A 54,383-nucleotide genomic window follows, 5' to 3' on the forward strand; every position below is an offset into this window, starting at 1 on the left:
CGCTGAACCCAACCCAGACTGGTGAGCGAACCGCTGAACCCAACCCAGACTGGTGAGCGAACCGCTGAACCCAACCCAGACTGGTGAGCGAACCGCTGAACCCAACCCAGACTGGTGAGCGAACCGCCCAGCCCAGCCCAAGCCGCCGAGCGAAGCGAAGGCGCAAGGGGGTGCGGGTGGCGGAGCCCCCGCTCGCGGCAAGCGAAGCGCAGCCGCACAAATGACGAAGGCGAGGCGGTCAGCGCAGGAACTGCGCGACACACCTCGCCCATCGCCTTCGTGGACGATACTGGGATCGAACCAGTGACCTCTTCCGTGTCAGGGAAGCGCGCTACCGCTGCGCCAATCGTCCGGGAAACTCAAGACTACTGAGGTTTCGAGGTGGAGACGGGATTCGAACCCGTGTACACGGCTTTGCAGGCCGTTGCCTCGCCTCTCGGCCACTCCACCACTGAGTAAGCTGGCTTTGAGAAAGCTGGCACTGAGAAGTAGGCCCGCCGAACCCTCTCCGAGCGGACGACCGGGTTCGAACCGGCGACCTCAACCTTGGCAAGGTTGCGCTCTACCAACTGAGCTACGTCCGCATTGCGACCGGGTTCCAGTGTCCCCCGGCGCGAAAAGAACATTAGCCCATCCCGGGCCGACATCAAAAATCGGGGTCCGCCGGCAGGTCGACGTACCGTCATCAGCTGGTCACCTCGCAGTACCGGATCCCCTGCGCACTAAGGTGTTGCGCGGAAGGAGCACCACATGCGTATCTGGCTCAACGGCGCCTTGCTGGACGACGAGGCGACGGTCTCGCCGCTCGACCACGGGCTGACCACCGGCGACGGCGTCTTCGAGACGATCAAGGTCGAGAACGGCCGCCCGTTCGCAGTACGCCGGCATCTCGACCGGCTCGTCCGCTCCGCGGTCGGACTCGGCCTGCCGACACCCGATGTCGCGGCGATCGAGACCGGCATCGAGGCCGTGATCGAGCCCGGGATGCAATTCGCGCGGCTGCGGATCACGTACACGGGCGGTGTCTCACCGTTGTCGTCCGATCGCGGTACGTCGGCGCCGACGATTCTGATCGCGACGCAGGAGATCAAGCGGCCGTCCGCGACCTCCGCCATCGTCACGGTCCCGTGGGTCCGCAACGAACGCAGCGCGGTCGCCGGCCTGAAGACCACGTCGTACGCCGAGAACGTCCTCGCGCTCGCCTACGCCAAGGAGCGCGGCGCCAGCGAGGCGATCTTCGCCAACACGATCGGCAACCTTGCCGAGGGCACCGGCTCGAACATCTTCTGCGTGTACGACGGTGAGCTGGTCACGCCGACGCTGGATTCAGGCGCGCTGGCGGGCGTGACGCGCGGCCTGATCCTCGAGTGGTTCGGCGGGGTCGAGCGCGACGTACCGCTGGAACAGCTGTTCCAGGCTGAGGAGATCTTCCTCACGTCGACGACACGCGACGTACAAGGCATTCACCGGGTCGATGGCCGGGACCTCGCGGCGCCCGGCACCATCACGGCCCAGGTCGCGAAGATCTTCGCCGAACGCTCCGCCGAGAACCCCAACCCCTGACCAGTTTGGGGAGGATCCTCGACCCGTACGGGCCTAAGATCCTCCCCAAACTGCGTGTGGCCGGGTTACTCGCCGGAGGCTTTGCGGCGTTCGCGGTACGCCGCCACGTGCAAGCGGTTGCCGCAGGTGCGGGCATCGCAGTACCGCTTGGAGCGGTTCCGTGACAGGTCGATGAGGGCGTCGTCGCAGTCCGGCGCCTCGCAGCGGCGGAGGCGTTCGCGCTCGCCGGCGGAGATCACCTGGGCAAGCGCGATCCCGCACTCCACCGTGATCCGGCACGCCAGCGACGCGCCGGCGCGGGAGTAGTGGATGTGCCACGGATGCCCGTCGTGGTTGGTCAGCCGCGGAGTCGACGTACCGCGCGCGATGATCGCGTTGATCATCGTCGCCGCGGACGCGTCGGAATCCGTGGTGAAGACCGGCGCGAACAGCGGCCGCAGATCGCGGACCTCGGCCAGGTCCTTGTCCGTCAACGTGTCGACCGCGCTGAACTCCCGCTCCTGGACGAACTTCTCCAGTTCCTCGAGGGTCTCCAGCGAGTCGACCTGGCTGTTCGGTCCGGGCATGGTGTTGACGAGCCGGACCAGCGTCCCGAGCGCCTGCTCGGTGTCGTGCGAGAAAGTCACAATCACGTCTCCAACGCGACGGGATCTCCGTCCTGCAGCAAGAGTAGCCCGGCCCGATTAGATCGTCGCTGCAATGATGCGCTAAGGTTTCACCGGCACCACCCGATACGAAACACCAGCACCACCATCCGGGCGATTGGCGCAGTGGTAGCGCGCTTCGTTCACACCGAAGAGGTCACTGGTTCGAACCCAGTATCGCCCACCCGAAGAACACGCAGGTCAGAGCGGGAACCCAGAGTCATCCGGGTCCCCGCTCTACTCGTTTCAGCCCTCGGCAGGCAGCGAAAAGGCAGCAAGAGCCCCTAGGACCCGCTCTTGGGAGCCTCCCTGGACGTGCGTGTAGATCATCAGCGTCGTCGTCGGCCGCTCGTGCCCCATCACCCGCTGTACGTCGGGAACCGGCACACCCGAGGTGATCAACCACGACGCGTACGAGTGCCGGAGATCGTGGAACCGCAGGCCGCCCTCAGCGTGGCGTGACACCGCCTTGACTGCCTGCGCCTTCGTCTTGAACAACTCGGTCTCGTCTCCGGCCGGGGTCGGCCAGCTCCCCCGGAACTTGTCGCCTTCCCTGGCCTACCCACCCGAGCAGTCCGGCCCGGACGAGCGAGGGTCGCCAGATCCGTGCCCGGAACAGGGTCCGTCGCAGCGGCGTGCCTGCCTCCTTGATGAACACCTCTCCCGCCTGGCCGGTCCCGTACAGCTCGCGGTACTCCTCCAGGAGATGCCCCACCATCGACGGGAGGGGCACCACTCGTCGATGCAGCCCTCGACTTGGGGTAAGGCTTCGGGCTGACGTGGCCGTTCACCTCGACGGCAACTCGCTCAACCCGGATCGTCCCGGCCGCAACGTCGACGGATTCCCAGCGGAGCCCCACGCATTCGCCCCACCGCAGGCCCGTGCCGCCAGCGAGCGCGACGATCGAACGGTGACGTTCCGGAACGGCAGGGAGGAGCCGCTCGGTGAACTCCTCCCGGCTGATCGTCTGCCGGTCGCCCGCCGTCTGGCGCTTCTTTGGCAGGCGGACATCCTTCGCCGGATTCACGGCGATCAGCCGGTCTCGACTGGCCGCTTTGAGGACGGCACTGAATAGGCGGTGGCATTCGCCCACCGTCGACGGCGATAGCTGACGGGAAAGGCTGGTGACCCACTTCTGTGCCGATGAATGGTCGATTGCCGACAGCGGTGCATTTGCCCAGTGGGCGACCACATGGTTCTTCAGGAGCGATCGGTCACGTGCTCGCGTCGTCAGCTCGACGTTGTGCGATTCCAGCCATTGGGCGGCGTACGTGCCGAACTTGATGCGCCTGGCGGCGTGCGGGTCGACGTACGTCCCGGTGTTCTTCGCAGCCTCGATTGTTGCCAGGAAGGCGGCAGCTGCGGTGCGCCCCTCGCCTCCCGCACCGCAGACGGCGTCAAGGCCGCCCGCGCCAACGGCTGGGACCCCTACGTCATCCCCACCGAAGCAGCCCTCCCCTGGCTCACAGACCAGGACCTAGAAGACACCCCCGTCATCACCTGCAACCGCACCCCAGACAAGCCGAAGCGCACTCCACCCGCCGATGCTGTCGCTGTAGTCACGTATCCGCTCACGACCCTCTGCGCAGCCCTCGGCTCGCGGACACCAACAGTCGCGGTGCCGTTTGCAAAGCACGACCTGGCGGGACACCCTGCCTGGCTCGCTTCGCTGGCAGTGCTCCGCTACGCCGGGGTGATCCTTATTGATCCTCACGACGGAGCGGAGAACACGGTCACGCCGCTAACCTCCGGCACGGGCGAGACAATAGCCAACAGGTTTCGCTGGGAATGGCTCTTCCATCGGCTGGGACAGACGAGAATCGACATCGGCGAGGCTTAACAGGCCCCCAAGTGGAGAGCAGCGTCGATTTCGGCACGCGCGACCACTTTATGACCACTGACTGAGAGCGGTGCGAAGGAAAGCGTCGCGCCTTTCGGTGACGGCAGCGGCGCCCAGGAGGCTACCGTCGTCGGCGAATCCCGCCCAACCGTCCATCACTGTCGGCGTGTTCAGCGCGGCCACGGCATCCCAGTAGGGCACGCCGACTGCCTCCCGGTCCGCCTGCCGCTCCCAGCCCTCCAACACATGGGACGGCGCGTCCTGGCCGTACTGAAGGGTCATCTGCATCCGCAGGCTGCCGAGATCGACGCCCGGATTACCAGCCCCGGCTGTATTCCAGTCGATCAGCGCAACGCAACGGTCACCCTCCCACAGCATGTTGCCGCCCCAGGCGTCACCATGCACGAACACCGACGCGACTGCCGGCATCCCGTGCGACCTGACCCGCTCGTCGGCCTGCTGCAGCAAAGGTGTGGTCGGCATCAGGCCCCGCCAGCGTTCATCGGCGCGGTCGTCGACGGCGCACGGCCGGGGCCGGTATGGCAGGTGGGCCTGCGGAACCAGCCTGAAGGCGTGGACCCTGGCAAGGGCCGCTCCCGCTTCGCGGAGCCGGGCGACCGAAACCGTCGGCGAGAGACCGGCGCTGCCGGGCAGGAAGGTCTCCAGGGTGGCGACGGTTCCGCTCGCCTTCCCGTCGAGATCCGCAGCGATCAGCCGCGGCGCGGCCAGGCCATGAGTCTCGGCCAGCTGAAGCGCGCGTGCGTTCGTGATCACCCACGCGGCGGCGATCCATCCCCGGACAGGGACCTTCAAGATCACGTCCCTGGTCCGGGCCGCCGGTCCTTCGATTCCCAGGCGGAACGTGCCCGAAGGGCGGTGCTCGCCGCGGGTCAGGCCCTCGGACGAAACGACGCTCGTCCCGCCAACCGCCTCGGCCGCCCAGCGCAGAACCTGGTCATTCGGCATCTTGCCTGTGTGTGCTCTTGCCATTTCATTACTTTATGACGCAGCAGTGGCTTTCCAACACACAGTTAGACGTTACCTGCCGTGGAGACTCATAACGCCGCTCAATTTTGTGACCAGTCGCCGTACCTCCAGGACCAAATCCAGGACTGGCGTTTCACTAGTGCCGTTAGCAAGTTCCAGCTCGCACTTGGCCCGCAGGGTCGGCCACAGCAGTCTGGCCAATTCAGGCTTCGCCTCGCGAACGCCACTCCGTCCCATAGCTACCTTTATGTCCTGGTGAGCAACGCGAGCGGCTCGCAACTCGTCCTTCAACTTGTCTTGCCAGTCGTGTGAATCGACGGCCGGACGCCCCTGCCTCCGTGCGAGTTCCGTCAGGGCTGGGACGAGTTCGTCATCGGTGAAGTTTGCCAGTTCGTAGCGATCCTCGCCCCATACCCGCACGTGTACCAGCCAATCAAGTTCTTCCTGGCTAATTGTGGCGTCCTGGTAGTGCACTTCCTCCTCTATGGCGTCCTGCAGGTTACGGCGGATCTTGTCTCGATGGTTGGTTCGGCAGGTGGCTTGGCGCTGCGAGTCAGGGTGGTCGCATCAGCTCACCAACTGCGAGCACGAAACGCGAGGGAAAACCTGTTTGGTGAGCCGCTGACGGGGTGCGTGGGGGGTGCCAGAGTGAGGCGAGGCGTATTTGACCGCTCACTCTGGAGGCGCCATGTCTGGCTCTCGTTCGTCTCGATCTTCGGCTTCAGCTTCTTCGTCGCCCTCGGCTTCCGCGCAGGGGTCTAGCCGGCGGGTGTTCCTGGCTGGTTCTGGTGCTGTGGCGGCTGGGGCCGTCGGTGCGGTGCTGGTCGGGGCCGCGGGCGAAGCGCAGGCTGCGCCCGCTGTGGCGTCGAGTGGGCTTGGGCCGACCAAGTTTGATGCGGAGTTGCGGAAGTTGTTGCGGGATGTGGATCCCAAGCGGATCGGGGCGACTATTGAGCGGCTGACGGAGTTCGGGACTCGGCATACTTTGTCTACGCAGACGGATCCGGTGCGTGGGATTGGGGCGGCGACGAACTGGGTGGCGGAGCAGATGGGGGCTATTGCTGCGACGTCGGGCGGCAGGATGACGGTGCAGCGGCAGTCGTTCATTCAGCCGGTTTCCAGCCGGATCCCTGTGCCGACCCAGATCACGAACGTCATCGCCACGCTGAAGGGGACGGCGTCGCCCGAGCGGTTCTATGTCGTTACCGGCCACCTCGACTCGCGGGTGACCGACGTCATGGACTTCACCAGCGATGCGCCGGGTGCCGACGATGACGGGTCCGGTGTTGCCTGCGTGCTCGAGCTCGCTCGGGTCTTCGCGGCGCATCAGTTCCCCGGCACAATCGTGTTCGCGACCGTCACCGGCGAGGAACAAGGGCTGTACGGCTCCTCCTTCATGGCGCAGCAGATGGCTGCCGCCGGCAACGACGTACAGGGGATGTTCAGCAACGACATCATCGGGGCCAGCCGGTCGTTCGACGGTCACAAACCTGATCCGTTCACCGTGCGGATGTTCCTCGAGGGGATCCCGACCAACGTGACGGCTGCGCAGATCTCGTTGCTGCAGTCGGCCGGCGGTGAGAACGACGGGAAGGCGCGCCAGCTTGGCCGCTTCGTGCACTCGGTCGCGCCGAAGAGCCTGACCGGCATGAACATCCGGCTGGTCTGGCGGCGCGACCGGTTCCTCCGCGCCAGCGACCACGTCTCGTTCCAGACCCTTGGCTTCCCGGCCGCCAGGTTCACCGAGCCTCGGGAGAACTTCAATCACGAGCACCAGAACGTCCAGGTGGTCGACGGCGTGCAGTTCGGCGACCTGATCGACTTCGTGGACTTCGACTACATCGCTCGGGTGACGAGGGTGAACGCCGCGGCGCTGTGGGGGCTAGCGACGTCGCCCGGTACGCCGAAGAACGCGCAGATCCACACGACGCCACCCGGCACACTCTCCGGCACGAACCTCACCACACTGTCCTGGGATCCCAACCCCGAAACGAACCTGACCGGGTACGAGGTGGTGCTGCGCGAGACCACGGAGTCCGACTGGAGCAGCGCGATTCCCGTCGGAAAGGTCACCACGGTGACGCTCGACATCTCCAAGGACAACGTGCAGATGGCCATCCGTGCCGTGGACCGCAACGGGAACCGCAGCCCAGCCGCAGCCCCACAGCCCGCGGCCTAGCGCTTGATCAGCCGGTCGAGCAGGGAGATCTCGTTGACCTTCAGGAAGGTACCGCCGTGTGTCCGGGATCAGGCGTTGTCCAGCTGATCCACCAGGTCCGCGTCGAGCTGGAGCTCGACTGCTGCCAGTGCCTCCTCCAGCTGCTCGAGCGAGGAGGCACCGAAGAGCGGGATGACGTTGTGGTGCAGGAGCCAGGCCAGTACTACCTGGTTCGGCGTCGCCCCTAGGTCGCGCGCAGCTTGGCGGAGCGCCTCATAGCGCACGTACGCCGTCGGGTGGGCGTAGCGGGGCTCGAACGGTCGGTCCGGGCGCGTGTACGAACCAGCGAGGAGAGGCTGGTACGCCACCAGCGTCATGTCCGGGTGCTCCGACAGGTAGTCGAAGTGCTCGACACCTGCGTGCTGGTAGTGCGGAGTGCCGTGACGACGTTGGCCTTGGAGTGCAGGAGGATTCGGCCAGAGGTAGCTGGAGTGCTGCTGGATAACGGAGTACTGCGCAACGCCCTGGGCAGCTGCGGTCTGCCGAGCCCGGTCCAGACGCCACGTAGCCGTGTTGCTGCAGCCGATCAGGTCAACGACCCCATCTGCGGCCAGCCGCCCGAATGCGCCAACAGTCTCGTCCAGTGGCGTACTGCGGTCGTCGATGTGCGCGTAGTACAAGTCGATCTGCTCAACACCTAGTCTGGCGAGACTGCCCTTGACGGCGTCGTCGATCGCGGACGAGCTGAGCCCTTCCCAGTGCGCATCACCGGGATCGCCTGGCACCGTGGTCCGCGCACCGCACTTCGTCGCGATGAACAACTCGTCCCGATTGCCGCGCTCCCTCATCCAGCTCCCCAACAGCTCCTCGCTGTCCCCACCGTGCCCGTGCCACTGGTTGTAGTTGTTCGACGTGTCGATGAACGTCCCACCCGCCTCCACAAACCGATCCAGAATCGCGATCGCGGTGTCGGCCGGCGTCGACGTACCGAAGTTCATCGCGCCCAGGCAGAGCGCACTGACATTCCGCCCGTTTCCAAGAGTCCGAGACACCATGCCCTCCACCCTCCCTCCTGGAGCGCACTCGAGGTCAAGTCAGACCAGCCAGACGCCCTTGTCCATCAGGATGCGGTCCTTCAGTTCGTTGAGTTCGCGCCAGGTTTGGATCTTGGTGGGGATGACACGGAAGAAGGGATAGTTGGAGAGGGGGCGGGGGTCGAAGCCGGCCTTCGCGGCGAACGAGTCGCCTTCGGTGTCAGTGATGTCGGTGACGGCGGCGGTGCCGGCGATGTGGATGACGTCGCGGACCTGGCCGATCGTCAGCTGCACCTTCGGGTTGGCCTGGAGGTTGCGGGCGGTGGGGTTGGTGACGCTTGTCGAGAGCAGCAGGGTGTCGTCGGACCACAGGAACGACAGCGGCATCAGGTACGGCGTACCGTCGAGCGACGCAGTGGATACCCACGCGTCGACGTCGTGTTCGAAGCGGTGCAGCATGTCCTGCTTGCGTACGGGCAACGGGCGGGGTGGTTCCGACATGGCGCGCTCCTCATCGTTGCGATGTCACATGTTGTCCCAGTGGTACGTCATCGGGATGACGGCGCTGGGCCGGTTGGTGTGACAGGTGGAATGGTGATGGACATGGACGGGGACGACTGGCTCGCGACGCGGTTCGAGCAGAACCGGGACCGCCTGCGGGCTGTCGCGTACCGGATCCTAGGCTCTGAGCCGGAGGCCGAGGACGCGGTCCAGGAGACCTGGATCCGGCTCAGCCGCAGTGACACCGACACGATCGACAACCTCGGCGGCTGGTTGACCACGGTCGTCGGTCGGATCTGCCTCGACATGCTGCGCACCCGCCGCGGCCGGCCCGAGCTGCCGGTCAGCGATCACTCCCCCGTGCTCGCGGACGACGTTGTACCCGATCCCGAGCTCGAAGCGGTCCAGGCGGACTCGGTCGGGCTCGCGCTGCTCGTCGTACTCGAGACACTGTCGCCTGCCGAGCGGCTGGCGTTCGTACTGCACGACATGTTCGCCGTACCGTTCGAAGACATCGCGCCGATCATCGGCAAGTCGCCGGCGGCCGCGCGGCAGATCGCGAGCCGCGCCCGGCGCAGAGTCCGCGGTACGCCGGAACCGTCCAGCGTGGATGTGATCCGCCAGCAGGAAGTCGTCAGCGCGTTCCTGGCCGCCGCACGCAACGCGGACTTCTCGGCGTTGCTCGAGGTACTCGATCCAGAGGTCGTACTGCGGGCAGACGCCACCGCCTCGGAACGCGGGATCGCCGCGAGCATCACCGGGCACGACCGGGTCGCGGCCGCGTTCTCCGGACGGGCGCAGGCGGCGAAACTCGTGCTGGTCGACGGGATGCCCGGGCTGGTGTGGATGCAGCGCGGCGAACCGGTCGTTGTGTTCTCTTTCACGGTCGTCGACGGGCGTGTCGCGGCGATCCATCTCCGGGGCGATGCCGACTACCTGGAAACGGTCGATCTCGCGTCGTTGAAGGGGTGACCGGACGGCGTGGCGAGTGGACAGGTTCGGTGTGACTCGGGTGACGGATGGGGTGTGATTCACGCTCGTCGTACCCGGATGACAACAGCCTGGAACACGGGGTGGAATCCGGTTTTTGTCAGGGCGGAAAGTGCGCTACTGTTCTGCTCTCGCACCGAGGGAAACTGCTCGGGGTGATGCGGACGTAGCTCAGTTGGTAGAGCGCAACCTTGCCAAGGTTGAGGTCGCCGGTTCGAACCCGGTCGTCCGCTCGGAGAGGGTTCGGCCCAGCTTTCTCACCTGGTGGAGTGGCCGAGAGGCGAGGCAACGGCCTGCAAAGCCGTGTACACGGGTTCGAATCCCGTCTCCACCTCGAAACCTCAGTAGTCTTGAGTTTCCCGGACGATTGGCGCAGCGGTAGCGCGCTTCCCTGACACGGAAGAGGTCACTGGTTCGATCCCAGTATCGTCCACGAAGGCGATGGGCGGCGTGTGTCTGCGGAGAGCGCAGACCACGTCGCCTTCGTCATTTGTGCGGCTGCGCTTCGCTTGCCGCGAGCGGGGGCTCCGCCACCCGCACCCCCTTGCGCCTTCGCTTCGCTCGGCTCCGTGGCTGGGCTGGGCAGTTCGCTCACCAGCCTGGGTTGGGTTCAGCGGTTCGCTCGGCGGCTTGGGCTGGGCTGGGCTGGGCGATTGGCTCACCAGCTGGGCTGGGTTGGGTGATTCGCTCACCAGCTTGGGTTGGGTTTGCGGCTCGGCTTCCTGGCTGGGGTGGTTATTCGTGGGAGGCACGGGTTGCTATTGCGGCTAGTAGTACTGCTGCGCCTATGAGGCTGGTGGTTGTTAGGTGTTCTTGGAAGAGGAGTAGGCCTAGGGCTGTGGCTACTACTGGCTCTATCAGGGCTATGAGGGCTGTTGTTGAGGCTTTCAGGGTTGTTAGGGCCTTATAGAACAGGGTGTAGGCGAGGGCTGTGGGGATCAGGCCGAAGTAGGCGATCAGGAGCCAGGCGCTGAGGGTTGTTGGTAGGGCGGCGAACGGGAGTAGGAATGCTGCTCCTGTGGCGAAGCCCAGGTAGGCCGTGGTTAGCGGGTCTGGGGTGTTGCGGTTGAGGATTGTTGTGGCTGTGTAGCCGACCGCGGATGCGAGGGCGGCGGCTATGCCTGTGAGGTTTGTGGTGCCGGTGGTGGCGGTCAGGAGGGTCAGGCCGGTGATTGCGGCGAGGACTGCGGGGGTCAGGCGTTCTCGGGCTGCGAAGGTGATGAGGATGGGGGCGGCGCCCAGGGCTATGACTGTGGCTATGCCTACGCCTACTCGGGGGATGGCGGCGAAGTAGCCGAGTTGGCACAGGGCCAGGCCCGCGCCGCTTGCCAGGTGGCGGAGTGGGGTTGCGGTGAAGACGGGGCGGGCTGGGCCTCTGCCTGTGATGCGGCGGGCTATTGCTAGCCAGAGAGCTGCCGTGGCTAGGCGCCAGAACGACGTGGCTGTGGGGGTCAGGCCGGTGTGCCCGAGGAGGGCGCCGGTTGGGCCGCCAGTCCCCCAGGCGAGGGCGGCTGCGGACATCAGGATCAGGGCGCGTCTGGTCGAGAGACGGGAGTGCATCGGGTGCTCCGGAGGTGTTCGCAATGAATGGTGGGGCGTCTGCGAACAGGCCGAAGGAGCTCAGGCCGGACTGACCTGAGCGCGAGGACGCCGTCCGCTAAGCGGCGGCGGTCGGCGGAGTGATGATGTGATGCACGAGGTGGACCCTAGTCAGCCGCAGGCCCTCGGGCGACTGGTTTACATGCGGAGGTAGGAGCCGCCGTTGAAGTCCAGGACGGTGCCGGTGGCGAACTCGGCTTCTGGCGAGGCTAGGTAGAGGATCGCGGCGGCCACTTCGGATGGGTCGGCGACCCGCTCTAGCGGGCTTTCCAGGCTGCGGCGGTTGTAGCCGTCGCCGGCCAGGTTCACGGCGGCCATGTCTGTGACGGTCCAGCCTGGGGCTATCGCAGTTACGGCGATGCCTTCTGGGCCGAGGGCTCGGGCGAGCGACTGGGTAAAGGAAACGATGGCGGCTTTTGAGGCGCCGTAGGCGGGTTGGTTGGGTTCGCCGCGGAAGGCGCCTCGGGAGGAGACGTTGATGATGCGGCCGCCGCGGGACATGTGCCGGACCGCGCACCAGGTGACGTTGGACGGGCCGACGAGGTTGACCGCGAGGGTGTCGGTCCACGCCTGCTGCCACTCGGCGTACGTCGTCTCGCGGATCCGGTGCGGGACGTAGAGGCCGGCGTTGTTCACCAGTACGTCGATGCTGCCCAGCGCTCGCGCAGCGTCCTCGACCATCGACGCGATCGCCGCCGGATCAGCCAGGTCGGCCTGCACCATCACATGCCCCGTACCAGGCAACTCCTTCAGGATCTGGGCAGCCGCATCTGCCGAGGCGCTGTAATGCACCGCCACCCGGTCCCCCGCCGCGGCGAACGCACGCGCCGTCGCCGCTCCGATCCCCCGCGATGCCCCAGTCACCAGCACTGATCGGTTCATGCAGGCGATCTTTTCATCAGGGCCGGGGCTTGTGGTCGCGCCGGTACGACTTGCTGGCGCGGACCCACTCCTTCTTCGCCTCGTTGCGGAGCCGGATGTCCGCGCGACGTGCCATGTACGCCGCCTCGCGCTGCAGCTTCACCCAGCTGTCATAGCGGCGGTACGGCAGGGTCCCGTCGTCCAGAGCAGCCCGCACGGCGCAGTCGGGCTCCATCACATGCGAGCAGTCCTTGAACTTGCACTGCTCGGCCAGCGCCGTGATGTCGGGGAACGCCGCAGCCAGCCCCTCCCCCAACTCCTGCAGACCGATCCCCCGCAGCCCAGGCGTGTCGATGACGACCCCACCGGTCGGCAGCACTATCAGCTCACGCCGCACCGACGTGTGACGCCCCTTGCCGTCCTCGCGGATGTCCTGCACGTCCAGCAGCTCCACACCGGCCAGGGTGTTCACCAGAGACGACTTGCCCGCTCCACTGGACCCCAGCAACGCCAGGGTGGCGTCTCCGTCCAGCAGTGCGCGTACGCCGTCCATCCCCGCGCCGGTGGTCGCGCTGCACACCAGTACGTCGGCACCCGGCGCAGCCAGCGCCACGTCCTCGGCTACCGAGTCGGCGTCACCGACCAGGTCGGACTTGGTGAGTACGACGACCGGCCGCGCGCCGCTCTCCCACGCCAGCGCCATGAAGCGCTCGATGCGGACGATGTTCGGCTCCGGGACCAGACCGACGACGATGGCGATCACGTCGACGTTCGACGCGAGCACCTGCCCGCGCGACGACCCGCCGACCTCCGCTCGGACGATCGCAGTACGGCGTGGCAGCACCGACTCGACGGTGATGCGGTCGTCCGGCCAGAAGCGCAGTACGACCCAATCCCCCGTACACGGGCCGGCCTGTGGGTCGGAGGCGATCGCGGTGAGCAGTGCGCCGGACCAGCTCGCGCGGACCGGACCGTCCGCGGTGAAGACCGTCGCCAGGCCCTTGTCGACCCGGGCGACGCGTCCCGGGACCAGCTCTTCCGGGACGGATTGCAGGAATTCGGCCGTGGAGCTGTCGAGTCCCAGGGCCTGGAGTGTGGCTGACATGCGGCGAACCTTTCAGAGGGCCCGGCCGCGAGCTCAGCTCAGCGGACGGACAGTGTCGGAGACAGCAGGCCGTTGGGCCTGGTAGTAGCTCATGGCAGCTGCCTCCCTCCTGTCCGGTCGGTCCCGAGCCGGGGACCGTCTGATGTGGTCAGACTAGGTCGTCGGTGTCACCTTGCGCACCGGATTTTCCGACCGACGCGGGCCTCCGCACCGGCTCGGCGGCAGGCTCCTCAGCGGGCTTCGCAGGGGCCGGCTTCTCAGCCGCAAGCTTCCCGGGCTTCTCGGGCTTCTCGGGCTTCTCGGGCTTCTCGGGCTTCTCGGCCGCAGGCGCAGACTTCAGCGACCGCTCGCCCAACTCCTCCACCTTGCGCGCCACCTCGGCCTCCGGGCGCTCATCGGACTCCACCGGCGTCAGCGTGTGGTCGTGGTGCCGCTCAGGCTCCGCCTTCATCACCGGCTCGACCTCGTCCACTTCGGCGACCTGAGACTTCACCTCAACGACATGCTGCTTGTGCGGCCACAGCCGGTCCACCACAGCGTTCAACGCCGCACCTATCAGTACTGCGATGGCAGTCATATACAGCCACATCAGTACGGCGATCGGCGCGGCCAACGGACCATAGATCGACGTACCGCCGACGGTGCTCTGCAGGACCCAGCGCAGTACGAAGCTGCCCAGGATCCAGATCGACAGCGCCAGGAACGAGCCCGGCAGGTCGGAGACCCACGGCGTCCGGATCGGCACGGACAGGTGGTACAGCGTGTTCAAGAAGCCCGCGGACAGGATGGTGACGACCGGCCAGTACAGCTGGTTCAGGAAGTCGAGCCGATGCGGCAGGAGCGCCTGCACCGCGTCCGGACCGGCCAGCACCAGCGGCAGGACGATCACGCCGATGATCAGCGCCGCGCAGTACAGGCTGAAGGACAGTGCGCGGGTCCGGACGATGCCGCGCTTGCCGCCCATCCCGTACATGATCGTGATCGTGTCGACGAAGACGTTCAGCGCGCGGCTGCCGGACCACAGCGACAGCACGAAACCGATCGAGATGACGTCCGGCCGGCCGCCGTTCAGCACTTGGTCGAGGGTCGGCGAGATGACGCTCTTGATCGAGTCGTCGGTCAGCGCCCGGGCGGCCAGGTCGACGATCTGCTGCTTGATGTCGTTGATCGTCTCGACCTCGAACCATTTGCTCGCGATGTAACCGAGCGATCCGGCGAGTCCGAAGATCAGCGGCGGCAGCGAGAGGATCGCGAAGAACGCTCCCTCCGCGGCGAGGCCGGTGACGCGGTACCGCAAGCACACCCCGACGGTCTGCGTCAGCAGACTCCAGGTCGTCGCGGGGATCCGGCGAACCCATGCCAATGAGAGGGAGCTCCCACCAGTGGGTCCTGCCCCAGAACGTGCCATACCGCTTACCGTACTGACATGGCGGACCCATTCGCGGTAACGAATCAGGCTCCCCCACTGCGGGGCGTGAACTTCTTCACCCAGGATGCGGCTCTCGGTGACGCTCTGCGTCCGTACGCCGACCTGGCCGACGACCCCGGCCTACACCGGATCGGCGAGCTGGCGGGGTCGGAGGAGGCCCGCGCGCACGCGCTCCCGGCGAACCAGAACCCGCCGGTACTGCGCACGCACGACCGCTACGGGAACCGCATCGACGAAGTCGAGTTCCACCCGTCGTGGCACTGGCTGATGGAGCAGGCTGTCGGGTTCGGGCTGCAGGCCGCGCCCTGGACCAGCGATCAGCCGTCGCCGCATTTGAGGAGAGCGGCGGGGTTCTACCTCTGGTCCCAGGTCGAGCCGGGGCACGGGTGCCCGATCTCGATGACGTACGCCGCGGTGCCGGCGCTGCGCGCGGACGAGCGCCTCGCGAAGGAGTGGGTTCCGCAGCTGGCGTCGACGGAGTACGACGTACGGCGGTTGCCGGTCGCCGCGAAGAGCGGCGTGCTCGCCGGGATGGGGATGACCGAGAAGCAGGGCGGGTCCGACGTACGGGCGAACCTCACCACCGCGACGGCTGTGGGCGACGGTGAATATCAGCTGAATGGGCACAAGTGGTTCTGCTCGGCGCCGCAGGTCGATGTGTTCCTGGTGCTGGCGCAGGCACCGGACGGGCTGAGCTGCTTCGTCGTACCGCGGGTGCTTGCCGACGGCAACCGGAACCCGTTCGCGCTGCAGCGCCTGAAGGACAAGCTCGGCAACCGGTCGAACGCGTCGTCCGAGGTCGAGTTCCACGGGACGATCGGCTATCGCCTGGGTGACGAGGGCGCCGGTGTCCGCACGATCATCGAGATGGTCGCCGCGACCCGGCTGGACTGCGTGCTCGGCTCGGCGGCACTCCAACGGCGCGCACTGGTCGAGGCGATCTGGCACACACAGCACCGCTCAGCCTTCGGGGGCCTGCTGGCGGACAAGCCGGCGATGCAGAACGTACTGGCGGACCTCGCGATCGAGAGCGAGGCCGCCACAGCTCTGGCAATGCGCCTGGCCGCAGCCGTGGATTCCGCGGACCCGAAGGAAGCGGCCTTCCGGCGGATCGCGCTTCCGTTGGCGAAGTTCTGGGTGTGCAAGCGGACTCCGTTCATGGTCGCGGAGGCGTTGGAGTGTCTCGGCGGCAACGGGTACGTCGAGGAGTCCGGGCTGCCGCTGTTGTACCGGGAGTCGCCGTTGAACTCGATCTGGGAAGGGTCGGGGAACGTCAACGCGCTCGACGTACTGCGAGCGTTGAGGAGGCCGGAGTCGCTCGACGCGTGGCTGACCGAGATGGCCGCCGTACAAGGTGCGGACGGACGGCTCGATGCGGCAGTGAACGACGTGCTGCAAGCGCTTGCTGACGTCGAGAATGCCGAGGCAGGCGCCCGGAGGCTGGCTGCGCAGATGGCCCTGTGCCTGCAGGCGTCCTTGTTGATCCGGCAGTCGACGCCCGAGGTGGCCGACGCATTCGTGGCGTCGCGATTGGCGAACGACTGGGGCGGGGTGTTCGGGACGCTACCCCGGACGACACCGTTCGATCGCATCGTCGAACGCACGATAGGCTGACGCCGTCGCGACTGGCGCGCTGAAGGTGGAGAACCACCGGGGAGCGAAACCCGTCGGCACCGTGCGCCTGGGTGCCTTCGACCCACTGCAACCGCAGGAGAGACAACGATGACTCAATCCTTCGATGCCGCCGCCGCGTCGGCCGCGTACAACAACGCGCTGCAGGTGATCGCCGCGGTCGAACCGACGATCGCCGGCGCGATCAAGGCCGAGCTGGCCGACCAGCGGTCCTCGCTCAAGCTGATCGCGAGCGAGAACTACGCCTCCCCCGCCACCTTGCTGACGATGGGCAACTGGCTGTCGGACAAGTACGCCGAGGGCACGATCGGCCACCGCTTCTACGCCGGCTGCCAGAACGTCGACACCGTCGAGCAGACCGCAGCCGACCACGCCCAGGCGCTGTTCGACGCCCCGCACGCCTACGTCCAGCCGCACTCCGGCATCGACGCGAACCTGGTCGCCTTCTGGGCGATCCTGGCCCAGCGGATCGAGTCCCCCGCGCTGGCCGAGGCCGGCGCCAAGCACGTCAACGACCTGTCCGACGAGGACTGGACCAAGCTCCGCAAGGCGCTCGGCGACCAGAAGATGCTCGGTATGTCGCTCGACGCCGGCGGTCACCTGACGCACGGCTTCCGGCCGAACATCTCCGGCAAGATGTTCAACCAGCACTCCTACGGCACCGACCCCGAGACGGGCCTGCTCGACTACGACGAGGTCGCCCGCAAGGCCCGCGAGTTCAAGCCGCTGATCCTGATCGCCGGCTACTCGGCGTACCCGCGCAAGGTGAACTTCGCCAAGATGCGCGAGATCGCCGACGAGGTCGGCGCGACGTTGATGGTCGACATGGCGCACTTCGCCGGCCTGGTCGCGGGCAAGGTCTTCACCGGCGACTTCGACCCGGTCCCGCACGCGCATGTCACGACCACCACCACGCACAAGTCGCTGCGTGGTCCGCGCGGCGGCATGGTGCTGTGCCAGCCGGAGTACGCCGAGTCCGTCGACCGCGGCTGCCCGATGGTGCTGGGCGGGCCGCTGAGCCAGACGATGGCCGCGAAGGCGGTCGCGCTGGCCGAGGCGCGTCAGCCGTCGTTCCGTGACTACGCGCAGGCCGTCGCGGACAACGCCGTCGTACTGGCCGAGGGCCTGATGAAGCGCGGCGTGAAGCTCGTGACGGACGGCACCGAGAACCACCTCGTCCTGCTCGACGTCTCGTCGTACGGCATCACCGGCCGCCAGGCCGAATCCGCACTGCTCGACGCGGGCATCGTCACCAACCGGAACGCCGTACCGCGCGACCCGAACGGCGCCTGGTACACCTCGGGCGTCCGGATCGGTACGCCGGCACTGACCACGCGCGGGTTCGGCGCCGACGAGTTCGACCGGGTCGCCGAGCTGATCGTCGACGTGCTGTCCTCGACCACCCCGACAACCACGTCCGCGGGCGCCCCGTCCAAGGCGAAGTACGTCCTCGCCGACGGCGTCGCCGACAAGACCCGCGCCGCCTCCGCCGAGATCCTCGACAAGCACCCGCTCTACCCGGGCCTCGAGCTCAACTGATCGCGGGCTGCCCGCCCTCCTGAGGGCGGGCAGCAGCTGGAAGTACTGCGGCATCTTGACGTCCTCCCCAGCCTCGAGGATCGGGATTCCAACCACTACGCGGACGTAGCAGGTTGAGGTTCACGTTTCGGCGAGGCCCGTAGGGGCGTCTCTCGGCGTGCGCTGACGGCCCATCCGGCCGCGATATTGACTGCCGCGTTCACGTCCGCGTTGGCCTCGTGCCCGCAGGCGAGGCACCGGAACACCGCTTGATTCTTGCGGTTCTCCGGTGCGCAATGCCCACAGACGCTGCAGGTCTGCGACGTATATGCGGGATTCACTTTCTCGACCCGACCTGGCGACTTCTGCTCCAGGCGGGTCACTAGGTTGGCCCAGCCATTGGCCAGGATGCCTCGGTTCAACTTCGCTTTGGCGCGGCGTCCGTTCGGCCGGTACTGATCTGGTCGAGCAGCGTCGTGTCGAGGTTTAGGTCGCCTGGTCATTCTGGCGACACGCAGGTCTTCCACACGGATGACGTCGTACCGACGCGCAAGATCCGTGCTGGTCTTCTCTACCCAATCCTTGCCGCGGTCCGCCGCCCTGCCATGCAGCTTGGCAATCGCCGCCCTGACTCGCCGTCGGCGGTTAGAGCCGCGCCGACCTCGAGCGAGCCGACGCTGCAAGTGTTTCAGCCGCACCTGTTCAGTCTCCGACAGACCAGGACACACCAAGAGCTCACCGTTGCTCAAAGCCGCCGAAATGGTGATGCCGCGGTCCACACCGACGACCTCACCGGTACCGGGTGCGAGGATCGGCGGTGGTATCGCGGCGAAGGCTATGTGCCAGCGGTCTGTCCTGTCGCGGGTGATCCGGTACGAGCCAGCAGGTGGAATAGCGCGAGACAGCCTCACCCGCACCCAGCCGACCTTCGGCACCAGGACCTGCGCCCACTTGCGGTTCAACTTCACGATCCGTGATGCCTGGGAACCAACGATCCGGAAACCCTCGTGCCGCCCGCTCTTCCGCCAGGTAGGACGCCGGTGGGTCCTTGCGTGGAAATTCTTCAGCGCCTGGTCGAAGTCCCGCAGTGCCTGCTGCTGGACCGTCTGCGACCCTGCTCGCAACCAATCGAACGCCGCTCGTGCTGCGGTCAGCTGTCGACATTGCCCACCGAAGTTGGGCGTCGGTCCTTTGTCACTGGTCCACATCGACCACTGCTCCAGTGCGAGATTCCAGACAAACCTCGCGTGCCGACACTGCTCCAACATCGCGCCATGCTGGGCGGGAGTCGGGAACATCCGGAACCGGGACATGTAGATATCCGATCAGGGAGCACCGACATTTCCTGATCGTTGGGATAGGAAGCCGAGTCGGCTTATCAGAACATTGCGATAGATCAGATCACTGTAAGCTTCAACCATGGCGGAGGAACCGAGCCGGGAAGCCGTGAGCCAGTTCGTCGAGCGGTTCGCGGGCGTGCTGGCGAACAGCGGCGTACCGACGATGTCGGCTCGGGTGATGGGCGCGATGCTGGTCAGCCCGACCGGCACGATGACGGCGGCCGAGCTGGCCGAGTCATTGAAGATCAGCCAGCCGGCGGTGTCGGGCGCCGTACGGCAGCTGTTGCAGGTGTCGTTCATCTCGCGCGAGCGGCTGCCCGGTTCGCGCAAGGACCATTACCGGATCCGCGAGGACGTCTTCGCCGCGATCCTCGAGCGCCGCAACCTCGCGCTGAGCGAGTGGGAGGCGACCAGCCGCTCCGGCGCCGGTCTGTTCCCCGCGGACTCCCCCGTCGCGCGCCGCCTGACCGAGGCCGCCGACTTCTTCGCCTTCATCCACACCGACATGGAACAGATGATCAAGAACTGGCGCGCGGACCATCCGGGATGAACCGCGACCTCGTCGGTACTGCGTGGCTGGACAGCGACGAGCGAACTCGCTGGGAGACGCGCATCATGCGCCGCCGCGTCCCGGTCTATCGCGCGGGGATCGCCGTACTCCGTGCGCTCAATGCGATGTCGGGCGGACCCTCGCTGAAGGTCACCCAGTGGGAGCGGGTCGGACCGAACGGCGAGACGTTCGTGATGGACAAGCTCGAGACGATGACCGGGCGGACCGATCATCCGGTCACCTCGCGGGCCGAGCTGCGGGCGCGTACGTCGTTCGCGTCGCGGCTGGCGCGGGCGATCTCCGCGGACGAGTGGCCGCAGATCATCACGGAGTACGAACGGCGCCGGCGGGGCGAGCGTCCGCAGTACCGCTATGTCGGGCATCGGCCGCTGAACGCCCAGTCGCATGCGTTGATGGATGAGACTTGGGTGCGGGGCGAGCTGCCGACGGATCAGTTCCGGGCCTGGAACGTGCTGAAGTTCGAGGACGAGGGCGCCTTCTACAGCGAGTTCTTCACCGACGGGGGTGCACGGGGCTACCCCGGTGGCGAGACGAATGCCGGCTTCCGACTGGGCCGGATCATGTTCGACGTCAGCTGGCGCGAGAAGGCGTCGCTGTCCGGCGAGCAGCACGTCCTCCGCCGCAGCCGGATCCTGCGCGCAAAGGAACTCGTCAAGTTCTTCCGCACCGAGCTGAAGGAAGCGGTCCACCCACCGGCGCCCTTCACCACGCAGGCCACCGCCGTACGCGAGGACGCCTACACGCCGCCGGTCGTTGCCGCGATCTCCGACTTCGTGAAGCCCGAGCCGCTACGCTCCCCCACCGCCCGCGGCGAAACCACACCCGACCGCAAGCAAGCGTCGGCAATCGACGCTGTAGCAAAGGCCCTCCCGCCACCGCTCAGTGGACGGGTGGGAGGGGAAGCTCAGCCAGGAGCCGGCGAGCCACCGCCAGCGCAACCTCGTCCGCCCCATGCGGCGCCACAACCTGTGCGCCCACCGGGAGTCCCTGCGACATTCCGGCCGGGACACTCACCGCGGGATGACCGGTCACGTTGAACACCCAGCACGGATCGCCGGTCACGATGCTCTGCTCGTGCTGATCGTAGCCGTGGGCAACAGTCAGCGTGGTCGGCGTGACGAGCGCATCCACCTCGGCGAACAGATCAGCAAGCGTCGTGTTGTTGACGTCCCGCACCTCCCGGGCCCGCCGCGCCGCTGACGCCTCCACCCCACGCCCGTTGTCCAAGTCGGACAACACTCCCCACGCTTCGTCCGTAGGCGCCAGCTCCAGCGGTACGTCGACCACTTCGACACCGGCCGCCGCCAGCCGCTCCCGCACCACCCGATCGACCCCCGCGTCGGCAGCACACGCCCCAAGCGTCGACCGATAAGCAACACGACTTTGAGCACCCACCGACCGCGAATCGCCATCGACGATGGTTGGCCGGTGCTCAGGGCGACCCCAAGGTGGGAGCGCCGTCGGGTCGAGGCGATGGGGACCGGAGGCGATGCTGGTTGCCAGGATCACGTCGTCGAGGTCGGCTCCGATCACTCCGGCCGTGGTGAGGCCGCCGAGCGGACGACCGCCGGGCCGCGGGATGCGGCCGTGGGTGCCTTTGAAGCCGATGACGCCGCAGAACGACGCCGGGATCCGGAGCGAGCCACCGCTGTCGCCGCCGGTTGCCAGGGGTACGACGCCCGCCGCAACCGCCGCCGCACCCCCTGCGGTCGAACCGCCGGGTGATCGCGACAGATCCCACGGATTGCGCGTGTAGTCGACGCCGTTCCAGCCGAAGGTGAGGGACTGAGCGCCGGGCCGGGCGCGGGTCGACCATCCGATCGGGATCGCACCGGCGGCAACCAGCCGGGCGATGATCGGCGCGTCCGGCGGCGTACGCGACTTGATCAGGAACGGTACGCCGGCCAGCAACCCATCAGGCTCCAACCGCTCAGCCGCCGCCCGCGCCGCCGCAGCATCCAGCTCGTCCAGGAAATGCAGCACCGGATCCAGCCGCTCAGCCGCCGCGATTGCCTCGTCGACGACATCCAGCGCACTCAGAGCCCCGGACCGCACGGCAGTCGCGATCTCGACCGCGCTCCGGCGATGTGTCATCTGGCCAGGAGGCTGTAGGCGAAGGCAAGGCGGCGGTCCAGCCAGTCTGCGGTGATGCGAATGGAGGAATCCGAGATCATCACCAGTTCGCCGGAGGTGCGCCATTCAAGGGTCCGGGACTTGGTGGGCTGCTCGCCACCCTCGTCGCCGATGCCGGTCAGGCCGTCCACTACGCCGGCTATCAGGCGGGACAAGGCCTTGGCGGCCAAGCGGCCAGGGCTGCCGGAAAGCCATTCGGTGCGACCGGTGATGACGGGTCGGCTGGGCTGGTCGATTCGCCAGTTGGGGCGGAGGATGCGGCGATCCGGCGGGAGGCGGGTGATGGTGCCGATGATTGCAGCGGAGGCATCCTGCACCGACCAGGAGTGCTCGCCAGTCACGACGACTTGGCACAGGAGTTGGGTCAGGTCTGCGTCGAGGTAGAGCGAGCGGTTGGCACCGACGTACGCGTAGGGGTCGAGCACGCGGTCATCGTTCGAGTCCTGGACAGCGCGGATGGCGTTCGGGCCGAACTCGATCCGATTGCCGGTGCGGGTGGCCGGGCGGGAGATGTTGCCGAGGGTGAATTCCCGGACGTCTTCCCAGCCAGCCACCCGCGTGAGTTTACGTCAGCGCGTAGACCGCGATCGCCGCGAAGTCGTCCGCGGGTTCGGCCGTCTGCCAGGACCGTACGTCGTCCACGTACCGCGAGTCATGACCGGTGTACTGCGCATACGCGTCGGACGCATCCGCCGGGCAATGCGTCATCCCGTCGAGGTAGTCGTCCAGCCCGTCCGTGAACAGGTCGGCGGAGTTGGGTCCGTTGACGACCGCGCCGGTCAGCTGATGGCCGGTGATGTTCGCGATCTGGTGGTGCGGGCAGCGTTCGAAGGTCTGCCCGACGCCGATCACGAACGAGACGCCCCACGCATTCGCGCCGAAGGCCCAATCGAGCTGCTGCTGACCGAAGGCGTCGTACCGACGGTCACCCGTGGCCTGCCGGTAGAGCCGGGCGGTGGTCGCCAACCCGAAGGTGTGCGGTACGGCGTCGAACTCGGCGTACTGCGCGCCGGCCCGGAACGGATCCGCCGCCGAACGCGACACACCGATCTCCAACTGCGCCCGCAGATCACCGGCCAGCTCGCGGACCAATGGCCGATCGGTCCTCGCAGCCCGGATCAGATCCGCATGCGCCAGCGCACTCACGTCGTACAGGTTCAACGTGTCCCCGCCGGCCTCATGGGCGATGTACTGCGAAGCCCAGTACCCGGCCTGCTTCAGCCAGGCTCCGGCGCGCGGATCACCCAGCCGCTTGGCGGCCAGCGCCAACTCGGTCGCGCCCAGCTCGAGGTCGTCCCGCCATGCCGTCTCCGGATAGAACGCGAACGGCAAGGACGTCACCAACTGCCCGACGTTCGTCGTCTTGGCCTGCGCGAAGATCTGCGCGGCCGTCTCGAGATGCCGGCGCGCGTCCGCCCGGTTCGGCTCGACCTGTGCGGCCAGCGCGAACGCCGCCGCCGTACGTCCGGCCAGGTTGGGGCTGATCGGTTTGCCCGGCGCGGCTGCGCGGAACACGGGCCGGTTGCGCAGGAAGCGTTCGGACGGATCGGTCAGGTGGTCGTCGACGCCCGGCAACCGCCAGATGTCGTGGTCGCCGATGTACGTCTCGGTGTCGTTGCCCGCACCGACGCCGACCTGGATGTACAGCGTCCGGGTCTTCTGGTCCCACATCTTGTCCAGCCAGTCCAGCCCGTGCCGCGCTTCGGCGAGCACGGCCTTGTCGGGCTTGTCCCGAACCGATGCCCAGAGCAACGATTCCGAGTACGCCGCGATGTGCGTGAACTTCAGGTAGTCGCCGGCGTCGTACCAACCGCCGGTGACGTCGACCGGACCGCCGATGCGCTTCAGTTCACCGACCGTCTGGTCGCTGTCCGGATCCACGAACTCCGGGATCTCGTAGACGAGCGCCTTCGAGTCATTGCGGTGAACGTTGTCCCGCTGAGCCGTGAAGAACTGCACGACCTTGTCCTTGGCGCCCGCCTGCAAGCGATCCGACGAAGCCCGCACGTCGAACCCGGCGGACGCGACCCCGGGCACCTCGACCCGGTAATGCCCCGGCACCTTCAGCGCCGAGAGATCCAGCTGATAGACGTGCGGGTATGTCGCATTCCACTCCCCCACGTCCTTGCCGACCGCGCCGCTCAACACCCGTCGCCCGTACCGGTCCACGACGGAGAACCGCGTCGCGACCCCACGACTCAACACGTACGCCGCCTTGCTGTCGAAGGCGCCGTACCCGAGCTGATTGACCCGCACCGCGCCACCGGCGGCAGCGTTCGCAGCACTCACCGGCCCCACCACCAACCCCGCTGCCGCCACCGCGGCGATGAACCGACGCCAGGACCTCACGATTGTCTCCCTCCGGCCAATCGTTAGGAAAGTTTCCTATTGCTGATCGGGACGGTAGCGCACGCCGACGCCGGAGTACAGGCCTCAGCGGTTGACCCGGACCGCCGCCCACGACACCAGGGTGGCGAACGCGACGCCGACCAGGACACAGGCGACCGGATGCTCGAGACGCTGATCAACGCACCGAAGCCGGTCATCGCGAGTGGCATCATCGCCTCGTCGGACAGGTTCACGATGCTGTAGCTGCGGCCGAGGTACACCGGGTCGACGGACTGCTGGAACGCCGCCGACAGCTGGGCCGACGCGATCCCGGCCGTGCAGCCGATCATCGCCATCGCGACGAAGATCCCCAGCTTCGGCACCAGCCCGATCATCGCGCAGCCGGCCGCTTGGACGACCAGCACGAGCAGACCCGACCGGGCCAGATCGGCCGGCTTCCAGCGCATCGCCACCAGTGCCCCGACCGCCGCCGCGATGCCGGAGCACGCTTCGAACCATCCGAACCAGGCCGAACCCCAGCCGGCCGCGTGTGTGCGTTGCACCAGGCCGACGGCGAGGACCGGACCGACGCACAGGTTGAGCCCGGAGAACGCGATCACCAGCGTCCGCGCGCGACCGTCCCGCTTGAGGTAGGCGAAGCCGTCGCGAAGGTCCGCACGGATCGACCGGCCGGTCGAGACCGGCTGCGGGAGTCGCGGCTTCACCAGGAAGGCCAGCGCCACCGCGATCACCACGTACGACGCGGCGTCGACGAGCATCACCGTGACCAGGCCCCCGTGCGCGACCAGCAGACCGCCGAGCGGCGCACCCACGAAGATCGCCAGCCGCTGCGCCAGCTGCGAACCGGCCGACAGCTTCACCAGATCCTCGGACCGGACCATCCGACGCGGCAGCGTGCCGGACGCCGGGGTGTACAGCGCGTCGACCGCGCCGAACACGACGGCGACGACGAGCAGTGCGGCCAGGGACAGCCCCCAGACCGCGACGACGATCGACGCGACCGCGAGTACGACGATCCGGGCGAGGTTGGCGAGGATCATCGTCCGCCGGCCGTCGAAGCGGTCCGCGAGCGCACCGCCGTACAGCAGGACGAGGGCCTTCGGCAGCGCGCCGATGCCCATCACCAGGCCGGCGCCGGCCGGGGTCGTGACCTGGGCCGCGCTCCACGCGAGGCCGACGTACCAGGCCATGTCGCCGGCCTGCGAGACCGCGGCCGACATGATCCATCCGTGCACCCGACGGTCTCTCCGGAGCGGCGGGAAGACCTCGGTGCTCATCCGGGGGTACTCACGGTCGTGCCGGGACCGCGTGGGCGAAGAAGAAGACCCGGTGGGCGTCCTCACCTTCGGCGGGGTTGTCGTGATACTCGAGGACCAGCTCCTCGATCCGCTCGCTCAGCTCCACGAGTTGCTCGGGCGTCAATGTGAGCCATCTCTCGGTCGCGTACGCCGCCCGCACCCAGGGCTCCTCGAACTCGTACCGGATGTCGAACCACTGGCGGACCTTGCCGACGTGATGGGCCAGGTTCTGGTCCTCGGCGGTGGCCGCGACCAACTCGCCCGCCGGGTCGCCCTGGGCGTCCGCGATCGACCAGGAGTACGACGACGTGTCGCCCAGCTTCCACCAGCGCTCCCGCCGGTTCTTCGCGAGCTCAGGAGCCTCCACGATCACTCCGGCCGCGCTCAGAACCTTGAGGTGATGACTGATGTTGCCGACCAGCTCGCCGGTCGCCTCGGCCAGCCGGGAGGCGGTCGCCGGGCCGTCCAGGTGGATCAGATCGAGCAACCGGCGCCGGAGCGGATGGTGGATCGCGGCGAGCACCGACGGTGTCACAGACCTGCGATTGGCGGGTGTCATGGACAGCACCATAGATTCCACAAGAACTCTTGTGCAAGAGTTCTTGTGGAACGCACATCACGCCGGAATCAATCTCGACCAGACTGCTAGAGTTAGCCACATCGTGAGATCTGGTCTCAGGATGCAGGATTGACAGTTGCAAAGTCAGCCGCTGACGCTGACGCTTATGGACATGCTCGCTGCCCGATCCACCCACCTCGTAGGTCGCATTCATGTCGACCTCGGGCGGATGCGCAGCGCCATCTGTTGTCCTTCGATGTTCTGACAGCGACCCATGCCCGGGCCAATGACGGCCCCTGATCCCTCCCGATCACCGCTGGGTGCGCACCGCGCGGAACGCATCGAACCGACGACGCTTCGATCCTGCCGCACCTCGGTGAGCACCTGTCACTAGGACAAGGACACGTCCCCGATGACTGCTGGCGTCACCTCTCCGGCTGCCCGTAAACCCGCCCGCCCCCGCAAGGGCAAAGGCGAAGGGCAGTGGGCGCTCGGCTACCGCGAGCCGCTGAACAAGAACGAGGAGAACAAGAAGAACGACGACGGCCTGAACGTCCGGGCCCGGATCGAGAACGTCTACGCGCACCGGGGCTTCGACTCGATCGACCCCGCCGACCTGCGCGGCCGGTTCCGCTGGTGGGGGCTGTACACCCAGCGCAAGCCCGGGATCGACGGCGGCAAGACCGCGACGCTGGAGCCCGAAGAGCTGGACGACCGCTACTTCATGATGCGGGTCCGGGTCGAGGGCGGGCAGCTGACCGCCGAGCAACTCCGGGTGATCGCCGAGATCTCCACGACGTACGCGCGCGACACCGCCGACATCACCGACCGGCAGAACATCCAGCTGCACTGGATCCGGATCGAGGACGTGCCGGCCATCTGGGAGCGGCTCGAGGCAGTCGGTCTGTACACCACCGAGGCCTGTGGTGACGTACCGCGCGTCGTGATCGCCAGCCCGGTCGCGGGGATCGCCGCGGACGAGATCATCGACCCGACGCCGGCCATCGACGAGATCGTCTCGAAGTACATCGGATCCGACGAGTTCTCGAACCTGCCGCGGAAGTTCAAGACCGCGCTGACCGGTCACCCGTCGCACGACGTCGTACCGGAGGTGAACGACATCGCGTTCGTCGGCGTCGTACACCCGGAGCACGGCCCCGGCTTCGACCTCTGGGTCGGCGGCGGCCTGTCGACGAACCCGATGCTCGCGCAGCGACTGGGGACCTGGATCCCGCTGGACGAGGTCGCCGAGGCCTGGTGGGGCGTCACCAGCATCTTCCGCGACTACGGGTACCGGCGGCTGCGGACCCGGGCCCGGCTGAAGTTCCTGCTGGCGGACTGGGGTGTGGAGAAGTTCCGTGAGGTGCTCGAGGACAAGTACCTCAAGCGGAAGCTGATCGACGGGCCCGCGCCCGAGGTTCCCGCCGTACAGGGTGATCACGTCGGCGTGCACCAGCAGAAGGACGGCAAGTTCTTCGTCGGTGTCGCTCCGGTCGTCGGCCGGGTGTCCGGCGCCAAGCTCGCGCAGGTCGCCGACGTAGTCGCGAAGCACGGGTCGAACCGGATCCGGACCACCGCGCAGCAGAAGCTGCTCGTGCTCGACGTCGAGGAGTCGCAGGTCGACTCGCTCGTCGCCGAACTGAACGCGCTCGGGTTCCAGGCGAACCCGTCGGCCTGGCGGCGGAACACGATGGCCTGCACCGGCATCGAGTTCTGCAAGCTGGCGATCGTCGAGACCAAGGCCAAGGCGGCCCAGCTGATCGACGAGCTCGAGGAGCGGATCCCGGAGCTCGACGTACCGATCACCGTGAACGTGAACGGCTGCCCGAACTCGTGCGCCCGGATCCAGGTCGCGGACATCGGCCTGAAGGGCCAGCTAGTGATGGATGCCGATGGCAACCAGGTGCCGGGCTACCAGGTGCACCTCGGCGGCGGCCTCGGCCTGGACGCCGGCTTCGGCCGGAAGCTGCGTGGTCACAAGGTCACCGCGGACGACCTGACCGACTATGTCGAGCGCGTCACCCAGAACTACCTCAAGGAGCGCAACGAAGGCGAGCGCTTCGCGCAGTGGGTCACCCGAGCGGATGAGGAGGCACTTCAGTGACTGAGCGTGCGGCACCTCTTTACTGCCCGTACTGCGGGGACGAGGACCTCAGGCCCTCCGAAGAAGGCCATGGCGCGTGGGAGTGCCGGCCGTGTGCACGGGTGTTCCAGCTGAAGATGATCGGGTTGCGGGTGACGGTGGAATGAGTACGGATCTCAAGACAATCGCCGAGGAGGCCAACGAACGGTTGGCCGATGCGTCGGCCGTGGAGGTGCTCGCGTGGGCCCGCGAGACGTTCGGTGACGAGCTCGTGGTCACCGCGTCGATGGCCGACGGTGCGCTCCCCCACTTGGCCGCACAGGCCGCGCCGGGCGTCGACGTACTGTTCATCGACACCGGTTACCACTTCGCCGAGACGATCGGGACCCGGGACGCGGTTGCGGCGACGCTGCCGATCCACCTGATCAACGCCACCCCGCAGCAGACGGTCGCCGAGCAGGACGCGGAGTACGGCGAGAAGCTGCACGATCGCGACCCGAACAAGTGCTGTGCGATGCGCAAGGTCGAGCCGCTGAACCGGTACCTGTCCGGCTACAAGGCCTGGGTCACCGGCATCCGCCGCGAGGAGGCGCCGACCCGCGCGAACACCCCGGTCGTCGAGTACGACGCCAAGCGCGACATGGTCAAGCTGAACCCGATCGCACCGTGGACGCAGGACGACCTGGACGCCTACATCCAGGACAACGGCGTACTCGTGAATCTCTTGCAGTACGACGGCTACCCGTCGATCGGCTGCGAGCCGTGCACGCAACGCGTCGCGCCCGGCGAGGACCCGCGCAGCGGCCGCTGGGCGGGCACCGGCAAGGTCGAATGCGGGCTGCACACATGACGGTACTTTTGGCCGGGCCTTCGGCGCCGGCGGGGTCACGGGGCTCGACCTCCAGATCTTCCCTCGTCGCTCCGGTCGCTTCGCTCCCTCCGCTCCTCAGTCCAGACCGGGAGGCCCCGTGACCACGACCACTGCTTCATCTCCGACAACTGTGACCGAGCTCGATGCGCTGGAGAGCGAATCGATCTTCGTGTTCCGCGAGGTGGCGGCGGAGTTCGAGCGGCCGGTGATCCTGTTCTCCGGCGGCAAGGACTCGATCGTGATGCTGCACCTGGCGCGGAAGGCGTTCTCGCCTGCCGGGGTGCCGTTCACGCTCCTGCACGTCGACACCGGGCACAACTTCCCCGAGGTACTGGCGTACCGCGACGCTGTCGTCGAGCAGCTCGGGCTGCGGCTCGAGGTGGCACGGGTCGAGGAGTACATCGCCGACGGCCGGCTGCGCGAGCGCACCGACGGGACGCGGAACCAGCTCCAGACCATTCCGTTGCTGGACGCAATCAACGGGCACCGCTTCGACGCGGTGTTCGGCGGCGGCCGGCGCGACGAGGAGCGGGCCCGGGCGAAGGAGCGGATCTTCAGCCTGCGCGACGAGTTCGGCCAGTGGGACCCGCGGAACCAGCGGCCCGAGTTGTGGTCGCTGTACAACGGCAAGCACCGGCCGGGTGAGCACGTGCGGGTGTTCCCGCTGTCCAACTGGACCGAGCTGGACATCTGGCACTACATCGAGCGCGAGCAGATCCCGCTGCCGAGCATCTACTACGCGCACGAGCGGGACGTGTTCGAGCGCGACGGCATGTTGCTTGCCGTCGGCCCGTACTCGCAGCCGCGCGCCGGCGAGACAGTTGCCGAGCGCACCGTTCGGTACCGGACCGTCGGTGACATGTCCTGCACCGGAGCGGTGGCGAGCAATGCGACGACGGCGGCCGAGGTCGTCGTCGAGGTCGCGGCCAGCGAGATCACCGAGCGCGGCGCTACTCGCGCCGACGACCGGGCCAGCGAGGCCGCGATGGAAGACCGCAAGCGAGAGGGGTACTTCTGATGAGCACCCTGTTGCGTCTGGCAACAGCCGGATCGGTGGACGACGGCAAGTCCACGCTGGTCGGGCGTTTGCTGCACGACTGCAAGGCGATCCTGGCCGACCAGATCGCGCACGTGAAGACGGTCTCCGAAGCCCGTGGCGGTGACTTCGACTTCGCGCTGCTCACCGACGGTCTGCGGGCCGAGCGTGAGCAGGGCATCACGATCGACGTTGCCTACCGGTACTTCGCGACCGACAAGCGCTCGTTCATCCTGGCCGACTGCCCCGGGCACGTGCAATACACGCGGAACACCGTGACCGGCGCCTCGACCGCGGACGTGGTGATCATCCTGGTCGACGCGCGGCACGGCGTACTCGAGCAGACCCGCCGGCATCTGGCCGTGGCCGGTCTGCTCCGGGTGCCTCACGTCGTCCTCGCGGTGAACAAGATCGACCTGGTCGGCTACGACGAAGCCGGGTTCACCAAGATCGCCAAGGACGTCAACGAGGTCGCCGACCAGCTCGGCATCGCGGACATCCAGGCGATCCCGGTCTCCGCGCTCGTCGGCGACAACGTGGTCGACAAATCCGCCGAGACGGCCTGGTACGACGGCCCCACGCTGCTCGAGTACCTGGAGAACGCCACCGGGCGGATCGACAACTCCCAGCAGCCGCTGCGGTTCCCGGTGCAGTACGTGATCCGGCCGCAGACCGACGACCAGTACCGCGACTACCGCGGCTACACCGGAACCGTTGCCTCCGGCACCGTTTCGGTCGGCGACCAGGTGATCGTGCTGCCCGCCGGCCGTCGTACGTCGGTGGCCGGTATCGACCGGGCCGTCGTCACGGCGACGTCGACCGCGGTGGTCGAGCGGCCGTCCGCGGTGGCCGGTGAAGCGGTCACCGTCCGCCTCACCGACGACCTCGACGTGGCCCGCGGCTCGGTCATCGTGGCGGCCGAAGCCTCCCCCGGCACCCGCCGGGAACTGGCCGCGACCGTGAGCTGGCTGTCCGACCGGCCACTGACCGTCGGGGCCCGGGTGCTGATCAAGCACACCACCACCACCGCGCAGGCGATCGTCACCAAGATCACCGGCGCGCTGGACCTCGACACGCTCGGAGTCATCGACGCCACCGAGCTCGCACTGAACGACATCGGCAAGGTGCAACTCAAGATCGCCGCACCGCTGGCCGCCGACCCGTACTCCAGCAACACCATCACCGGATCGTTCCTGCTGATCGACGCCCACGACGGGTGGACGCTCGCGGCCGGCATGATCGACGACGAAGAAGGGGAACTGCTGTGACTGCTCCAGCGCTCGTGATCCTCGCCCACGGCAGCCGCGACCCGCGCTCGGCCGCCACCGTCCACTCGCTCGTGAAGTGCCTGCGCGAGACGCGTGACGACCTGCGGATCGAAGCCTCCTTCCTCGACCACTGCCCGCCCACGCCGTACCAGGTGATCGGCAAGCTCGCCGCCGAGGGTGTGGAGGAGGTCGTCGTCCTGCCGTTGCTGCTGTCGTCGGCGTACCACGCGAAGATCGACGTACCGGCCGTCGTCGACGAGGCGCGGTCGCGGTTCCCGAGCCTGCGGATCATCGCGTCCGACGTCCTCGGGTACGACGACACCCTGCTCGACGTACTCGACCGGCGGATGCGGGCCGAGCTCAAGGACGGGCGCGTCCGTGAGCTGGACGCGCTGGTGCTGGCGTGCGCCGGTTCGAGCGACTCGCACGCGAACGCGAGCGTCACGCGACTCGCGCGCCTGTGGGGTCAGCGGCACAAGCTCCCGGTGACGGCCGCGTTCGTCTGCGCCGCCTCTCCGTCGCCGGCCGAGGCTGTCCTGAAGTGGCGCCTCGAGGGCCGTCGGCACGTGGCGGTCGGGTCGCTGTTCCTGGCTCCCGGCGTACTGCCGGATCGTGCCGAGTCCACGTCTCGCCGGGCCGGCGCTGTCGCGGTGTCAGCACCGCTCGGCGTGAGTGACGAGGTGGCTCGCCTGGTCCTCCTCCGGTACGGCGTTGCGGGTCTCGCCCTGCTGACGCTCGAGCCGGCGCCGCGCCCGGTCATCGCCCGCCCGGAGCTCGTCCGGACCGCCTAGAACCGCAGCGGATCGATGAAGGAGACGTCGGTGTACGGCGTCTCCTTCGTCGTGATCTGAGCCAGCAACTCCCCCAGACCGGCACAATGCTTGAACCCGTGGCCGCTGTCGCCGCCGGCGATCACCACGCGATCGTCGTACCGCCCGGCCAGGAACTGGCCGTCGGGCGAGTCCGTCACCATGCACGGCATCAGCTTGACCGGCTCCGGGTCGAGCTCCGGGAACGACGTCGCGATCGCCGCCGACAGCTCGGCGATGTCCTTGCGCGGGTGGATGTAGCGGTCGAGCTCGTCCGGGTCGACGTCGCGGTCGCGTTCGGCGCCGTCGAGACCGACCTTGACTCCGAAGTCCTCGTCGGAGCCGTGTCCCCACAATCCCTTGCCATCGGCAAATTCCCAGATGAACGCCGGGAAGTTCCGCAGCTGGAACGCGTCCGACGCCGGGTCCTTCGGCTGGAACCAGAACAACGGCGTACGCCGCGGTGACAGCGGCGCCGCCGGGACGAGCTTGCTCAGCCAGGCGCCCGTGCTGATCACGACCTGGTCCGCTGTGACGCTGGTGGTCGGCGTACGAACCGTCACCGCGTCCGGACCGATCTCGATCGCCGTCACCATCGTGTGCGGATACACGGTCGCGCCCAACCGCTGCGCCTCGGCGACATGCGCCCGCACGGTCGGCTCGGCGTAGCAGATCCCCGCGCCGGGATCCCACACCGCGACATCCTCGGCCGCCAGGTTGTACTGCGGAAACCGGCTGTGCAGCTCGTCATGCGACAGATCCGTGGTCGGCGCGCCCGCATCGGCCGCCGCCTGCTGCGCGCCCTTCACCGGACGGCTGCTCGGGCCGCCGACGTTCAACGAGCCGGTCTGGCGGACGTACGTCTCACCGGTCCCCTCCCCCAGCTCGGTCCACAGCGCCAGCGATTTCCGCGCGATCTCGGTCAGCCCCGGATGCTCCAAACACGCCACCCGGAACAACCGCGTCGCCCCGTGCGACGAACCGAACGAATGCCCGATCCCCTGCCGCTCGATCCCGACCACGTTCACCCCACGCGCCGCCAGCCGCCACAACGCCGCCGATCCGAACGCACCCAGCCCCACCACCACGACATCGGTTCGCATGCGCCAACCCTTTCACAGGCCAGTGTCTCGACAGCCTGATATCTTGATATCTATGGCGAAGGACGCGACCAAGAACATCCTGCTGCGGCTCGACCCCGAGTTGGCCGAGCGGCTGCAGACGGTGGCATCGGTGGAGGGGCGGTCGGTGTCCGACGTGGCGCGGGAGGCGATCGCGGCGCTGGTCGATCAGCGGCGGCAGGACACCCAGTTCAGTCGGCTGCTCGAGGAGAACCTCAGCCGGCACGAGGAGTCCCTGCGCCGGCTGCGGAGCGACGACTGATGCGTTACCTCGGTCCGTACGACGTGCTCGCGGTCGCGGCGCGGGTGTTGCGTTGCAGCTCGGCAGACGCCGTACTGCGGACCGACCTGAACGCGGTGGAGCGGGTGCTGGACAGCGTCCGGCTGACCAGCGGGTTGGCCGAATCGGCGGGCGTGATGCTCGCCGGCCTGGTGCGGTCGCGGCCCTTCGACGCGGCCAATCGGGTGGTCGCCGTCGCGGTGGTGCTGCAGTTCGTCTCGCTGAATCGGGCCGAGCTGCAGCTGGAGCCGGTCGCGGACGTCGACGAGCTGCTCGATCGGATTGCGGCCGGCGAGGCGAGCTATCGCGAGGCCGGGGTCTTCATCCGGAGCCGGCTCGAACACCGGCCGGTGAAGCCCGAGGACTTGCAGGACGACCTGCGGCTCGAGCTGCTGCTCAGCGAGGAGACGCTGACGTTCGATGTCGAGCAGGAATGGTGGAGGGGAGTCCGGATGTACGAGCAGTTCAGCGACCCGGCCAGGCGGGTCATCGTCCTCGCCCAGGAGGAGGCGCGCGGTTTCGACCACGCGTACGTCGGCACAGAGCACCTCCTGCTCGGACTGATCACCGAGGGCCAGAGCATCGCCGCGCGGGTCCTGAACGCTGTCGGGATCACCGCGCCGGCGGTGAAGGACCTCGTGGTGGAGATCATCGGCCGCGGGAACGGCGCTGCCGAGGGATCGATCCCGTTCACCCCGCGCGCGAAGAGCACGTTCGAGTACGCGTGGGGCGAGTCGAAGGCACGCGGGGCGGAGCAGGTCCGGCCGGAGCACCTGCTGCTCGGCGTACTCAATGATCGTGACGGCGTCGGCGGCCAGATCATCACGAAGCTTGCCGCCGACATCGATCAGGTACGCCGCAAGCTCGAGGAGCGGATGACCTGGCGCGAACGCTCCGAGTCGCTGGTCACCGGCATGCTTGCCGAAGGCGCCTCCTGGACGACGTACGGACGACGCCACCACCTGATCCACGAGCTCACCGCGCTGCTCGACGAGAACGAGCGCCTGCACGAACAGGTCGCGAACCTCCGGGACCTGCTCCGCCGGCACGAGATCGACCCGGACAGCTGAGCTCAGGCGGCTTCGACGAACAGACAGATCCCAGCCGTCAGGAACCAGAGGTTGGTGCTCAGCAGGAACACACGCTCGAACAGGCCGAAGACCACGCGCAGCCGCGGCACGAGCGCGATCACCAGCAGGACGAGCGACACCAGCGCGACGAGGCGCAGGACAGAGAGCAGGCCGCTCACCGACTCCCAGGCACCGACGGATCCGAGTTCGGGCGTCATCCCGGCGATCGCGGAGTACGTCAGTGCGAACGCGGCAACCGCGAACAGATAGTGCAGCCGCCCGGAGCGGGTCAGTCGCTGCCCCTCCAGATCGGTCGGGAACTTCAGCATGCCGACCCGCGTCACCGGGATCAGGAACAGAAACACCAACTGCAGCACCGTCACCGTCGGCGTGCCGGGCTCCAACGCGAGTCCGGCTGCCAGCGCGAGGATGCCGACCGACGACGCCACGGCCGCCCAGCGGAACAGCCGCGCGTACCGGCCGACGCCGTAATCGCTGACGGCATGCCGGACCGGGTGATAGCCCGTCGGCAGCGCATGCAACGCGACGAAGACACAGAGGTAGCCGCCCATCCCCAGGACGGCGAGAACTGCCAGGAGCAACGCCATGGGCCTAACCGTAGGTGGCCCCGGGCGGGGGCCACCTGTCCCGTGTCAGGTTGCTGCCAGGCGCTTCTTCTCCTTCTCGACGTCGAAGTCCGGGACCGGCCACTCCGGGTTCAGCTCGCGCAGTGTCTCCAGGAGGAGCGTGGTGACGGCCCAGTTGCGGTACCACTTGCGGTCGCTCGGGATCACGTACCAGGGCGCCTCAGGCGTGTTGCAGCGCTCGATCGCCGCGTGGTACGCGTCCATGTAGTCCGGCCAGAGCTGGCGCTCGTCGACGTCGCCCGGGTTGTACTTCCAGTACTTCGTCGGGTCGTCGAGCCGTGCCTCCAGCCGGGTGCGCTGCTCCTCCGGCGAGATGTGCAGGTAGCACTTCAGGATCGTCGTACCGTGCGCGGCCAGCTCCGTCTCGAAGTCGTTGATCTGGTCGTAGCGCCGGTTCCACACGTTCGGCGTGACCAGGTTCCGCACCCGGGCGATCAGGACGTCCTCGTAGTGCGACCGGTCGAAGATCCCGATCATCCCCTCGTCCGGCAGCGCCTGCTTGATCCGCCACAGGAACCCGCGCCGCTTCTCGGCCGGCGTCGGCGCCTTGAACGACGTGATCTTCAGGCCCTGCGGGTCCATCAGCCCCGCGCCGTGCCGGATCACACCGCCCTTGCCGGAGGTGTCCATGCCTTGCAGCACCAGCAGCACGCTGCGCTCGCCGCCCTTGCGCCCCTCGGCGAACAGCCGCTCCTGCCAGTCCGAGACCTCGGCGCCGAGACCCTCCAGCGCCACCTTGCCGTCGTCCTTCGAGCCGTCGAAGCCCGGCGTCGCACGCGTGTCGTACGTCGTCAGATCGACCGGCCCGGCCGGAACCCGCAACTGTTCCCGCAGTCCCCCAGCAGCAGCCTTCTCGCCCTTCTTCTGCTTCGCCATCTCCACATCCTGCCTCATCCACCCCCGACTTCAGCGGTTTTGCCCCGCCGACGCCGCCACAACACAATCTCGATCACGAGGACGGCCAGGCCGCAGGCGAGTACGGCGACCGCGCCCCACACGAACCCGCCCAGCAGGGCCAGGCAATCTCCGTCGTCGGAGCACTCGGTCCTCGTGAAGTAGTCGGCTCCGGCAGCGATCGCCACGAGCACCGCGACCATCGTCCCGCACAGGTACGCCGCCGCGCGGACCAACCACCTGCCCGGTCCGGGCCGGTCAGCACCTGGCTCCGCCGCCGTTTCGCCTGTCGGCGCCGGTTGCACGCCGTTCGCGATCAGCACGAAGGCAACCAGGCCGGTCGCGAACTCCAGCAGGGCGAGCTCACCCTCGCTCCGGTTCCAGATGAATCGGAACCCGTCGTTCGAGATGCTCCCCAACACCAGGAGGCCGGTCAGGACGGCCAGGGCGATGCCCAGCCACAAGCGCGCCTGCGGCTGCGGCCACGCGGCCACGACCGACGCGAGCGCCAGGACCAGCGCCAGTCCCCCGAGCAGCAAGATCCATTGCTCGTCGCCGAACCCCGACGTGTCGTCGAACTGGACGAAGCCGCCGGCGAACAGCAGCCCGAGCGCGACCACGAGCAGCACCAGCGAGATCGTCCGACGACTCATCTCCTCAGGGAAGCACGTCCGGGGATCAGATTGCGCGAGCCAACGCGATGAGTCGCGAGAGCGCGCGGAGGTACTTCTTGCGGTAGCCGCCCTTGAGCATCTCAGGAGAGAAGAGCTGGTCGAGCGGTACGCCGCCGGCCAGGAGCGGGAGGTTGCGGTCGTACATCCGGTCCGCAAGCACCACCAGCCGGAGCGCGACGTTCTCGTCGGTCAGTGGGCGTAGATCGGTGATCGCGACCGTCTCGATGCCGTCGAGGAGGGCGCCGTACTTGCTCGGATGCAGCTCGGCGAGGTGGCGGTGAAGGTCGACGAAATGGTCGCAGGAGGCGTTGGGACGTTCCCCGGCTTGCTGCTCGACCTTCTCGTCCGGCCATGGGTCAGGTGCGACGGGGAGGCCGCGGTGGCGATAGTCCGGGCCGTCGATCCGGCGTACGTCGAAATGTGCGGCCAGCGCCTGGATCTCGCGGAGGAAGTCGACCGCCTGGAAACGACCCTCGCCGAGTTTGTCGGGCAGCGTGTTGGATGTGGCGGCGAACTCGACGCCGGCGTCGACCAACTGACCGATCAGGCGGGAGATCAGCATCGTGTCGCCGGGGTCGTCGAGCTCGAACTCGTCGATGCAGATCAGGCGGTACGACGAGAGTTCGTCGACCGCGGTACGTAGGCCGAGGGCACCGACCAGGTTGGTGAGCTCGACGAAGGTGCAGTACATCTTCGGCCCGGCGGACTCGTGCCACAGCGAGGCAAGCAGGTGGGTCTTGCCGACGCCGAATCCGCCGTCCAGGTAGATGCCTTGTTTGCCCAGGACCGGGGCCTTGCCGCGGAGCCTTGCCCAGAGCGAGGCGGTTTGGCAGGGCTGGGCCAGTTTGGCGGCGCGGTCCGTCAGGGCGGCCAGGGCCTCGGACTGTGAGGGCTCGTCCGGGTTCGGCGTGTAGGTGGCGAAGCGGGCGTCGGCGAATCTCGGCGGAGGGACGCACTCCGACAGCAGGCGGTCGGGAGTCACCTCCGGCCATCGCTCGCTCAACCGGATCACCATGCGGCCAACCCTAGTGTCCTGAGTCGAAGGGTCGGCGAACGATTTCGGTGTTCAGGTGCGTGCATCGCGGTGCTTGGTCAGTGGCCTCGATGCGGAGCATCGTGGGCGCTGGCCAAGTGCCGCGAGGTGCGTGCCTGGGCGCCGAAAGCGCCGTCGAACCTCCGACTCAGGACACTAAATGAGGGAAATCTCCGGAAACTCAGCTGTGGCCTTGACCGCTTTCTTACTTTCAGTTAGGAAGTTGGTAGGCGATCGATGAGGAGTCTCCGATGGGCGAACAGCACGTGCGGCGGCGGACAGTTCTCAAAGGGGCGGTAGGTGCGCTCGGCCTCGGGTCCGCCCTCGGATCCACACTGGCCGCCTGCGGTGGCAGTGACAGCGGGGGCGGGACGACCAGCGGCGGGAAGGCCGTGGTCCGGATGTGGTCGTGGTACAACGACCAGGAGGACCAGTTCCCGAAGCTGATCAGCGCGTTCGAGGCCGCGCACAGCAACATCAAGATCGAGAACCGGATCTTCGGCACCCCGGACCAGTACCTGCCGGCGTTGCAGGCCGCGGTTGCGGGTGGCGACGTACCGGAGATCTTCGCGCCGCACACGCGGGCGCTGACCTACGGCACCGGCGGCATCTCGGCGGACCTGAAGCAGGAGCTCGGCGACGACTTCCTGAAGGACTTCTTCGACTCGGCCAACCAGGAGTACACCCTGGACGGCAAGCAGTACGCGGTCGGCTGGATGGCGCAGACGTTCGGCATCTTCTACAACCCGGACATGCTGAAGAAGGCCGGCGTCGAGGAAGACGGCATCGAGACCTGGGACGACCTGATCGCGGCGTCGCAGAAGATCAAGGCGACCGGCAAGTTCCCGGTGGCGCTGAGCTGCAACCCGACGACGAGTTCGCTCGACTTCTTCCTGCCGCTGATCACGCAGGTCGCCGACGATCCGACGTACTACCTGAAGCTCGACCAGCTCAAGGACGGCACGACGTACGAGGATCCGAAGGTGATCCAGGCGATCGAGCTGCAGCAGAAGATCGTCAAGGGCGGCGTCTTCCAGCCCGGTACGACGGGCACCAGCGGCGACCAGGCGCCGCAGATCTTCTACACCGGCAAGTCCGCGATGCTGTTCAACGGCAGCTGGACCCCGCAGGGCCTGACCAAGGACGCGACGCCCGCGTTCAACAAGCTCTACAAGGTGATGAAGACCCCGGCGATCGCGCCGGGCAAGCGGCACTGGACCGCGAACCAGGCCGGCGCCGGCTGGGCGGTCGCAGCGAACAGCAAGAACAAGGACGCCGCGCTGGAGTTCCTGAAGTTCATGTACTCCGCGGAGCAGTACTCCCCCACGATGAACGACTCGAACTCGATGCCGGCCACCAAGAGCGCCGCGGCCCGGATCGAGCTGCCGATCATGAAGCAGATGACGTCCTGGCTGCTCGACGGCGACGGGTGCCCGCACATCCCGTTCGGGCCCGGCTCGGTCGCGGCCGGCGATCCGCTCGCGAAGATCTTCGACGGCAGCGGCGAGCCGGCCGCGGTCGCGAAGGCGATGCAGCAGGCGGTCCAGAACGCCAAGGGCGGCTGATCGGATGGCGACAGCGCTCTCCCGCCAGCGCGTCGTCGAGCGCGCCGGCACGCGCACGTCGTACCGGTTCGGATCGCCGCTGCGGAAGTCGCAACGGGTCGCGGGCTATCTGTTCGTGCTGCCGACGTTCGCGCTGTTCCTGGCGTTCGTCCTCTGGCCGATCCTCTACACGGCGTACCTGAGCCTGACCTCGTGGGGCGGGTTCGGGTCGCCGCGGTTCGTGCACTTCGACAACTACAGCCGGATGCTGCACGACCCGGTGGCGCGCCGCGCGCTGATCGTCACGCTGGTGCTGACCGGCGTGACGACCGCGGTCCTGACCTTCCTCGGCCTGGTCACCGCGGTGCTGGTGAACGTGATCTGGTCGAAGGTCGGCGTTGTCGTCCGGACCATCCTGTTCATCCCGGGCATCGTGTCGTTCGTCGTGTCGGCGGTGCTGTGGAAGCTGATCTACGACCCGAACATCGGCACGCTCAATCGGTTGCTCGGGGCAATCGGCCTGGGCAGCCTGCAGCATCCGTGGCTGGCCGATCACAAGACCGTGCTGCCGGCGATCGTCGTGGTGACGGTCTGGGGCGGGCTCGGGTTCAACATGCTGATCTACTTCGCGGGCCTGCATAGCATCGACCCGAACCTGTACGAGGCCGCTGAGATGGACGGCGCCAACACCGTGCAGCAGTTCCGCCACATCACGGTGCCGAGCCTGAGGATCGTGACCGGTCTGATCGTCAGCCTCGGCCTGCTCAACGGGTTCAAGGCCTTCGACGTGATCTTCGTGATGACGGGCGGCGGGCCCAACCACGGCAGCGAAGTACTCGGCACGTACTTGTACTCGTTGGCCTTCGGGTCGACGTCCGGCTCGATACCGCAGCTCGGGTACGCGAGCGCGTTCAGCGTGGTGACGATGGTGCTCTGCACGCTCGCGGTCATCGCTCAGCTCTGGCTGACGCGGAGGGCGGACCGATGAGGAACAAGTGGATCGGGAAGTCCTTCGCGACGTTCGTGCTGCTGCCGTTCTGCCTGTTGATGGCGTTCCCGTTCGTGTGGATGCTGCTGACGTCGCTGCGCGAGCAGAACACGATCTTCAACGGGCCGATCATCCCGCGGAAGTTCACCGGCGTCGCCTACAAGGATGCGTGGACGTCGATCGACTTCCCGCTGCACTTCTGGAACAGCGTCTGGATCACCTCGGTCACCGTGATCGGGGTGCTGATCTTCGCGACGCTCAGCGGATACGCGTTCGCGAAGCTGGATTTCCCGTTCCGGAACACGCTCTTCGTGTTGCTGCTGACCACGCTGATGATGCCGTCGACGGCGCTGATCATCCCGCTGTATCTCGAGCTCAAGTCGCTCGGTCTGCTCGACAGCCAGGCCGGGCTGCTCGTGCTGTACATCTCCGGGTCGGCGCCGTTCGCGATGTTCCTGATGCGAGCGTTCTTCCAGACGTTGCCGGACGAGCTGATCGAGGCAGCGCGGGTGGACGGCGGCAGCGAGCTGACCATCTTCCGGCGGGTGATCCTGCCGCTGACCCGGCCGGGGATCGCGACCGTGGTGATCTTCCAGTTCCTGTCCACCTGGAACGAGTTCCTGATCGCCAACACCGTCCTGCGGAACACCGACGCACTCCCCCTGCAGCCGGTGCTGTTCACGCTGATGGGCCAGTACTCCACGAACTGGCCGGCCCTCACCGCCGGCCTCACGCTGTCCGTCGTACCGGTCGTGATCGTCTACGTCCGGATGCAGCGGCAGTTCGTCGCCGGGATGATGCTCGGCGCCGTCAAGAACTAAGAGAGGTCATATGCCGATCAAGAACGTCGTCGTCAACTGCACCGATGTCGCCCGCTCGGTCGAGTTCTACACCAGGTTCCTGGAGCTGTCCGTTGTCGGCAAGGTCACGCCCGAGCGCGCCGTGCTCGACGCCGTCACCGCGACCGTCGAACTACGGGCCGTGGGCAACGGCCGGGAGCAGAGCACGTGGTCGCCGGACGATCTGCAGAAGGGGTTCCGGCACATCGGTTTCAAGGTCGACCTGATCGACCAGCGGGCTGCCGTGCTCAAGGACGCCGGGGTCGAGTTCAAGCTCGACCCGCTCGATGCCGAGGGCAACGTCCGGATCTGCTTCTTCTACGACCCGGACGGCACGCTGCTCGAGATGATCCAGGGCGACCTGCAGTACGCCGAGATCCTCGACGCGGACGGCGTCGCGCGCGAGCGGGCGCTCGGCGTACCGGCGCGGCCGCGGTTCGACCATGTCGCGGTGACGATCGAGGACCGGGAGGCCACCAGCGCGTACTACGACCGCAACTACGGCTTCTCGTTCATCGGCACGATCGAGCAGCCGCACGACAAGCGAGGCTTCCACATCGGCTACCTGAAGGGCGGCGACACCGTCCTCGAGGTGTTCACGTACGAGGTCGACAAGAGCGCCCGCGCCCCGCAGCTCGACGTCGCCGGGTTCGCGTACGCCGAGCTCGTCGGCGACCCGGCGGACCTGCCGGCCGAGACCGCTCCGGACGGAACGAAGGTCTACGTCGACAGCGACGGGTTCGCGTTCGCCGTAGGCTCCGAGGCATGACAGAAAACTGGCTGCGACCCCTCGGTTCCACCGGCCTGACAGTCTCCGCCGTCTGCGCCGGCGGCAGCGGGCTCGGAAGCATGCCCGCGATGTTCGGGTACGACGTGACGCGGCAGGAAGCGATCGACCTGCTACTGCGCGTGTTCGACAGCCCGCTGACCTGGATCGACACTTCGAACGGGTACAGCGACGGTGAGAGCGAACTGCGCATCGGGCTGGCTATTCGCGAGCACGGCGGGCTGCCCGACGGATTCTTGGTCGCGACGAAGGTCGATGCCCGCGACGGCGACTACTCGGGCGCGCGGGTCCGAGCGAGCGTCGCCGAGAGCAAGGAGCGGCTCGGGCTGGACGAGCTGCCGTTGGTCTACCTGCACGATCCGGAGTTCCACGACTTCGACTCGATGCGGGACGCCGTCGACACGTTGATGCAGTTGCGCGCGGACGGGGAGATCGGGCACGTCGGGCTCGCGGGCGGGGACACGCGCGAGCTCTCTCGCTATCTGGATCTCGGCGGCTTCGAGGTGCTGCTCGTGCACAACCGGTGGAGCCTCGTGGATCACTCGGCCCTCGGTATCTTCCAGCGGGCTCGTTCCGACGGCATCGCGGTGGTGAACGCGGCCATCTACGGCGGCGGGATCCTCGCCAACCCCGCGGGCGCGACGAAGTACGCCTATCGCGAGGCTGCACCGGCTGTCCTGGACGCGGTGGCTCAGATGGAGAAGGCGTGCCAGGAGTACGGCCTCGACCTCGCGACCGCGGCGCTGCGGCACTCGGTGGACGACCCGGGGATCGCCGGCACCGTCGTCGGGATCACCAAGCCGGCCCGGGTCGACGCCCTCGAGGCGTCTCTCGCCGTGGACCTCCCGAGCGCGTTGCTTAACCGGTTAGGTAGCCTACTTCCGGACAGGCAGCACTGGGTTGAGAAGGAGACGACGTGACGAGCGGATTCACGTGGGGCGCGGCGACCGCGTCGTACCAGGTCGAGGGCGCGGTCTCCGCCGACGGGCGCGGCCCGAGTATCTGGGACACGTTCGCGCACACCCCGGGCAAGATCGCGGACGGTACCAACGGTGACGTGGCCGACGAGCATCACCAGCGGTTCGGCGAGGACATCCGGATGCTGGCGGAGCTCGGGCTGAACGCTTACCGGTTCTCGATCGCGTGGCCGCGGATCGTGCCCAGCGGGTCAGGCGCTGCCAACGCTGCGGGGCTGGACTTCTACCGGCGGTTGGCCGAGGCGTGCCTGGAGAACGGCGTCACGCCGTACGCGACGCTCTATCACTGGGATCTGCCGCAGCCGCTGGAGGACGCCGGCGGTTGGCTGAACCGCGACACGGCCGAGCGGTTCCGCGACTATGCAGTCCTGGCGCATGACGGGCTGTCCGATGTCGTCAAGCACTGGATGACGCTGAACGAGCCGTGGTGCTCTGCGTTCCTCGGGTACGGCAACGGTGAGCACGCCCCGGGCCGGACCGAGGGCGCTGACGCGTTGAAGGCCGTGCACCACCTGCTGCTCGGGCACGGGCTGACGCTGGATGCGATCCGCTCGGAGGGTTCGTCGTACGGGATCGCGCTGAACCCGGCGCCGATCCACGCCGCGACCGACTCCCCCGCCGACCGCGACGCCGCACGCCGAATCGACGGGCTGCGGAACCGGATGTTCCTCGAGCCGCTCCTGTCCGGGCGGTACCCGGCCGATGTCCTCGAAGACACCGGCATGACCTCGTGGTTCGCGGCGCAGGAAGCGGATCTGCCGTTGATCGCGGCGCCGCTCGACTTCATCGGCGTCAACTACTACTGCCCGACCACGGTCGCCGCGCCGGACGGACCGATCTCGTCGCCGGTCGCGTCGACGCAGCCGGGGAGCGAGAATGTCGTTGCCGTGGACACCGGTCTGCCCCGCACCCAGATGGGCTGGCCGATCCAGGCGACCGGGCTGCGCGACATCCTCGTCACGATCAACAAGCTCGCGCCCGAGCTGCCGTTGTACGTGACGGAGAACGGCGCGGCGTACCCGGACTCGGTGACCGCCGACGGCGCCATCGAGGACGACGACCGGCTGGACTACATCAAGCAGCACATCGCCGTGTGCGAGGACCTCGTCGCCGAGGGTTTCCCGCTCAAGGGGTACTTCGTCTGGTCGTTGATGGACAACTACGAGTGGTCCTGGGGCTACAGCCGGCGCTTCGGCATCGTGTACGTCGACTACGCGACCCAGGCCCGCACGGTGAAGAAGAGCGGGCGTTGGCTCAAGGACCACCTGAGCCGGCAACCGGCCGGCTGACCCCCGGCACCCGCGGATCCCCAGGCCGTCACAATCCCCCATCCCAACCGCCGCGGACCGCACGGCCGCCCCGCCTCGACGATTGTGATGGCCTGGGGATCCGCACCCACCCGGCCACACCAGCACGCCCAGTGGCGGCTGGGGTGGCACGCCCGGCCGGTGGGTTAGGAGCGGGTGTTCTGGTGCGGGGTGAGCTGCGTGTGGAGGACCAAGGAGGCGGCGCCGAGGGCGGCGGCGCTCGGGCCCAGTTTCGACAGCTCGACGCGGGTGGGATGCATCGCGCGGACGAAGGACAGGCGGTTGAGTTCCTGGGCCGCGACGCGGACGTAGATGTCGCCGGCCTCGCTGAACCCGGGGCCGGCGAGGATGATCTGGTTGAGGTCGAGCAGGTTCGTGATCGAGAGCAGCGCCTTGGCCAGGTAGGTGGCGGACTCCTCGATCAGCTCGACACATCTTGGGTCCCCGGCCGCGGCCAGGCGGGCGATCTTCGCGAAGTCGGAGCGGGTCGAGAGCCGTCGTCCGCGGAGGCCGAGCTTGTCGGCAAGCGTCTCGTCCTGGCCAGCGCGAGCGACCACCGCGGCCGGGGCGGCGAGACTCTCCAGGCAGCCCTGGCCGCCACACCAGCACTGCGGACCGTTCACGTCGAGGACCATGTGGCCGATCTCGCCGACGTTGGACGACGAGCCGCGGTACACGTCGCCGTTCGTGACCAGGCCGAGGCCGAAGCCGGCCGCCATGTAGACGGTCGCGAAGTCGTTCACCGACGGGATCTTGCCCGCCCAGAACTCGCCGATCGCGGCGCAGGTGGAGTCGTTCTCGACCACGATCGGATGGTCGATCGCGTCCTTCAGCGTGTCCCGGACCGCAAAGGGCTCCCAGGCGTACTTCTCCGAGTCCGTTCGCAGGAGCCGGGTGCCGCCGCGACCCTGCCGCCCGGCCAGTGCGACCCCGACGCCGACCAGCGTCGACGGCTCGATCTCGGCCTTGACGATCAGGTCTTCGAGCTCGGCCGTGATCCGCTGCACGGCCGTCGCCGGCGCGTCCTTGCCGATCCCCCGTGACGACACCTGCTCGATCACGCGCCCGCTCATATCGGTGACGACGTACGTCGTGCTCGGCGTGTCGACGGCGATACCGATCGCGTGCCGGGCGCGGGGGTTGAACTGCAGCAGCGTGGCGCGTTTGCCGCCGGTGGGGTCGCCGTACCCGGTCTCGATGATCAGGCCGTCGGCGAGTAGTCGCTTGACCACGCGGGAGATCGACGCGCCGGTCAGCCCGGACCGGTCGGCGAGGTCGACGCGGGTGACCGTGCCGCTCGAGCGGATCAGGTCCAGGATCGCGCTGTGGGTCTCCTGCGCGGTCGCACCTCTCAGAATCTTCGCCACATCACCCTCCCTCGGATCGCACTTTAGTACACAACGTAAGGAAGTGGCAGTAGTTGACCTCAATCATTGTTGAGGTTCTAGCGTTGCCGAGCATGAAGGCGATCAGATTGCATGCGTTCGGTCCGGCCGAGAACCTGCTCTACGAGGAGGTGCCGGACCCGGTTCCTTTGGACGGCATGGCGCTCGTCGAGGTGGAGGCGGCCGGGGTCCATCTCGTCGACACGATGATCCGTGCGGGCACGACCGGCGGCAGCCCGATCCCGGTGCCGGAGCTGCCCACGATCCCGGGCCGCGAGGTGGCCGGCCGGGTGAGCGCGGTCGGGCCGGACGTTTCCTCGTCGTGGGTCGGCAAACGGGTCGTGGTCCATCTCGGCATGGTGCCAGGCGGGTACGCCGAACGTGCGGTGGCGAAGGTCGAGTCGCTGTACGAGATTCCCGATCATGTGGACGCCGCGCAGGCGGTGGCCGCGATCGGGACGGGGCGGACCACGGCGGGGATTCTGTCCCAGGCCCGGCTCACCGCCGACGATGTCGTACTGGTCACCGCGGCGGCGGGCGGGATCGGCAGCTATCTGATCCAAGCGGGGCGGAACATCGGGGCGACGGTGATCGGGTTGGCGGGCGGACCGGCGAAGGTGGAGCTGGTGCGGTCGCTGGGCGCGCACTACGCGATCGACTACAACGATCCCGGCTGGGCCGCGGGCTTGAAGGCCGAGCTGGGTGATCGCGAAGTGAGCGTTCTGCTCGACGGAGTTGGTGGGGCCAACGGGCAGCAGGCGTTCGAGCTCCTCGGCCGTGGCGGACGTCTGTTGATGTTCGGGTGGTCGGGTGGCGGCGCGATCGAGTTCACCGACGAGGATCTGGCCGCGCGCGGCCTCACGGCCGGTTGGGCCCTCGGTGCGAAGCTGACCGCACGGCTCCGCACCCTCGAGACCGCAGCCCTCGATGAGACCACCTCGGGCCGGTGGAAGGCGCTGACGACGACGTTCCCGCTGTCGGAGGCAGCAGCCGCCCACCGGGCACTCGAGGAGCGCGCAACCACCGGGAAGGTCGTCCTCCTCACCTGAGACTCAGGAGGCACCGGGGACGTGGGTCACGCGGGCCGTCACGTGGGCAGAGGCGACCTACTGAGCGTGCGGTTGCCGGCCGTACACCCGCAAGATGCTCGCGGCGATCCCGCGGCCCGGTGCCTCAGGTACGCCGGTAGTCGCGGGGGGAGACACCGAACTGCGAGCGGAATCGGCGTGACAGGTGGAACTCGTCGGCGAAACCGAGGCTCCGGGCGATCTCGCGGTGGGTGAGGTCGGTCAGGCGTAGCAGCGTTGCCGCGGCCTGCAAGCGTCGTACGTTGCGGAACGCTGCGGGCGTCTGACCGACCTGTTTGGCGAATCTCCGGCGGAACGTGTCGTAGCTCAGACCGGCCTCGGCGGCGATGGCGGCGAGGTCGGTGCTCGCGGTGAGGTCGTCGGCCAGGCGGGTCATGGCGTCCACAATCTCCATGCTGACGTCTTCTGTCGTGGTGTCCTCGACATCGACGAGCCAGTCGGCCAGTGCCATCAGTTGGTGCTCGGCGGCGCGGCGGGTCTTGGGCGGCGCCCGCAGTACGGTGCGGAGTGCTTCGACCGAGGGTTGCGGGCTGGGGTAGCGCGGGCCGGCGCCGGTCAGGTGCGGGAGCGCGTCGAAGATCGGGCCGGTGAAGACGGCGAACAGCTCGGTCCAGCGCTCCCCCGGATCGGTGTGGTACGTGTGCGGAAACCTTGGCGGCACGAGCGTGTGGGCGCCCCCGGTGATCCGCTCCGCGCGACCGTCGGCGTCACGATAGTTGCCCTCGCCATCGATCAGCACCGACAACACGTAGGCATCCATCACCCGGAGCGCGGGCGACATGATCGGCTCGGAGTCGATCACCTCACCGGCGAGCACCAACTGACCGAGCCTGGTCACCGGCCCCTCCGCGATCGTGACGATCGTGCGCTCGCTCATCTGGTGCAGGCTACGCCAAAATGTTCATGTCCGGGTCGCGGCGAGACATTCTTTGCCGAGTGCGGTCGACCTAGCGTTTCGGTAAGCCGAACTTCACCGGAGGACGCTATGAACGACCTGGTCACGCCCGAGCACCTGGCCCAGTTCCGCGACGAGGGGTACTTCGTGCTGGAGGGTGTGCTCACCGACGAACAGCTCGAGCTGTTGCGCGGCGGAGCGCAGTACTCGATCGACAAGCTCGACGCCGCGATGGATGCCGCCGGCACCGACTCGATCGGGATCAACCACCGGGGCAAGCGGTACTTCAGCAGCATGATCTACCAGGACCGGCCGGAGCTGCGGCAGTTCCTGTTCAGCGACACGATGGCGGAGATCTGCCAGAAGACGCTGGGCGATGACGCGTGGCTGTTCTGGGAGCAGTACGTGATCAAGGCCGGCGACCCGAACACAGCCTTCGCCTGGCACCAGGACTCCGGCTACGTCCACGAGGACCACGAGCCGTACCTCACCTGCTGGATCGCCCTCGACGACGTCACCGAGGAGAACGGCTCGGTCTACCTCCTGCCGTACTCACGCTCGGGCATCAAGTCCTACATCAAACACATCCGCGACCCCAAGCTGAACGACATGGTCTGCTACTTCGGCACCGACCCCGGCATCCCGATGACCGCCCCCGCCGGCTCCATCGTCGTGTTCTCCAGCGTCGTCATCCACCGCAGCGGCCCCAACCAAACCGACCGCCACCGCCGCGTCTACCTAGCCCAATACTCCAAAGAAGTAATCCCCTCCAAAGACGGCCAGGGCGCCCACGGCTCCTTCGACCCCTTCCTGAAAGCCGGCCAGAACATCGCCGACCGCTAATCACTCATCGAAGAAGATCGGTTCGCCGGCTACTCCGCTGAATCCGGCCAGGCCGTGTGCTTTCGCCAGGTCGAGGACCTCGTCGAAGGTGTCGCGCAGGCTGCCGTAGGCGAGCGTGAGTACGACGTACTTGTCGACGTTCTCCGGGTTCTCCTCCAGCTCGTAGTCCCCCGGCTCCAGCTCATCTTTCAGGTGCGGAAGTCGCCGCAGCAGCTCCTCGCGGAAACGCAGTACGTCAGCACTGGCCGGCAACCCGTCGGTGATCCCTTCACAAACGTTGTCGTAGATCTGTTCGGGTTCTCCCGGAATTGCCTTCCAGAAGGCGAAGTCAGAGCTCATGGGTCCTCCGTTGGAGCGCGTTGCCGAGGGTGGTTGAGGCCGTTGCCAGGGCGCCTCGGTTGATTTCGGATGGGGCGCCGTTGGCGAAGGGGTGCCAGCCGGGGAAGAAGGTGCCGTGGGTCCAGTTGACGGGCTTGGTCTGGTTGAAGGCTGTTTGGAACTTGTGCACGACGGTGGATGGAAGGCTGGCCGAGAGGAAAGGGAGGCTGGAGATTGCATGTCCGGCGCGGAGGGCGCTGGGAGTGGGCAGGGTCTCCTCGACCGCGATCGAGCCGTAGACGGCACCGGTGCGGGCGGTGGGCTCCCGCAGTACGTCGGTCGCCCAAGCGGCGAGTTTGTACGCCGCCTTCCGGTCCTTCGACTTCCACAGCTCCTCGGGCAATCCCAGCGCACCGGCCGACACGGAGACCGCCACCGGATGCGCCTCCGCTTCCGTCCCGTGCAGATGCTCGACGATCACAGTCCCCTTGGCGTGGTAGCCGGCCTTCAGCGGGCGCGAGACCGGGTCCCCACCGTGCACCGCCGACTCGAACTCCGCACCGGTGAGCTCCACGGTCGATCGGTCAGCCAGATCCTGCAGCATCGCGAACGGTCGACCGCGCGGCGCGAGCTCGACCACGCCCGACGGCGTACAACCGAACTCGACCGCGATGTCACACGCCTGCCCGAAGGCCACTTCATCACCCGAAGCCACCCACACCGCAATCGTCAGATGCGGCGGCTCGGGGTAGAGCTCAGTCACCGTGGAAGCGAAGTTCGGCAGACGGGTCCGTCGTACGCCGCTCGGCGGGGAGATGTACCGCCGTCAGCTTCAGCTCGATCTCCAGCAGCACATCATCCCCCACGACGCTTTCCTAGGTCTCGATCCGTACGGTGATCATCGCAGGAACTCGGTGAGCCAGCTCGATTCACCTCACAACGGGAAGTTACATTTCCATGGCGCGTCCAGTTCTTCTGGATTGACGCCGGCTCGTTCGACGGACTCATCAACATCATCGATCGACGACACAACCTCGTCGTACACAACTGACATGTTGCCGTCGTAAATGTCGTTATCCTCTGCCAGCAGTTCGCGAGGCACCTCGAATGCCCGGACTCTGAAGTTCCCAGTCTCTAGCGGGATGACCCAGACCCACGACTCGCTGGCCGCCGAAGCAGAACGTCTCCGAGCGGCGACCTCCGACTGAGACATCAGAAGTCTGTTCATGGCTTGAGCCTGCATGTCAGGACCCCAGAAGATTCGAACGATTGGGCCATCAAAATCACATCAACCCCCACGACACTCCCCCGGGACCCGGATCCGTACGACGATCATCGCAAGCCGATGCGGGCTCTGATGTCTCGGTTGATCATGACCTTGGCCGACAGGTTAGACCTGATCACCTGACCAAGACTCCCCAGGTCAACAACCCTTTGCAGGATCTCTACCAGCGGAGCGACCACCTCGCGTCTGACCCGCTGTGCTAGGGGCCGATCGGACCTGTGTGCTAGCTGTTGCGTGGGGCGTACATGATGACTGCTACGCCCAGGAGGCAGATCGCCGCGCCTAACACGTCGTAGCGGTCGGGTTTGAAACGATCGACCAGGACTCCCCAGGTCAGGGAGCCGGCTACGAAGATGCCTCCGTAGGCTGCGAGGATGCGGCCGAAGTTGGGGTCGGGCTGGAAGGTGGCTACGAAGCCGTAGGCGCCTAGGGCAACTATTCCGCCGGCAATCCAGAGGAGGCCGCGGTGTTCGCGCCAGCCTTGCCAGATGAGCCAGGCGCCACCGATCTCGGCGATCGCGGCTAGGACGAAGAGCAGGACGGAGCGCAGCACTGTCACGCGCGGCCGCCCGGCGCCGGTTCGGGTCGGGAGGCGGGGACACGCCGCGGGTCGTGAGTCCGGCGGGTGGTGCCGAGGTCGGCGAACGGGAGGGGGCAGTCAGGGTCGCCGGCGCAGGTTTGGAGGTCGTCGCAGCCGGCCGCGATGCCGGCGCGGAGGGTTTCGGCGATGACCGTCAGGTCGGCGATCTTGGCTTCCACGTCCGCTAGTTTCTCGCGGGTGCGGGCCTGCAGCCCGGCTCCTTCGCCACGGGCGTGTCGGTGGCGGGCGATGTCCAGCAGTTCGGAAACCTCGGTGAGCGTGAATCCGAGGCGCTGGGCCGCCTTGATCACGCGCAGCGTCGTGACGGCTTCCGATGGGTAGATGCGATGGCCGCCGAGGCTTCGCGCCGGTTCAGCGAGGAGGCCGCGGCGTTCGTAGTACCGCAGGGTTTGCAGGTTGACGCCGGCCGCGGCGGCGAGCTCGCTCGATCTCATAGACGGTCACTCAGGCCGTCGAGTACGTCGGTCCGCGCCGGCGGGACCGTGATCCGCAGGCGGAGTTCGTCGGCGTTCGAGCTCAAGGTGAAGGTGAAGAACGAGCAGCACTCGGTCTCGCGCGCGGTCAGGTCCTCCACCACTTCGCGCGAGTCGGGTGTAAGCGTGACGTCGAGGGTCTGTGCATCGACGCGATCAGCGCCGCGGAGGTGTACGGCGAACAGTTGGTCGAACTCCGCCATCCGGAACGGGCGCTCCGCCGTCGGGAGGGTGCAGGCGTCCGGGACCCACGTCAGATCGTCCATGAGATCGACGGTAAACCTGTACCCAAGTACCGGATGCAAGTCCTCAGTCGGTCCAGGTGAGGACGTACGCGACCGCGCCGAAGCTGACCCGGTCCCCCGGCCGCACGCGGACGGTGGTGGTGATGCGGAGATCGTTGACGGTGGTGCCGTTCATCGAGCCGAGGTCGCGGAGCATCCAGCCCTCGTCGACGTGCCGGAGCTCGGCGTGATGCCGCGACACGGACTCGTCGGCCATCCGCAGCGTCGCACCGGCACCGCGCCCGATCCGCACGGTCGGCGAACCAGGCGCCGGCAAGGCAAGACCAGGAAGCGGTACGGCGGTTTGCGCCCGCACCAAGCTGAAACGCGGAAGCGCATCGAGCCACGCGGCGAGCAACCCGACGGGGTCGAACCGCGCACCGCGCGACGGGGTGGGCCGAGCCACGCGCTCCGGGTAGGCAGCGGATCCGGGCGAGCCGGCGGGTCCGTACGCAGTTCCCGCGGCGTGCACAGAGCCATCCGCGGTTCCCGCGCCGCGCGCGGAGCCATCCGCGGTTCCTGGGCCGCGCGCCGGATCGTGCGCCGTCGCAGGGCGACGAGCAGGAGCGTGGGCGCTTGCGGGGCGCTGCGCGGGGTCGAGTGGATGGGCTCCCGTTCGAGCGTCCGGGGGTGCTGGCCTCTCCACCTTCAGACGTGGCAGGCGGGTGCGGAGGTTCTTGATCCAGCCGCGGCGGGGTTCGGTGGATGGGAGGTCTCGGACTGCGTCGGCGAGTTCACCGCGGCTCTGGGCGCGGAGTACGAAGTTCATCCGGCGGATGAAAGTGTCGTGGGACAGTCGGCCCGAGCCGGCGCCGTCGCGCAGTACGGCGAGGGCGCGGTCGCGCTCCGCGTCCGACGGACGCGTCCCCTCCACCGGTACCGACGTCATACAACGCATTGTCCGGGTGAGCCAGGTTCACTGTCCACCAGCGGCGTTGCTGGTGAGTGTCGGTGCGGTGGGACAGAATGCAGGAATGCGACTGCCTGTCATGCCGCCGGTCAAACCGATGCTCGCCAAGCCGGTGAAGGAGATCCCGCGCGGCGAGATGAGCTACGAGCCCAAGTGGGACGGGTTCCGCTCCATCATCTTCCGCGACGGCGACGAGGTGGAGATCGGCAGCCGGAACGAGAAGCCGATGACGCGGTACTTCCCCGAGCTGGTCGAGGCGGTGAAGGCGAATCTGCCCGAGCGCTGCGCGATCGACGGCGAGATCATCGTGATCGGCGAGTCCGGCGACCGGCTCGACTTCGAGGTGCTGCAGCAGCGCATCCACCCGGCCGCGAGCCGCGTGAACATGCTGTCCGAGAAGACCCCGGCCCGGTTCGTCGCGTTCGATCTGCTCGCACTCGGTGACGACGACTACATGGAGCGACCGTTCGCCGAGCGTCGTACGGCGCTGATCGACGCGCTCGCCGGCGTGAAGGCGCCGATCCACGTCACCCCGGCGACGGCCGACCACGAGATCGCGGCGCAGTGGTTCGAGCAGTTCGAGGGTGCCGGCCTGGACGGACTGATCGCGAAGCCCCTCGACGGCACCTACATCCCGGACAAGCGGACGATGTTCAAGATCAAGCCGGAGCGGACGGCGGACTGCGTCGTCGCCGGGTACCGCGTGCACAAGAGCGGCGAGGACCGGATCGGCTCACTCCTGCTCGGGCTGTACAACGAGGACGGCACGCTCGCGAGCGTCGGCGTGATCGGCGCGTTCCCGCTCGAGCGACGCAAGGAGCTGTTCCAGGAGATGCAGCCGCTCGTCACGACCTTCGACGAGCACCCGTGGGCCTGGGCCAAGCAGGAGGAAGGCGTCCGTACGCCGCGCAACGCCGAAGGCAGCCGCTGGCAGGCCGGCAAGGACCTGTCCTTCGTGCCCTTGCGGCCCGAGCTCGTCGTCGAGGTTCGGTACGACCACATGGAAGGCATCCGCTTCCGCCACACCGCCCAGTTCGTCCGCTGGCGCCCGGACCGTACGCCGGAGTCCTGCACGTACGAGCAGTTGGAGGAGCCGGTGAAGTTCGACCTGGCCGACGTGCTTTCCAGCGCCCAACGATGAAACCCCTCTACCGCCTCTACACAGGCCTGCTCCGGCGCCAGCTCAAAGGGCTGCCGATGCCGCAGCACGTCGCGATCGCGATGGACGGCAACCGCCGCTGGGCTCGCGGCGAGGGGTACGACGACGTACGCATCGGTCACCGCTTCGGCGCCGAACACCTCGAGTTCTTCCTGAACTGGTGCGCCGACGCCGGGATCCGCTGCGTGACCGCATGGGTGGCGTCGCCGAGCAACCTGCGCAAACGCGACGCGGATCAGGTCGATTACCTGATGAACCTGACCGAGACCGTGCTGGCCGACCACGTGCGACGCGACCACCGCTGGCGGCTGCACGTCGCGGGCCAGCTGGATTTGTTGCCTGACTCAACGGCTCGCGCGCTGAAGGAAGCTGTCGAGGCAACGCGGGACCGCTCCGATGCGGGCGACCTGACCATCGCGATCGCCTACAGCGGCAGGCTCGAGGTCGTCGACGCCGTCCGTTCCGTGCTCGACTCCGCGGCGGCCGACGGGCGATCACTCGCCCAGGTCGCCGACGAGCTCACCGAGGAGGAGATCAGCCGGCATCTCTACGTGCCGGGCCTGCCGGACACCGACCTGGTGATCCGGACGAGCGGCGAGCTGCGCATGTCGGACTTCCTGCTGTGGCAGGCAACTCGCTCCGAGATCGAGTTCTGCGACCTGTACTGGCCGGCTTTCCGCGAGGTAGATCTGCTCCGCGCGCTCAGGACCTACGGACGCCGGAGACTGCAACGATCCAGTTGAATACTTTCGGACCGGTTCGGGGCACTATGGGGGTATACCGACTGGTAAGCATCGGAGGT

General features: G+C 67.5%; 54 protein-coding genes, 7 tRNA genes and 1 riboswitch. Of the genes, 28 read left to right on the forward strand and 33 right to left on the reverse strand.

The annotated features are described in order from the left end of the window. Positions 1–280: 280 nt before the first annotated feature. From EV645_RS00230 to EV645_RS00240, 3 genes are all read right to left on the reverse strand, one after another. Positions 281–352, reverse strand: a tRNA-Val gene (locus tag EV645_RS00230). A gap of 27 nt (positions 353–379) precedes the next feature. Then, positions 380–450 (reverse strand) — tRNA-Cys (locus EV645_RS00235). A gap of 61 nt (positions 451–511) precedes the next feature. Further along, positions 512–584 (reverse strand) — tRNA-Gly (locus tag EV645_RS00240). A gap of 166 nt (positions 585–750) precedes the next feature. On the opposite strand from EV645_RS00240, the gene EV645_RS00245 reads away from it, so the two are divergent. Further along, positions 751–1,563: an aminotransferase class IV gene (locus EV645_RS00245; protein ID WP_130438461.1), complete on the forward strand. Its 813-nt coding sequence runs from the start codon at positions 751–753 to the stop codon at positions 1,561–1,563. A gap of 65 nt (positions 1,564–1,628) precedes the next feature. Here the strand turns inward: EV645_RS00245 and EV645_RS00250 are convergent, their stop codons facing one another. Beyond that, positions 1,629–2,189: a CGNR zinc finger domain-containing protein gene (locus EV645_RS00250; protein WP_130438463.1), complete on the reverse strand. Its 561-nt coding sequence runs from the start codon at positions 2,187–2,189 to the stop codon at positions 1,629–1,631. A gap of 130 nt (positions 2,190–2,319) precedes the next feature. On the opposite strand from EV645_RS00250, the gene EV645_RS00255 reads away from it, so the two are divergent. Beyond that, positions 2,320–2,391, forward strand: a tRNA-Val gene (locus tag EV645_RS00255). Between the two features lie 62 nt (positions 2,392–2,453). Here EV645_RS00255 and EV645_RS00260 read toward each other — a convergent pair. Together EV645_RS00260 and EV645_RS43320 are read right to left on the reverse strand one after the other, a co-directional pair. Beyond that, the gene (locus EV645_RS00260; RefSeq protein ID WP_130438465.1) at positions 2,454–2,705 is read right to left on the reverse strand and encodes a tyrosine-type recombinase/integrase; all 252 of its coding nucleotides are present in this window, start codon (positions 2,703–2,705) and stop codon (positions 2,454–2,456) included. Next, the gene (locus tag EV645_RS43320) at positions 2,606–3,493 is read right to left on the reverse strand and encodes a tyrosine-type recombinase/integrase (RefSeq protein ID WP_422386606.1); all 888 of its coding nucleotides are present in this window, start codon (positions 3,491–3,493) and stop codon (positions 2,606–2,608) included. The genes EV645_RS00260 and EV645_RS43320 overlap by 100 nt, the downstream gene beginning before the upstream one ends. Here EV645_RS43320 and EV645_RS41745 point away from each other — a divergent pair. Next, entirely contained in the window at positions 3,389–4,048 is a 660-nt protein-coding gene (locus EV645_RS41745) for a hypothetical protein (RefSeq protein WP_198681403.1), read from the forward strand. The genes EV645_RS43320 and EV645_RS41745 overlap by 105 nt on opposite strands. Before the next feature lie 48 nt (positions 4,049–4,096). Here the strand turns inward: EV645_RS41745 and EV645_RS00270 are convergent, their stop codons facing one another. Then, positions 4,097–5,038, reverse strand: a complete 942-nt coding sequence (locus tag EV645_RS00270) for an aminoglycoside phosphotransferase family protein (RefSeq protein WP_130438467.1) — start codon at positions 5,036–5,038, stop codon at positions 4,097–4,099. A 1,003-nt stretch (positions 5,039–6,041) separates the two neighbouring features. On the opposite strand from EV645_RS00270, the gene EV645_RS00275 reads away from it, so the two are divergent. Further along, positions 6,042–7,214 carry a M28 family metallopeptidase gene (locus EV645_RS00275; protein WP_198681388.1) on the forward strand — a complete coding sequence of 391 codons (1,173 nt, stop codon included), beginning with the start codon at positions 6,042–6,044 and terminating at the stop codon, positions 7,212–7,214. Between the two features lie 68 nt (positions 7,215–7,282). Here the strand turns inward: EV645_RS00275 and EV645_RS00280 are convergent, their stop codons facing one another. Together EV645_RS00280 and EV645_RS00285 are read right to left on the reverse strand one after the other, a co-directional pair. Beyond that, on the reverse strand, positions 7,283–8,248 hold the full coding sequence (locus EV645_RS00280; RefSeq protein ID WP_130438471.1) for an aldo/keto reductase: 966 nt from the start codon (positions 8,246–8,248) through the stop codon (positions 7,283–7,285). A 39-nt stretch (positions 8,249–8,287) separates the two neighbouring features. Further along, a complete protein-coding gene (locus EV645_RS00285) occupies positions 8,288–8,728 on the reverse strand; it encodes a pyridoxamine 5'-phosphate oxidase family protein (protein WP_130438473.1) in 441 nt (146 codons plus the stop codon). Positions 8,729–8,830: 102 nt separating this feature from the next. On the opposite strand from EV645_RS00285, the gene EV645_RS00290 reads away from it, so the two are divergent. The 4 genes from EV645_RS00290 (at position 8,831) to EV645_RS00305 (ending at position 10,151) form a co-directional block, all read left to right on the forward strand. Beyond that, a complete protein-coding gene (locus EV645_RS00290) occupies positions 8,831–9,700 on the forward strand; it encodes a sigma-70 family RNA polymerase sigma factor (RefSeq protein ID WP_130438475.1) in 870 nt (289 codons plus the stop codon). 178 nt (positions 9,701–9,878) lie between these two features. Then, positions 9,879–9,951: transfer RNA gene (locus EV645_RS00295), tRNA-Gly, on the forward strand. A 30-nt stretch (positions 9,952–9,981) separates the two neighbouring features. Then, positions 9,982–10,052: transfer RNA gene (locus EV645_RS00300), tRNA-Cys, on the forward strand. Between the two features lie 27 nt (positions 10,053–10,079). Continuing rightward, positions 10,080–10,151: transfer RNA gene (locus EV645_RS00305), tRNA-Val, on the forward strand. 302 nt (positions 10,152–10,453) lie between these two features. Here EV645_RS00305 and EV645_RS00310 read toward each other — a convergent pair. The 4 genes from EV645_RS00310 to EV645_RS00325 form a co-directional block, all read right to left on the reverse strand. Further along, positions 10,454–11,239 (reverse strand): EamA family transporter, encoded by a 786-nt coding sequence (locus EV645_RS00310; protein ID WP_157996976.1) that lies wholly within the window; start codon positions 11,237–11,239, stop codon positions 10,454–10,456. Between the two features lie 216 nt (positions 11,240–11,455). Continuing rightward, entirely contained in the window at positions 11,456–12,199 is a 744-nt protein-coding gene (locus EV645_RS00315; protein WP_130438479.1) for an SDR family NAD(P)-dependent oxidoreductase, read from the reverse strand. Between the two features lie 16 nt (positions 12,200–12,215). Continuing rightward, positions 12,216–13,283, reverse strand: coding sequence for a ribosome small subunit-dependent GTPase A (gene rsgA / locus EV645_RS00320; RefSeq protein WP_130438481.1), 1,068 nt, complete (start codon positions 13,281–13,283; stop codon positions 12,216–12,218). Positions 13,284–13,431: 148 nt separating this feature from the next. Then, positions 13,432–14,691 (reverse strand): YihY/virulence factor BrkB family protein, encoded by a 1,260-nt coding sequence (locus tag EV645_RS00325; RefSeq protein ID WP_130438483.1) that lies wholly within the window; start codon positions 14,689–14,691, stop codon positions 13,432–13,434. 18 nt (positions 14,692–14,709) lie between these two features. Between EV645_RS00325 and EV645_RS00330 the strand changes: the two genes are divergently transcribed. Continuing rightward, entirely contained in the window at positions 14,710–16,326 is a 1,617-nt protein-coding gene (locus EV645_RS00330; RefSeq protein WP_130438485.1) for an acyl-CoA dehydrogenase family protein, read from the forward strand. Beyond that, a riboswitch (ZMP/ZTP riboswitch) is annotated at positions 16,324–16,406 on the forward strand. (Overlaps the previous gene by 3 nt.) Positions 16,407–16,434: 28 nt before the next feature. Next, entirely contained in the window at positions 16,435–17,883 is a 1,449-nt protein-coding gene (locus EV645_RS00335; protein ID WP_130438487.1) for a glycine hydroxymethyltransferase, read from the forward strand. A gap of 95 nt (positions 17,884–17,978) precedes the next feature. Here the strand turns inward: EV645_RS00335 and EV645_RS00340 are convergent, their stop codons facing one another. Further along, the gene (locus EV645_RS00340) at positions 17,979–19,175 is read right to left on the reverse strand and encodes an RNA-guided endonuclease InsQ/TnpB family protein (RefSeq protein WP_130438489.1); all 1,197 of its coding nucleotides are present in this window, start codon (positions 19,173–19,175) and stop codon (positions 17,979–17,981) included. Positions 19,176–19,281: 106 nt separating this feature from the next. Here EV645_RS00340 and EV645_RS00345 point away from each other — a divergent pair, with 106 nt between their 5' ends. After that, complete coding sequence (locus EV645_RS00345; RefSeq protein WP_130438491.1) at positions 19,282–19,752, forward strand: GbsR/MarR family transcriptional regulator; 471 nt, start codon at positions 19,282–19,284, stop codon at positions 19,750–19,752. A 900-nt stretch (positions 19,753–20,652) separates the two neighbouring features. On the opposite strand, the gene EV645_RS00350 is transcribed toward EV645_RS00345, so the two are convergent. From EV645_RS00350 to EV645_RS00370, 5 genes are read right to left on the reverse strand one after another with little or no spacing between them, the layout of a single operon-like run. After that, positions 20,653–21,867 carry an amidase gene (locus tag EV645_RS00350; RefSeq protein ID WP_198681389.1) on the reverse strand — a complete coding sequence of 405 codons (1,215 nt, stop codon included), beginning with the start codon at positions 21,865–21,867 and terminating at the stop codon, positions 20,653–20,655. Next, on the reverse strand, positions 21,864–22,460 hold the full coding sequence (locus EV645_RS00355; protein WP_130438495.1) for a hypothetical protein: 597 nt from the start codon (positions 22,458–22,460) through the stop codon (positions 21,864–21,866). Before EV645_RS00355 ends, EV645_RS00350 begins: the two co-directional genes overlap by 4 nt. Positions 22,461–22,470: 10 nt before the next feature. Next, a complete protein-coding gene (locus tag EV645_RS00360) occupies positions 22,471–24,255 on the reverse strand; it encodes a glycoside hydrolase family 9 protein (protein WP_130438497.1) in 1,785 nt (594 codons plus the stop codon). A gap of 23 nt (positions 24,256–24,278) precedes the next feature. Then, complete coding sequence (locus tag EV645_RS00365) at positions 24,279–25,532, reverse strand: MFS transporter (RefSeq protein WP_130438499.1); 1,254 nt, start codon at positions 25,530–25,532, stop codon at positions 24,279–24,281. 10 nt (positions 25,533–25,542) lie between these two features. Next, positions 25,543–26,112 (reverse strand): ArsR/SmtB family transcription factor, encoded by a 570-nt coding sequence (locus EV645_RS00370; protein ID WP_130438501.1) that lies wholly within the window; start codon positions 26,110–26,112, stop codon positions 25,543–25,545. 412 nt (positions 26,113–26,524) lie between these two features. On the opposite strand from EV645_RS00370, the gene EV645_RS00375 reads away from it, so the two are divergent. From EV645_RS00375 to EV645_RS00395, 5 genes are all read left to right on the forward strand, one after another. Beyond that, entirely contained in the window at positions 26,525–28,216 is a 1,692-nt protein-coding gene (locus EV645_RS00375; protein ID WP_130438503.1) for a nitrite/sulfite reductase, read from the forward strand. A gap of 142 nt (positions 28,217–28,358) precedes the next feature. Further along, positions 28,359–29,045: a phosphoadenylyl-sulfate reductase gene (locus EV645_RS00380; protein WP_130438505.1), complete on the forward strand. Its 687-nt coding sequence runs from the start codon at positions 28,359–28,361 to the stop codon at positions 29,043–29,045. Positions 29,046–29,163: 118 nt separating this feature from the next. Continuing rightward, positions 29,164–30,084, forward strand: a complete 921-nt coding sequence (gene cysD / locus EV645_RS00385; protein WP_130438507.1) for a sulfate adenylyltransferase subunit CysD — start codon at positions 29,164–29,166, stop codon at positions 30,082–30,084. After that, positions 30,084–31,370 carry a sulfate adenylyltransferase subunit 1 gene (locus EV645_RS00390; RefSeq protein ID WP_130438509.1) on the forward strand — a complete coding sequence of 429 codons (1,287 nt, stop codon included), beginning with the start codon at positions 30,084–30,086 and terminating at the stop codon, positions 31,368–31,370. Before cysD ends, EV645_RS00390 begins: the two co-directional genes overlap by 1 nt. Continuing rightward, positions 31,367–32,161 carry a sirohydrochlorin chelatase gene (locus EV645_RS00395; RefSeq protein ID WP_130438511.1) on the forward strand — a complete coding sequence of 265 codons (795 nt, stop codon included), beginning with the start codon at positions 31,367–31,369 and terminating at the stop codon, positions 32,159–32,161. The genes EV645_RS00390 and EV645_RS00395 overlap by 4 nt, the downstream gene beginning before the upstream one ends. On the opposite strand, the gene solA is transcribed toward EV645_RS00395, so the two are convergent. Further along, positions 32,158–33,282 (reverse strand): N-methyl-L-tryptophan oxidase, encoded by a 1,125-nt coding sequence (gene solA / locus EV645_RS00400; protein WP_130438513.1) that lies wholly within the window; start codon positions 33,280–33,282, stop codon positions 32,158–32,160. The genes EV645_RS00395 and solA overlap by 4 nt on opposite strands. Before the next feature lie 52 nt (positions 33,283–33,334). On the opposite strand from solA, the gene EV645_RS00405 reads away from it, so the two are divergent. After that, positions 33,335–33,562, forward strand: a complete 228-nt coding sequence (locus EV645_RS00405; RefSeq protein WP_198681390.1) for a ribbon-helix-helix protein, CopG family — start codon at positions 33,335–33,337, stop codon at positions 33,560–33,562. Then, positions 33,562–34,650 carry a Clp protease N-terminal domain-containing protein gene (locus tag EV645_RS00410; protein ID WP_130438515.1) on the forward strand — a complete coding sequence of 363 codons (1,089 nt, stop codon included), beginning with the start codon at positions 33,562–33,564 and terminating at the stop codon, positions 34,648–34,650. Before EV645_RS00405 ends, EV645_RS00410 begins: the two co-directional genes overlap by 1 nt. Before the next feature lie 2 nt (positions 34,651–34,652). On the opposite strand, the gene EV645_RS00415 is transcribed toward EV645_RS00410, so the two are convergent. From EV645_RS00415 to zapE, 4 genes are read right to left on the reverse strand one after another with little or no spacing between them, the layout of a single operon-like run. After that, positions 34,653–35,258: a DUF998 domain-containing protein gene (locus EV645_RS00415; RefSeq protein ID WP_130438517.1), complete on the reverse strand. Its 606-nt coding sequence runs from the start codon at positions 35,256–35,258 to the stop codon at positions 34,653–34,655. 45 nt (positions 35,259–35,303) lie between these two features. Next, complete coding sequence (locus EV645_RS00420; RefSeq protein WP_130438519.1) at positions 35,304–36,173, reverse strand: PPK2 family polyphosphate kinase; 870 nt, start codon at positions 36,171–36,173, stop codon at positions 35,304–35,306. A gap of 14 nt (positions 36,174–36,187) precedes the next feature. Next, positions 36,188–36,844 carry a hypothetical protein gene (locus EV645_RS00425; RefSeq protein WP_130438521.1) on the reverse strand — a complete coding sequence of 219 codons (657 nt, stop codon included), beginning with the start codon at positions 36,842–36,844 and terminating at the stop codon, positions 36,188–36,190. A gap of 25 nt (positions 36,845–36,869) precedes the next feature. Beyond that, positions 36,870–37,880: a cell division protein ZapE gene (gene zapE, locus EV645_RS00430; RefSeq protein WP_130438523.1), complete on the reverse strand. Its 1,011-nt coding sequence runs from the start codon at positions 37,878–37,880 to the stop codon at positions 36,870–36,872. A gap of 269 nt (positions 37,881–38,149) precedes the next feature. Between zapE and EV645_RS00435 the strand changes: the two genes are divergently transcribed. Genes EV645_RS00435 through EV645_RS00460 form a run of 6 tightly spaced genes read left to right on the forward strand, consistent with a single transcriptional unit; the run spans position 38,150 to position 44,322 of the window. Further along, on the forward strand, positions 38,150–39,463 hold the full coding sequence (locus EV645_RS00435; protein ID WP_130438525.1) for an ABC transporter substrate-binding protein: 1,314 nt from the start codon (positions 38,150–38,152) through the stop codon (positions 39,461–39,463). A 4-nt stretch (positions 39,464–39,467) separates the two neighbouring features. Then, complete coding sequence (locus tag EV645_RS00440; RefSeq protein WP_130438527.1) at positions 39,468–40,430, forward strand: carbohydrate ABC transporter permease; 963 nt, start codon at positions 39,468–39,470, stop codon at positions 40,428–40,430. Beyond that, a complete protein-coding gene (locus EV645_RS00445) occupies positions 40,427–41,251 on the forward strand; it encodes a carbohydrate ABC transporter permease (protein WP_130438529.1) in 825 nt (274 codons plus the stop codon). The genes EV645_RS00440 and EV645_RS00445 overlap by 4 nt, the downstream gene beginning before the upstream one ends. A 10-nt stretch (positions 41,252–41,261) precedes the next feature. Next, positions 41,262–42,038, forward strand: a complete 777-nt coding sequence (locus EV645_RS00450) for a VOC family protein (RefSeq protein WP_130438531.1) — start codon at positions 41,262–41,264, stop codon at positions 42,036–42,038. Beyond that, on the forward strand, positions 42,035–42,976 hold the full coding sequence (locus EV645_RS00455) for an aldo/keto reductase (RefSeq protein ID WP_130438533.1): 942 nt from the start codon (positions 42,035–42,037) through the stop codon (positions 42,974–42,976). Before EV645_RS00450 ends, EV645_RS00455 begins: the two co-directional genes overlap by 4 nt. After that, on the forward strand, positions 42,973–44,322 hold the full coding sequence (locus EV645_RS00460) for a GH1 family beta-glucosidase (protein WP_130438535.1): 1,350 nt from the start codon (positions 42,973–42,975) through the stop codon (positions 44,320–44,322). Before EV645_RS00455 ends, EV645_RS00460 begins: the two co-directional genes overlap by 4 nt. A 164-nt stretch (positions 44,323–44,486) precedes the next feature. Here the strand turns inward: EV645_RS00460 and EV645_RS00465 are convergent, their stop codons facing one another. After that, complete coding sequence (locus tag EV645_RS00465) at positions 44,487–45,707, reverse strand: ROK family transcriptional regulator (RefSeq protein ID WP_130438537.1); 1,221 nt, start codon at positions 45,705–45,707, stop codon at positions 44,487–44,489. Between the two features lie 92 nt (positions 45,708–45,799). Between EV645_RS00465 and EV645_RS00470 the strand changes: the two genes are divergently transcribed. Continuing rightward, the gene (locus tag EV645_RS00470) at positions 45,800–46,774 is read left to right on the forward strand and encodes a zinc-binding dehydrogenase (protein WP_130438539.1); all 975 of its coding nucleotides are present in this window, start codon (positions 45,800–45,802) and stop codon (positions 46,772–46,774) included. Between the two features lie 124 nt (positions 46,775–46,898). Here EV645_RS00470 and EV645_RS00475 read toward each other — a convergent pair whose 3' ends face one another. Continuing rightward, positions 46,899–47,690: a helix-turn-helix transcriptional regulator gene (locus tag EV645_RS00475; protein ID WP_130438541.1), complete on the reverse strand. Its 792-nt coding sequence runs from the start codon at positions 47,688–47,690 to the stop codon at positions 46,899–46,901. 108 nt (positions 47,691–47,798) lie between these two features. Between EV645_RS00475 and EV645_RS00480 the strand changes: the two genes are divergently transcribed. Continuing rightward, entirely contained in the window at positions 47,799–48,551 is a 753-nt protein-coding gene (locus EV645_RS00480) for a phytanoyl-CoA dioxygenase family protein (RefSeq protein WP_130438543.1), read from the forward strand. On the opposite strand, the gene EV645_RS00485 is transcribed toward EV645_RS00480, so the two are convergent. The 7 genes from EV645_RS00485 to EV645_RS42535 form a co-directional block, all read right to left on the reverse strand. Continuing rightward, positions 48,552–48,890: a hypothetical protein gene (locus EV645_RS00485; RefSeq protein WP_130438545.1), complete on the reverse strand. Its 339-nt coding sequence runs from the start codon at positions 48,888–48,890 to the stop codon at positions 48,552–48,554. Further along, positions 48,880–49,632: a hypothetical protein gene (locus tag EV645_RS00490; protein WP_130438547.1), complete on the reverse strand. Its 753-nt coding sequence runs from the start codon at positions 49,630–49,632 to the stop codon at positions 48,880–48,882. The genes EV645_RS00485 and EV645_RS00490 overlap by 11 nt, the downstream gene beginning before the upstream one ends. 171 nt (positions 49,633–49,803) lie before the next feature. Then, the gene (locus EV645_RS00495) at positions 49,804–50,097 is read right to left on the reverse strand and encodes a hypothetical protein (protein WP_130438549.1); all 294 of its coding nucleotides are present in this window, start codon (positions 50,095–50,097) and stop codon (positions 49,804–49,806) included. A gap of 280 nt (positions 50,098–50,377) precedes the next feature. Next, the gene (locus EV645_RS00500) at positions 50,378–50,713 is read right to left on the reverse strand and encodes a YnfA family protein (protein WP_130438551.1); all 336 of its coding nucleotides are present in this window, start codon (positions 50,711–50,713) and stop codon (positions 50,378–50,380) included. Continuing rightward, on the reverse strand, positions 50,710–51,189 hold the full coding sequence (locus EV645_RS00505; RefSeq protein ID WP_130438553.1) for a MerR family transcriptional regulator: 480 nt from the start codon (positions 51,187–51,189) through the stop codon (positions 50,710–50,712). The genes EV645_RS00500 and EV645_RS00505 overlap by 4 nt, the downstream gene beginning before the upstream one ends. Beyond that, positions 51,186–51,494, reverse strand: coding sequence for a hypothetical protein (locus EV645_RS00510; RefSeq protein WP_130438555.1), 309 nt, complete (start codon positions 51,492–51,494; stop codon positions 51,186–51,188). Before EV645_RS00510 ends, EV645_RS00505 begins: the two co-directional genes overlap by 4 nt. Before the next feature lie 43 nt (positions 51,495–51,537). Next, on the reverse strand, positions 51,538–52,401 hold the full coding sequence (locus EV645_RS42535; protein ID WP_242000113.1) for a DUF1707 and FHA domain-containing protein: 864 nt from the start codon (positions 52,399–52,401) through the stop codon (positions 51,538–51,540). A gap of 85 nt (positions 52,402–52,486) precedes the next feature. On the opposite strand from EV645_RS42535, the gene EV645_RS00525 reads away from it, so the two are divergent. Further along, positions 52,487–53,563: an ATP-dependent DNA ligase gene (locus EV645_RS00525; RefSeq protein ID WP_130438557.1), complete on the forward strand. Its 1,077-nt coding sequence runs from the start codon at positions 52,487–52,489 to the stop codon at positions 53,561–53,563. After that, the gene (gene uppS / locus EV645_RS00530; protein WP_130438559.1) at positions 53,560–54,324 is read left to right on the forward strand and encodes a polyprenyl diphosphate synthase; all 765 of its coding nucleotides are present in this window, start codon (positions 53,560–53,562) and stop codon (positions 54,322–54,324) included. Before EV645_RS00525 ends, uppS begins: the two co-directional genes overlap by 4 nt. The last annotated feature ends 59 nt before the right edge of the window (positions 54,325–54,383 follow it).

It is taken from the genome of Kribbella rubisoli (assembly GCF_004217145.1).
GTDB lineage: Bacteria > Actinomycetota > Actinomycetes > Propionibacteriales > Kribbellaceae > Kribbella > Kribbella rubisoli.

What these genes read in the sequence shown, in the direction of transcription:
- EV645_RS00365 (WP_130438499.1), bottom strand. Translation starts at nt 25,532, where the DNA reads ATGAGCACCGAGGTCTTCCCGCCGCTCCGGAGAGACCGTCGGGTGCAC.
- EV645_RS00435 (WP_130438525.1), top strand. Translation starts at nt 38,150, where the DNA reads ATGGGCGAACAGCACGTGCGGCGGCGGACAGTTCTCAAAGGGGCGGTA.
- EV645_RS00245 (WP_130438461.1), top strand. Translation starts at nt 751, where the DNA reads ATGCGTATCTGGCTCAACGGCGCCTTGCTGGACGACGAGGCGACGGTC.
- solA (WP_130438513.1), bottom strand. Translation starts at nt 33,282, where the DNA reads ATGCGAACCGATGTCGTGGTGGTGGGGCTGGGTGCGTTCGGATCGGCG.
- EV645_RS00495 (WP_130438549.1), bottom strand. Translation starts at nt 50,097, where the DNA reads ATGAACAGACTTCTGATGTCTCAGTCGGAGGTCGCCGCTCGGAGACGT.
- EV645_RS00455 (WP_130438533.1), top strand. Translation starts at nt 42,035, where the DNA reads ATGACAGAAAACTGGCTGCGACCCCTCGGTTCCACCGGCCTGACAGTC.
- EV645_RS00415 (WP_130438517.1), bottom strand. Translation starts at nt 35,258, where the DNA reads ATGGCGTTGCTCCTGGCAGTTCTCGCCGTCCTGGGGATGGGCGGCTAC.
- EV645_RS00330 (WP_130438485.1), top strand. Translation starts at nt 14,710, where the DNA reads ATGGCGGACCCATTCGCGGTAACGAATCAGGCTCCCCCACTGCGGGGC.
- rsgA (WP_130438481.1), bottom strand. Translation starts at nt 13,283, where the DNA reads ATGTCAGCCACACTCCAGGCCCTGGGACTCGACAGCTCCACGGCCGAA.
- zapE (WP_130438523.1), bottom strand. Translation starts at nt 37,880, where the DNA reads ATGGTGATCCGGTTGAGCGAGCGATGGCCGGAGGTGACTCCCGACCGC.
- EV645_RS00440 (WP_130438527.1), top strand. Translation starts at nt 39,468, where the DNA reads ATGGCGACAGCGCTCTCCCGCCAGCGCGTCGTCGAGCGCGCCGGCACG.
- EV645_RS00370 (WP_130438501.1), bottom strand. Translation starts at nt 26,112, where the DNA reads ATGACACCCGCCAATCGCAGGTCTGTGACACCGTCGGTGCTCGCCGCG.
- EV645_RS00310 (WP_157996976.1), bottom strand. Translation starts at nt 11,239, where the DNA reads ATGTCCGCAGCCGCCCTCGCCTGGGGGACTGGCGGCCCAACCGGCGCC.
- EV645_RS00525 (WP_130438557.1), top strand. Translation starts at nt 52,487, where the DNA reads ATGCGACTGCCTGTCATGCCGCCGGTCAAACCGATGCTCGCCAAGCCG.
- EV645_RS00445 (WP_130438529.1), top strand. Translation starts at nt 40,427, where the DNA reads ATGAGGAACAAGTGGATCGGGAAGTCCTTCGCGACGTTCGTGCTGCTG.
- EV645_RS00410 (WP_130438515.1), top strand. Translation starts at nt 33,562, where the DNA reads ATGCGTTACCTCGGTCCGTACGACGTGCTCGCGGTCGCGGCGCGGGTG.
- EV645_RS00505 (WP_130438553.1), bottom strand. Translation starts at nt 51,189, where the DNA reads ATGAGATCGAGCGAGCTCGCCGCCGCGGCCGGCGTCAACCTGCAAACC.
- EV645_RS00285 (WP_130438473.1), bottom strand. Translation starts at nt 8,728, where the DNA reads ATGTCGGAACCACCCCGCCCGTTGCCCGTACGCAAGCAGGACATGCTG.
- EV645_RS00350 (WP_198681389.1), bottom strand. Translation starts at nt 21,867, where the DNA reads ATGACACATCGCCGGAGCGCGGTCGAGATCGCGACTGCCGTGCGGTCC.
- EV645_RS00325 (WP_130438483.1), bottom strand. Translation starts at nt 14,691, where the DNA reads ATGGCACGTTCTGGGGCAGGACCCACTGGTGGGAGCTCCCTCTCATTG.
- EV645_RS00485 (WP_130438545.1), bottom strand. Translation starts at nt 48,890, where the DNA reads ATGAGCTCTGACTTCGCCTTCTGGAAGGCAATTCCGGGAGAACCCGAA.
- EV645_RS00450 (WP_130438531.1), top strand. Translation starts at nt 41,262, where the DNA reads ATGCCGATCAAGAACGTCGTCGTCAACTGCACCGATGTCGCCCGCTCG.
- EV645_RS00510 (WP_130438555.1), bottom strand. Translation starts at nt 51,494, where the DNA reads ATGGACGATCTGACGTGGGTCCCGGACGCCTGCACCCTCCCGACGGCG.
- EV645_RS00470 (WP_130438539.1), top strand. Translation starts at nt 45,800, where the DNA reads ATGAAGGCGATCAGATTGCATGCGTTCGGTCCGGCCGAGAACCTGCTC.
- EV645_RS00335 (WP_130438487.1), top strand. Translation starts at nt 16,435, where the DNA reads ATGACTCAATCCTTCGATGCCGCCGCCGCGTCGGCCGCGTACAACAAC.
- EV645_RS00315 (WP_130438479.1), bottom strand. Translation starts at nt 12,199, where the DNA reads ATGAACCGATCAGTGCTGGTGACTGGGGCATCGCGGGGGATCGGAGCG.
- EV645_RS00475 (WP_130438541.1), bottom strand. Translation starts at nt 47,690, where the DNA reads ATGAGCGAGCGCACGATCGTCACGATCGCGGAGGGGCCGGTGACCAGG.
- EV645_RS00270 (WP_130438467.1), bottom strand. Translation starts at nt 5,038, where the DNA reads ATGGCAAGAGCACACACAGGCAAGATGCCGAATGACCAGGTTCTGCGC.
- EV645_RS00345 (WP_130438491.1), top strand. Translation starts at nt 19,282, where the DNA reads ATGGCGGAGGAACCGAGCCGGGAAGCCGTGAGCCAGTTCGTCGAGCGG.
- EV645_RS00280 (WP_130438471.1), bottom strand. Translation starts at nt 8,248, where the DNA reads ATGGTGTCTCGGACTCTTGGAAACGGGCGGAATGTCAGTGCGCTCTGC.
- EV645_RS00420 (WP_130438519.1), bottom strand. Translation starts at nt 36,173, where the DNA reads ATGGCGAAGCAGAAGAAGGGCGAGAAGGCTGCTGCTGGGGGACTGCGG.
- EV645_RS00380 (WP_130438505.1), top strand. Translation starts at nt 28,359, where the DNA reads ATGAGTACGGATCTCAAGACAATCGCCGAGGAGGCCAACGAACGGTTG.
- EV645_RS00290 (WP_130438475.1), top strand. Translation starts at nt 8,831, where the DNA reads ATGGACGGGGACGACTGGCTCGCGACGCGGTTCGAGCAGAACCGGGAC.
- EV645_RS00390 (WP_130438509.1), top strand. Translation starts at nt 30,084, where the DNA reads ATGAGCACCCTGTTGCGTCTGGCAACAGCCGGATCGGTGGACGACGGC.
- EV645_RS00375 (WP_130438503.1), top strand. Translation starts at nt 26,525, where the DNA reads ATGACTGCTGGCGTCACCTCTCCGGCTGCCCGTAAACCCGCCCGCCCC.
- EV645_RS00340 (WP_130438489.1), bottom strand. Translation starts at nt 19,175, where the DNA reads ATGTCCCGGTTCCGGATGTTCCCGACTCCCGCCCAGCATGGCGCGATG.
- EV645_RS00425 (WP_130438521.1), bottom strand. Translation starts at nt 36,844, where the DNA reads ATGAGTCGTCGGACGATCTCGCTGGTGCTGCTCGTGGTCGCGCTCGGG.
- EV645_RS00480 (WP_130438543.1), top strand. Translation starts at nt 47,799, where the DNA reads ATGAACGACCTGGTCACGCCCGAGCACCTGGCCCAGTTCCGCGACGAG.
- EV645_RS42535 (WP_242000113.1), bottom strand. Translation starts at nt 52,401, where the DNA reads ATGACGTCGGTACCGGTGGAGGGGACGCGTCCGTCGGACGCGGAGCGC.
- uppS (WP_130438559.1), top strand. Translation starts at nt 53,560, where the DNA reads ATGAAACCCCTCTACCGCCTCTACACAGGCCTGCTCCGGCGCCAGCTC.
- EV645_RS00405 (WP_198681390.1), top strand. Translation starts at nt 33,335, where the DNA reads ATGGCGAAGGACGCGACCAAGAACATCCTGCTGCGGCTCGACCCCGAG.